The 57,048-nt window shown below is 70.6% G+C and carries 51 protein-coding genes, 2 pseudogenes and 1 riboswitch (1 of these 54 running past the window's edge); of the genes and pseudogenes, 26 read left to right on the top strand and 27 right to left on the bottom strand.

All coding sequences use genetic code 11. The features are described 5' to 3' along the window. From ACIBK6_RS10295 to ACIBK6_RS10270, 6 genes are all read right to left on the bottom strand, one after another. On the bottom strand, positions 1–1,001 hold the 5' portion of the coding sequence (locus ACIBK6_RS10295) for an aldehyde dehydrogenase family protein (RefSeq protein ID WP_399050534.1). 382 nt of this gene lie to the left of the window's left edge; 1,001 of the gene's 1,383 nt are visible here — the first part of the coding sequence; its start codon is at positions 999–1,001; the stop codon falls past the left edge of the window. Positions 1,002–1,205: 204 nt separating this feature from the next. Further along, the gene (locus ACIBK6_RS10290) at positions 1,206–2,114 is read right to left on the bottom strand and encodes a dihydrodipicolinate synthase family protein (protein ID WP_399050532.1); all 909 of its coding nucleotides are present in this window, start codon (positions 2,112–2,114) and stop codon (positions 1,206–1,208) included. Between the two features lie 73 nt (positions 2,115–2,187). Next, positions 2,188–3,723 carry an FAD-dependent oxidoreductase gene (locus ACIBK6_RS10285; RefSeq protein ID WP_399050530.1) on the bottom strand — a complete coding sequence of 512 codons (1,536 nt, stop codon included), beginning with the start codon at positions 3,721–3,723 and terminating at the stop codon, positions 2,188–2,190. After that, positions 3,704–4,018 carry a (2Fe-2S)-binding protein gene (locus ACIBK6_RS10280; protein WP_399050528.1) on the bottom strand — a complete coding sequence of 105 codons (315 nt, stop codon included), beginning with the start codon at positions 4,016–4,018 and terminating at the stop codon, positions 3,704–3,706. Before ACIBK6_RS10280 ends, ACIBK6_RS10285 begins: the two co-directional genes overlap by 20 nt. A gap of 46 nt (positions 4,019–4,064) precedes the next feature. Next, entirely contained in the window at positions 4,065–5,219 is a 1,155-nt protein-coding gene (locus ACIBK6_RS10275) for an NAD(P)/FAD-dependent oxidoreductase (RefSeq protein WP_399050526.1), read from the bottom strand. Positions 5,220–5,296: 77 nt separating this feature from the next. Continuing rightward, a complete protein-coding gene (locus ACIBK6_RS10270; RefSeq protein WP_399050524.1) occupies positions 5,297–5,713 on the bottom strand; it encodes a hypothetical protein in 417 nt (138 codons plus the stop codon). Positions 5,714–6,013: 300 nt separating this feature from the next. Here ACIBK6_RS10270 and ACIBK6_RS10265 point away from each other — a divergent pair, with 300 nt between their 5' ends. After that, positions 6,014–6,181 carry a hypothetical protein gene (locus ACIBK6_RS10265; protein ID WP_399050522.1) on the top strand — a complete coding sequence of 56 codons (168 nt, stop codon included), beginning with the start codon at positions 6,014–6,016 and terminating at the stop codon, positions 6,179–6,181. A 30-nt stretch (positions 6,182–6,211) separates the two neighbouring features. Here the strand turns inward: ACIBK6_RS10265 and ACIBK6_RS10260 are convergent, their stop codons facing one another. From ACIBK6_RS10260 to ACIBK6_RS10250, 3 genes are all read right to left on the bottom strand, one after another. Further along, positions 6,212–7,549, bottom strand: a complete 1,338-nt coding sequence (locus tag ACIBK6_RS10260) for a geranylgeranyl reductase family protein (RefSeq protein WP_399050984.1) — start codon at positions 7,547–7,549, stop codon at positions 6,212–6,214. Positions 7,550–7,729: 180 nt separating this feature from the next. Continuing rightward, a complete protein-coding gene (locus ACIBK6_RS10255) occupies positions 7,730–8,974 on the bottom strand; it encodes an MFS transporter (protein ID WP_399050520.1) in 1,245 nt (414 codons plus the stop codon). A 175-nt stretch (positions 8,975–9,149) separates the two neighbouring features. Further along, positions 9,150–10,097 carry a LysR family transcriptional regulator gene (locus tag ACIBK6_RS10250; RefSeq protein WP_399050518.1) on the bottom strand — a complete coding sequence of 316 codons (948 nt, stop codon included), beginning with the start codon at positions 10,095–10,097 and terminating at the stop codon, positions 9,150–9,152. Positions 10,098–10,177: 80 nt separating this feature from the next. Between ACIBK6_RS10250 and ACIBK6_RS10245 the strand changes: the two genes are divergently transcribed. The 4 genes from ACIBK6_RS10245 to ACIBK6_RS10230 all read left to right on the top strand — a co-directional run bounded on the left by ACIBK6_RS10245 (position 10,178) and on the right by ACIBK6_RS10230 (position 16,070). Beyond that, positions 10,178–10,402: a hypothetical protein gene (locus tag ACIBK6_RS10245; RefSeq protein ID WP_399050516.1), complete on the top strand. Its 225-nt coding sequence runs from the start codon at positions 10,178–10,180 to the stop codon at positions 10,400–10,402. Positions 10,403–10,656: 254 nt separating this feature from the next. Then, positions 10,657–13,188 carry a collagenase gene (locus tag ACIBK6_RS10240; protein WP_399050514.1) on the top strand — a complete coding sequence of 844 codons (2,532 nt, stop codon included), beginning with the start codon at positions 10,657–10,659 and terminating at the stop codon, positions 13,186–13,188. A gap of 172 nt (positions 13,189–13,360) precedes the next feature. Next, on the top strand, positions 13,361–14,941 hold the full coding sequence (locus ACIBK6_RS10235) for a serine/threonine-protein kinase (protein WP_399050512.1): 1,581 nt from the start codon (positions 13,361–13,363) through the stop codon (positions 14,939–14,941). Between the two features lie 43 nt (positions 14,942–14,984). Beyond that, the gene (locus ACIBK6_RS10230; protein WP_399050510.1) at positions 14,985–16,070 is read left to right on the top strand and encodes a cupin domain-containing protein; all 1,086 of its coding nucleotides are present in this window, start codon (positions 14,985–14,987) and stop codon (positions 16,068–16,070) included. Positions 16,071–16,123: 53 nt separating this feature from the next. Here the strand turns inward: ACIBK6_RS10230 and nadE are convergent, their stop codons facing one another. Both nadE and ACIBK6_RS10220 read right to left on the bottom strand, forming a co-directional pair. Beyond that, positions 16,124–16,954 (bottom strand): ammonia-dependent NAD(+) synthetase, encoded by an 831-nt coding sequence (gene nadE / locus ACIBK6_RS10225; protein WP_399050508.1) that lies wholly within the window; start codon positions 16,952–16,954, stop codon positions 16,124–16,126. A gap of 142 nt (positions 16,955–17,096) precedes the next feature. After that, the gene (locus tag ACIBK6_RS10220) at positions 17,097–18,125 is read right to left on the bottom strand and encodes a hypothetical protein (protein WP_399050506.1); all 1,029 of its coding nucleotides are present in this window, start codon (positions 18,123–18,125) and stop codon (positions 17,097–17,099) included. A 356-nt stretch (positions 18,126–18,481) separates the two neighbouring features. Here ACIBK6_RS10220 and ACIBK6_RS10215 point away from each other — a divergent pair, with 356 nt between their 5' ends. Continuing rightward, a complete protein-coding gene (locus tag ACIBK6_RS10215; protein WP_399050504.1) occupies positions 18,482–19,117 on the top strand; it encodes a DUF1707 domain-containing protein in 636 nt (211 codons plus the stop codon). Between the two features lie 15 nt (positions 19,118–19,132). Here the strand turns inward: ACIBK6_RS10215 and ACIBK6_RS10210 are convergent, their stop codons facing one another. Further along, positions 19,133–19,963 carry a helix-turn-helix transcriptional regulator gene (locus ACIBK6_RS10210; protein WP_399050502.1) on the bottom strand — a complete coding sequence of 277 codons (831 nt, stop codon included), beginning with the start codon at positions 19,961–19,963 and terminating at the stop codon, positions 19,133–19,135. Between the two features lie 102 nt (positions 19,964–20,065). Here ACIBK6_RS10210 and ACIBK6_RS10205 point away from each other — a divergent pair, with 102 nt between their 5' ends. Beyond that, the gene (locus ACIBK6_RS10205; protein WP_399050500.1) at positions 20,066–20,773 is read left to right on the top strand and encodes an SDR family NAD(P)-dependent oxidoreductase; all 708 of its coding nucleotides are present in this window, start codon (positions 20,066–20,068) and stop codon (positions 20,771–20,773) included. Positions 20,774–20,878: 105 nt separating this feature from the next. Here ACIBK6_RS10205 and ACIBK6_RS10200 read toward each other — a convergent pair whose 3' ends face one another. Beyond that, positions 20,879–21,991: an ABC transporter substrate-binding protein gene (locus ACIBK6_RS10200; protein ID WP_399050498.1), complete on the bottom strand. Its 1,113-nt coding sequence runs from the start codon at positions 21,989–21,991 to the stop codon at positions 20,879–20,881. A gap of 662 nt (positions 21,992–22,653) precedes the next feature. On the opposite strand from ACIBK6_RS10200, the gene ACIBK6_RS10195 reads away from it, so the two are divergent. The 3 genes from ACIBK6_RS10195 to ACIBK6_RS10185 all read left to right on the top strand — a co-directional run bounded on the left by ACIBK6_RS10195 (position 22,654) and on the right by ACIBK6_RS10185 (position 26,752). Next, the gene (locus ACIBK6_RS10195; RefSeq protein WP_399050496.1) at positions 22,654–24,513 is read left to right on the top strand and encodes a M1 family aminopeptidase; all 1,860 of its coding nucleotides are present in this window, start codon (positions 22,654–22,656) and stop codon (positions 24,511–24,513) included. Between the two features lie 209 nt (positions 24,514–24,722). Then, complete coding sequence (locus tag ACIBK6_RS10190) at positions 24,723–25,385, top strand: response regulator transcription factor (protein WP_399050494.1); 663 nt, start codon at positions 24,723–24,725, stop codon at positions 25,383–25,385. Further along, positions 25,382–26,752 carry a sensor histidine kinase gene (locus ACIBK6_RS10185; RefSeq protein ID WP_399050492.1) on the top strand — a complete coding sequence of 457 codons (1,371 nt, stop codon included), beginning with the start codon at positions 25,382–25,384 and terminating at the stop codon, positions 26,750–26,752. Before ACIBK6_RS10190 ends, ACIBK6_RS10185 begins: the two co-directional genes overlap by 4 nt. On the opposite strand, the gene ACIBK6_RS10180 is transcribed toward ACIBK6_RS10185, so the two are convergent. From ACIBK6_RS10180 to ACIBK6_RS10170, 3 genes are all read right to left on the bottom strand, one after another. After that, on the bottom strand, positions 26,733–27,548 hold the full coding sequence (locus ACIBK6_RS10180; protein ID WP_399050490.1) for a hypothetical protein: 816 nt from the start codon (positions 27,546–27,548) through the stop codon (positions 26,733–26,735). The two genes, ACIBK6_RS10185 and ACIBK6_RS10180, sit on opposite strands and share 20 nt — an antisense overlap. Positions 27,549–27,621: 73 nt before the next feature. Then, positions 27,622–28,317, bottom strand: a complete 696-nt coding sequence (locus tag ACIBK6_RS10175) for a response regulator (protein ID WP_399050488.1) — start codon at positions 28,315–28,317, stop codon at positions 27,622–27,624. After that, positions 28,314–30,020 (bottom strand): ATP-binding protein, encoded by a 1,707-nt coding sequence (locus ACIBK6_RS10170; RefSeq protein ID WP_399050486.1) that lies wholly within the window; start codon positions 30,018–30,020, stop codon positions 28,314–28,316. The genes ACIBK6_RS10175 and ACIBK6_RS10170 overlap by 4 nt, the downstream gene beginning before the upstream one ends. A gap of 347 nt (positions 30,021–30,367) precedes the next feature. On the opposite strand from ACIBK6_RS10170, the gene ACIBK6_RS10165 reads away from it, so the two are divergent. Genes ACIBK6_RS10165 through ACIBK6_RS10155 form a run of 3 tightly spaced genes read left to right on the top strand, consistent with a single transcriptional unit; the run spans position 30,368 to position 33,245 of the window. Next, the gene (locus tag ACIBK6_RS10165; RefSeq protein ID WP_399050484.1) at positions 30,368–31,225 is read left to right on the top strand and encodes an ABC transporter ATP-binding protein; all 858 of its coding nucleotides are present in this window, start codon (positions 30,368–30,370) and stop codon (positions 31,223–31,225) included. Positions 31,226–31,278: 53 nt separating this feature from the next. After that, positions 31,279–32,151, top strand: coding sequence for an ABC transporter permease (locus ACIBK6_RS10160; RefSeq protein WP_399050482.1), 873 nt, complete (start codon positions 31,279–31,281; stop codon positions 32,149–32,151). Between the two features lie 47 nt (positions 32,152–32,198). After that, complete coding sequence (locus tag ACIBK6_RS10155; RefSeq protein WP_399050480.1) at positions 32,199–33,245, top strand: ABC transporter substrate-binding protein; 1,047 nt, start codon at positions 32,199–32,201, stop codon at positions 33,243–33,245. An 84-nt stretch (positions 33,246–33,329) separates the two neighbouring features. Here ACIBK6_RS10155 and ACIBK6_RS10150 read toward each other — a convergent pair whose 3' ends face one another. After that, positions 33,330–33,992, bottom strand: coding sequence for a response regulator (locus tag ACIBK6_RS10150; RefSeq protein WP_399050478.1), 663 nt, complete (start codon positions 33,990–33,992; stop codon positions 33,330–33,332). Next, positions 33,992–35,197 carry a sensor histidine kinase gene (locus ACIBK6_RS10145; RefSeq protein ID WP_399050476.1) on the bottom strand — a complete coding sequence of 402 codons (1,206 nt, stop codon included), beginning with the start codon at positions 35,195–35,197 and terminating at the stop codon, positions 33,992–33,994. The genes ACIBK6_RS10150 and ACIBK6_RS10145 overlap by 1 nt, the downstream gene beginning before the upstream one ends. Positions 35,198–35,330: 133 nt before the next feature. On the opposite strand from ACIBK6_RS10145, the gene ACIBK6_RS10140 reads away from it, so the two are divergent. From ACIBK6_RS10140 to ACIBK6_RS10115, 6 genes and pseudogenes are all read left to right on the top strand, one after another. Further along, positions 35,331–36,062: an ABC transporter ATP-binding protein gene (locus tag ACIBK6_RS10140; protein WP_399050474.1), complete on the top strand. Its 732-nt coding sequence runs from the start codon at positions 35,331–35,333 to the stop codon at positions 36,060–36,062. Then, the gene (locus ACIBK6_RS10135) at positions 36,059–38,377 is read left to right on the top strand and encodes an FtsX-like permease family protein (protein ID WP_399050472.1); all 2,319 of its coding nucleotides are present in this window, start codon (positions 36,059–36,061) and stop codon (positions 38,375–38,377) included. Before ACIBK6_RS10140 ends, ACIBK6_RS10135 begins: the two co-directional genes overlap by 4 nt. 267 nt (positions 38,378–38,644) lie before the next feature. Beyond that, the gene (locus ACIBK6_RS10130) at positions 38,645–39,505 is read left to right on the top strand and encodes a hypothetical protein (RefSeq protein WP_399050470.1); all 861 of its coding nucleotides are present in this window, start codon (positions 38,645–38,647) and stop codon (positions 39,503–39,505) included. 435 nt (positions 39,506–39,940) lie between these two features. After that, positions 39,941–41,176, top strand: coding sequence for a glycosyltransferase (locus ACIBK6_RS10125; protein ID WP_399050468.1), 1,236 nt, complete (start codon positions 39,941–39,943; stop codon positions 41,174–41,176). Positions 41,177–41,229: 53 nt separating this feature from the next. After that, on the top strand, positions 41,230–43,380 hold the full coding sequence (gene helR / locus ACIBK6_RS10120; RefSeq protein WP_399050466.1) for an RNA polymerase recycling motor ATPase HelR: 2,151 nt from the start codon (positions 41,230–41,232) through the stop codon (positions 43,378–43,380). A gap of 27 nt (positions 43,381–43,407) precedes the next feature. Continuing rightward, positions 43,408–43,900 (top strand): annotated as a pseudogene (locus ACIBK6_RS10115) (glycosyltransferase); the annotation flags it as partial. Positions 43,901–43,949: 49 nt separating this feature from the next. Here the strand turns inward: ACIBK6_RS10115 and ACIBK6_RS10110 are convergent. Both ACIBK6_RS10110 and ACIBK6_RS10105 read right to left on the bottom strand, forming a co-directional pair. Beyond that, positions 43,950–44,312, bottom strand: coding sequence for an FAD-dependent monooxygenase (locus ACIBK6_RS10110; protein ID WP_399050982.1), 363 nt, complete (start codon positions 44,310–44,312; stop codon positions 43,950–43,952). Further along, the gene (locus ACIBK6_RS10105) at positions 44,302–45,114 is read right to left on the bottom strand and encodes an FAD-dependent oxidoreductase (RefSeq protein ID WP_399050464.1); all 813 of its coding nucleotides are present in this window, start codon (positions 45,112–45,114) and stop codon (positions 44,302–44,304) included. Before ACIBK6_RS10105 ends, ACIBK6_RS10110 begins: the two co-directional genes overlap by 11 nt. Positions 45,115–45,281: 167 nt before the next feature. Between ACIBK6_RS10105 and ACIBK6_RS10100 the strand changes: the two genes are divergently transcribed. Continuing rightward, positions 45,282–45,752 carry a MerR family transcriptional regulator gene (locus tag ACIBK6_RS10100; protein ID WP_399050462.1) on the top strand — a complete coding sequence of 157 codons (471 nt, stop codon included), beginning with the start codon at positions 45,282–45,284 and terminating at the stop codon, positions 45,750–45,752. Between the two features lie 80 nt (positions 45,753–45,832). Here ACIBK6_RS10100 and ACIBK6_RS10095 read toward each other — a convergent pair whose 3' ends face one another. Beyond that, positions 45,833–46,807 carry an NAD(P)H-dependent flavin oxidoreductase gene (locus tag ACIBK6_RS10095; protein ID WP_399050460.1) on the bottom strand — a complete coding sequence of 325 codons (975 nt, stop codon included), beginning with the start codon at positions 46,805–46,807 and terminating at the stop codon, positions 45,833–45,835. Between the two features lie 140 nt (positions 46,808–46,947). On the opposite strand from ACIBK6_RS10095, the gene ACIBK6_RS10090 reads away from it, so the two are divergent. The 4 genes from ACIBK6_RS10090 (at position 46,948) to ACIBK6_RS10075 (ending at position 50,928) form a co-directional block, all read left to right on the top strand. Next, positions 46,948–47,577, top strand: coding sequence for a TetR/AcrR family transcriptional regulator (locus ACIBK6_RS10090; RefSeq protein WP_399050458.1), 630 nt, complete (start codon positions 46,948–46,950; stop codon positions 47,575–47,577). Between the two features lie 71 nt (positions 47,578–47,648). Continuing rightward, positions 47,649–49,238 (top strand): FAD-dependent monooxygenase, encoded by a 1,590-nt coding sequence (locus ACIBK6_RS10085; protein WP_399050456.1) that lies wholly within the window; start codon positions 47,649–47,651, stop codon positions 49,236–49,238. Positions 49,239–49,271: 33 nt separating this feature from the next. Further along, positions 49,272–49,634, top strand: a complete 363-nt coding sequence (locus ACIBK6_RS10080) for a DUF6886 family protein (protein WP_399050454.1) — start codon at positions 49,272–49,274, stop codon at positions 49,632–49,634. Positions 49,635–49,896: 262 nt separating this feature from the next. Then, positions 49,897–50,928 carry a hypothetical protein gene (locus ACIBK6_RS10075; protein WP_399050452.1) on the top strand — a complete coding sequence of 344 codons (1,032 nt, stop codon included), beginning with the start codon at positions 49,897–49,899 and terminating at the stop codon, positions 50,926–50,928. A 170-nt stretch (positions 50,929–51,098) separates the two neighbouring features. Here ACIBK6_RS10075 and ACIBK6_RS10070 read toward each other — a convergent pair whose 3' ends face one another. Together ACIBK6_RS10070 and ACIBK6_RS10065 are read right to left on the bottom strand one after the other, a co-directional pair. Next, a complete protein-coding gene (locus ACIBK6_RS10070; RefSeq protein WP_399050450.1) occupies positions 51,099–51,317 on the bottom strand; it encodes a hypothetical protein in 219 nt (72 codons plus the stop codon). Continuing rightward, on the bottom strand, positions 51,293–52,027 hold the full coding sequence (locus ACIBK6_RS10065) for a LysR family transcriptional regulator substrate-binding protein (RefSeq protein WP_399050448.1): 735 nt from the start codon (positions 52,025–52,027) through the stop codon (positions 51,293–51,295). The genes ACIBK6_RS10070 and ACIBK6_RS10065 overlap by 25 nt, the downstream gene beginning before the upstream one ends. Between ACIBK6_RS10065 and ACIBK6_RS10060 the strand changes: the two genes are divergently transcribed. After that, positions 51,977–53,152: an epoxide hydrolase family protein gene (locus ACIBK6_RS10060; protein ID WP_399050446.1), complete on the top strand. Its 1,176-nt coding sequence runs from the start codon at positions 51,977–51,979 to the stop codon at positions 53,150–53,152. The genes ACIBK6_RS10065 and ACIBK6_RS10060 overlap by 51 nt on opposite strands. An 87-nt stretch (positions 53,153–53,239) precedes the next feature. On the opposite strand, the gene ACIBK6_RS10055 is transcribed toward ACIBK6_RS10060, so the two are convergent. Then, entirely contained in the window at positions 53,240–54,100 is an 861-nt protein-coding gene (locus tag ACIBK6_RS10055) for an aldo/keto reductase (RefSeq protein ID WP_399050444.1), read from the bottom strand. A gap of 292 nt (positions 54,101–54,392) precedes the next feature. On the opposite strand from ACIBK6_RS10055, the gene ACIBK6_RS10050 reads away from it, so the two are divergent. Next, entirely contained in the window at positions 54,393–55,001 is a 609-nt protein-coding gene (locus tag ACIBK6_RS10050) for a DUF3995 domain-containing protein (protein WP_399050980.1), read from the top strand. A gap of 47 nt (positions 55,002–55,048) precedes the next feature. On the opposite strand, the gene ACIBK6_RS10045 is transcribed toward ACIBK6_RS10050, so the two are convergent. The 3 genes and pseudogenes from ACIBK6_RS10045 to ACIBK6_RS10035 form a co-directional block, all read right to left on the bottom strand. Next, positions 55,049–55,642, bottom strand: a complete 594-nt coding sequence (locus ACIBK6_RS10045; RefSeq protein WP_399050442.1) for a hypothetical protein — start codon at positions 55,640–55,642, stop codon at positions 55,049–55,051. Positions 55,643–55,844: 202 nt separating this feature from the next. Then, positions 55,845–56,006: pseudogene (locus ACIBK6_RS10040) on the bottom strand (cysteine hydrolase); the annotation flags it as partial. Positions 56,007–56,042: 36 nt separating this feature from the next. Continuing rightward, positions 56,043–56,888, bottom strand: coding sequence for a bifunctional 5,10-methylenetetrahydrofolate dehydrogenase/5,10-methenyltetrahydrofolate cyclohydrolase (locus tag ACIBK6_RS10035; protein ID WP_399050978.1), 846 nt, complete (start codon positions 56,886–56,888; stop codon positions 56,043–56,045). Between the two features lie 36 nt (positions 56,889–56,924). After that, positions 56,925–57,009: riboswitch (ZMP/ZTP riboswitch) on the bottom strand. Positions 57,010–57,048 lie beyond the last annotated feature (39 nt).

The following is a 57,048-nucleotide window of genomic DNA, read 5'->3' as shown; positions in this document are numbered from 1 at the left end:
TCGGGCACCGTACCGCCGGCCAGTGCGCGCAGTCCGTGCCAGGCGTCGGCGACCTGATCACGGGCGTGTTCGCTGATGAGCGGTCCGCATACGGTGGCCGGGTCGGCCGGGTCGCCCACCGGGACGGACCGCAGCGCGTCGGTGAGCGCCTCGCGCAGCGGGGCGTGCGCGGCGCCGACCGCGATCACGCGGCTGGTGGCGGTGCACTTCTGGCCCGCGAATCCGGCGATCGAGGCCGCGATGTGGGCCGCGGCCTGGCCGATGTCCGCGTCCGGGAGGACGACGGCCGCGTTCAGGCCGCCCATCTCGGCCTGGGCGGGGACGCCCCGCGCGGTGGCGGCGCGCGCCACCGCCTGGCCGACGGCGGTCGACCCGGTGAAGGAGACGACGTCGGCCTCCGAGACGAGCGCGTTGCCTTCGGTGGCCCCGCCGGGCAGGACCGTGAACACCCCGGCGGGCAGGGCCTGTTGGACGATCTCGGCGAGCCGCTGGGCGCAGGCCGTCGCCTCGGGGGCGGGCTTGAGGACGACCGCGTTGCCCGCGGCGAGCGCCGGGGCGGCCTTCCAGGTCGGGATGGCGAACGGGAAGTTCCAGGGTGTGATGAGCCCCGCCACCCCGTACGGTCGGCGTCGGCTCAGCAACAGGCCCTGGCCTGCGGCGGGTTCGTGGACGTGGCCGGTGGGCTCGTACGGGGCCTGGGCGTAGTAGCGCCAGATCGCGGCGGTCCGCGCGACCTCGGCGCGGGCCTCGGTGACCGGCTTGCCCACCTCGCGCACGGCGAGAGCGGCCAGCTCGGCGGCGGCCGCTTCGACGGCGGCCGCGACCGCGCCGAGCGCCGCCGACCGGGCGGCCGCCCCGCCGTTGAGCCAGCCGGGCTGGGCCGCGCGGGCCCGCTCCACGGCGTCCACCGCGGCGAAGGCCCCGGGAGCCGGGATCGAGACGAGTACGTCGGTGGGGTCCGCCGGGTTACGGGAGATGAGGGAGGAAACGGCGGTGGTCACAGGAGGGAACCTCCGGGTCAGGGGTCGTGCGGGTCGGGGAAGTACGGGGGCCGGGGCGCCGGTGCCGCACGGCGAGCGGTCGGACCGGCCCGGGTGGATCGTCATGGCGTGTCGCGAGTGGCGGACGCCGGAGCCGGGGGCAGCCAGGTGGGAGTGGCTGGCGGCCTCCGGCTCCTCCCGGTTGTTCGGGGCAGGCCGACGGGGTCAGAGGTGGCCGTTGGCGACGGCCTTCTCGGTGGCGGCCCGCACCGCGGCCTCGGTCTCCCCGGTGAGCGGGAAGCGCGGCGGGCGGGTGGGACCGCCCCGGCGGCCGACGATGTCCATCGACAGCTTGATGGACTGCACGAACTCGGTCTTGGAATCCCAGCGCAGCAGCGAGTGCAGGGACTTGTAGAGCGGCAGGGCCAGCTCCAGCTCGCCCGCGACGGCCGCGTGGTAGAGCGCGGCGCAGCTGGCGGGGAAGGCGTTCGGGTACCCGGCGATCCACCCCACCGCCCCGGCCGTCGCGAGCTCCAGGAGCACATCGTCCGCACCGATCAACAGGTCGAGATCCGGGGCCAGTTCGCCGATCTCGTACGCCCTGCGCACATCACCACTGAACTCCTTGACCGCCACGATGCTGCCGTCCTGGTGCAGGCGGGCCAGCAGCGCGGGGGTGAGGTCGACCTTGGTGTCGATGGGATTGTTGTACGCGACGACGGGGACCCCGGCCTTCGCCACCTCCGTGTAGTGGGCGCGGACGGCCGCCTCGTCGGCCCGGTAGGCGTTCGGGGGCAGCAGGAGCACCGAGCCACAGCCGGCCTCACCCGCCTGTTCGGCCCAGCGCGCCGCCTCGGCGCTGCCGTAGGCGGCCACGCCGGGCATCACGCGCGCGCCGTCGCCCGCCGCGTCGACGGCGGTGCTGACCACCCGGGCGCGCTCCTCGTCGGTGAGGGTCTGGTACTCGCCGAGCGAGCCGTTGGGCACGACACCGTCACAGCCGTTGTCGATCAGCCAGCGGACGTGCTCGGCGTACGCGTCGTAGTCGACGGACAGGTCGTCGCGCAGCGGCAGCGCGGTGGCGACCATGATGCCGCGCCAGGGGCGAGTGGGGTTCCAGGTGGTGGCAGTCATGACAGAAAAGACCTCTCTATAATGTGTGACATTTTATTGATGTGCGTGCGGCTCCCACAAGGGAGCGCACAGGTCAGTTGTCGGCCCGGGCTCCGAGATCGGGCCCGGCGTCTCCTTCGGGCGAACCGGACGTACCGAGCGCGGAGAGCGCCGAGAGCGGTACCGGCACGGCGAACGGACGGCGTTCGGCGAGCGGCTGCGCCGCGCCGCTGCCCGCCGCCAGGCAGCTCACGGCCGAGCCGCACATCCGCCCCTGGCACCAGCCCATTCCGGCCCTGGTGAGGAGTTTGACGCTCCGCGCGTCGCGGGCGCCGAACTCGGCGACCGCCTCGCGCACCTGCCCGGCGGTCACCTCCTCGCAGCGGCACACATCGGTGTCGTCGGCCAGCCAGTGCGGCCAGCCGGATCCGGGAGCGTGGGCGGCGCTCATGACGTCGGCGAAGGCCCGCATCCGGTCCCGGCGGCGCCGGAGCACCCGGACGCTGCCGCCGGGGACGGGCCGTGCCCGCAGTCGAGCGGCGATCGCGATTCCCGCCAACTCCCCTTCGATCAGGGCAAGTTGGGAGCCGCCGACGCCGCCGGTCTCGCCTGCCGCCCACAACCCCCGCACCGAGGTCTCCTGAAGGCCGTCCAGGACCAGGGCGGAGGTTCCGTCAAGCAGGGGGCGGGTGGCACACCCGAGCGAGGTGGCCAGTTCGATCTGCGGGACCAGGCCGTGCCCCACGGCGAGCGCGTCGCACTCGATCCGGCGGCCCGCCCCCGGCACAGGGCGCCAGTCGCGGTCCAGCCGGGAGACCGTGACGGCCTCGACCCGGTCGGTGCCGTGCACCTCGGTGACCGCGCTGCGCACCCGCACCGGAACCCGGTGCCGGGCCAGCGCGGCTCCGTGCACGACCGCCTCGACCAGCTTGTGCGGGTTGGCGGCGAGTGCGACGGGGTGGCGGGCGTAGCGGAGATATCCGGACGCCTCGATCACTGCCGGCACCCGGGCCCCGGCGGCGGCCAGCGAGGAGGCGACCGCGAGCAGCAGCGGTCCGCTGCCCGCGACGACCACCCGCTTGCCGGGCAGCACGAGCCCGGACTTGAGCATGGCCTGCGCTCCCCCGGCCCCCACGACCCCGGGCAACGTCCAGCCCGGGAAGGGGAGTTGACGCTCGTACGCGCCGGTCGCGAGCAGGACCGCGCGGGCCCGCAACCGGACCGATCGCCCGTCATGGCCGTCGGCCCCACTGAGGGCGTGCACCGCCCATGGGCCGGCCGCCTCCCCCTCTGGACCGGCGGACTCCTCCGTCGGGCCGGTGTTCTCTCGCGTCACGGTCCAGACGTGGTGCCCGCCGAGATGGGTGATGCCGCTTGCCGCCAGCCGTCGGCGCCACTCGGCGAACGACGACCAGTCGTGGTGCAGGGCCTCGGGCCGCACCGCCCCGACGGCCGGCGCGGGGTGCCGGTAGAACTGCCCACCGGCCTGGGGCGATGAGTCCAACAGGGCGACGGACAGGCCCTGTTCGGCGGCGGTGACCGCGCCCGCGAGACCGGCCGAGCCCGCTCCGATCACCACGAGGTCGTACGGTTCACAAGGGCCGTACAGCTCAGACACCGATGCCGTCATGCCCGTGCCCCTCCTGGGTGGTGATCGCGTCGCCGGGGGTGGCCGGTACCAGGCAGGCCCGGCGGTTGGGCTCCCCGTTGATGGTGGCGAGGCAGTCGTAGCACTGCCCGATGCCGCAGAACGCGCCGCGCGGGCGGCCGCCGCGCCGCGTGGTGCGCCAGGCGAGAATGCCCGCCCCCCACAGCGCGGCCGCGACGGACTGCCCAGGCAGAGCGGACACGGGACGGCCGTCGAAGGTGATCTCGAACGACGCGCCGGGCCGCGCCCCGACCAGGTCGGCGGGTGTACGGGTCACAAGGACCTCCTCTCGTAGCGGGTGGATCGGCTCGAAGGGACGGGGGTCAGACGGCGGGCTCGAAGCGACCGGGGTCGAACGGCCGGATGTCCAGGGGCGGTTCGCCACCGGTCAGGAGCCGCGCGATGATCAGCCCCGTGGCCGGGGCGAGCCCGATCCCCGCACCCTCGTGGCCGCAGGCGTGCAGCAGCCCCGGGACGCGCGCATCGCGGCCGATCGCCGGCAGGTGGTCGGGCAGATAGGGGCGGAACCCCGCGTAGGTGCGCATGGCCCGCACCCCGGCCAGGACCGGGAAGAGCGCGGTGGCCCCGGCCGCGAGACGCCCCAGCGCCTCGGTGGACACCGTACGGTCGAAACCGACCCGTTCGCGGCTCGCGCCGATCAGGACCGGGCCCGCCGGGGTGCCCTCGACCACCACCGAGGTCTGCAGCGCGGCGGAACCGCTCGCCACATCGGTGACGTAGTCGGCGGCGTACACCTTGTGCCGCACCACGCGCGGCAGCGGTTCGGTGACCAGGACGAAGCCCCGGCGCGGCAGGACGGGGAGGTCCACGCCCGCGAGCCGGGCGAGTTCGCCGCCCCAGGGCCCGGCGGCATTGACCACGAACGGGGCGTGGAGTTCACCAGTGCTCGTCCGCACCCCCCGCACCTGTCCATCCCCTCCGGTGAGCAGGCCGGTCACCTCTTCACCGAGTCTCAGGCGTACCCGGTCACCGCCCGCCCGGAGCAGGTGGGCTGCGGCCAGGGCCGGCATGACCTGCGCGTCCTGCGGGTAGTGGAAGCCGCCGGCCAGGCCGGGGGCGAGGTGGGGCTCCAGGTCCCGGAGCCGGTCCGCCGGGATTTCCCGAGCGGTGACGCCCGCCTGCTCCTGGCCCGCCGCGAAGTCGCGCAGGGCCCGCATTCCGTCCTGGCCGGAGGCGACCACCAGGCCGCCCTTCGGCTCGTACTCGATCCGCGAAGGCAGCAGTTCGGCGAGCTCGGCCCACAACGCGGTGGAGTGCAGGGCCAGTTCGAGTTCGGGTCCGGGCTCCTTGTCGGAGACCAGGAGGTTCCCCTCACCCGCGCCCGTGGTCCCGCCCGCGACGGGGCCGCGGTCGATCACGGTGACGGTGAGGCCGGCTCGGGCGGCGTAGTAGGCGCAGGCCGCGCCGACCACGCCCGCCCCGACGACGATGACATCCGGGGTGTTTCTCGTGGGCACGTCAGTAATATTTCACATTGCACTGAGGTTGCCAAGGGCTTCACGCTACCCAGCGTCGCTTCACACCCCATCGGATGTCACAGTGTCCCGCTCATTCGCCCAGGCACGGAATCCCGGGGAACCCCCGTGGGCTTTCGCGCCGGACGCAGGGCGGTCACCAGCAGGACCGCCCCGGAGAGTGCGATCAGCATGGTCCAGACGGCGCTGACGTGCATGGCGTGGATGAACGCGTCATCCACGGCGTGCGCCAGGACGGGCTGGTGGATCGCGGTGGCGGCGCGCCGGGCCCGCTCCGCGGAGACCCGCGCCTGCTCCCGCACCGGGCCGGGCTGACCGTGCAGCCAGACCTCGATCCCGCGCCGGTACACGATCGACATGATCGTGCCGCCCACCGCGATCCCGAGCAGACTGCCGGTCTGGCGCACGGTGTTGGTGACGGCCGACCCGGCACCGGCCCGCTCCAGCGGCAGGGTGCTCATCAGTGCCGCCGTCACCGGGCCGATCACCATGCCGATCGAGAGGCCCTGGACCAGATACGCGATCTCGTTCCAGACGAGGGGGGGTACGCAGCCCGAAGAACATGTTGCAGCCCATGGCCAGGCCCGCCGCGGCCAGCGCCGTGGAGGCAACGGGCCGTAGCGACCAGCGGCGAACCAGCCGGACGCCGAGCGGCACCCCCGCGATCGTGCCGAGCGCCGCCGGGGAAAAGGCCAGGCCCGCCTGCAGCGGCGAGAAGCCGCGGGCTCCTTGCAGGCGCCGACGGCAGCAGCCCGGCCGGGTCCAGCGGACGCGGGGTGGGGCTGCGGAAGTTCGGGACCAGCGTGACGATCCCGGCCAACGCGAGCGCCACGACCGGGATGTTGACGAGGAAGACCGAGCCCCACCAGAAATGGTCGTTCACACCGGAGCAGCGCGCCGCGATCCACGACTGGCTCACAGGCATCTCCGAAGCCTGCCGCTGAGCCTCCGGGCAGGTCGGCGGCATGCTCGGTTCAGGGGGCCGGGGTCCCGCGGCGCGCGGGCCGTGCGGGCACAACACGCAGGAGGGTGTGGAGAGTTCTGTCGATGAGGTCGTGGGAGGGTTCGTCGGCGACGTGGGTCAGCAGCCGTGCGAGGGCGCGGACCAGGGCGGGGGACGACATGACGTGCCGGTTGAGGAGGGGGCGGTAGCCGTAGCGTCCCAGGATCAGGTCGGCAGCGGTGTTGCCGAGCCGGTAGTAGCGGCCCCAGCGCCGGCTGACTTCGCTCGGGTACTGCCGCAGTGCCTGTTCACGCCGCGGGCCGCCGGGCCGGAGCAGGGCGAGCGCGGCGGTCTCGGCGGCGATTTCTCCCGCTTCCATGGCCTGGACGATGCCTTCACCGCTCCAGGGGCTGACCATGCCGGCGCTGTCGCCGGTGAGCAGCAGGCCGCGGCTGTACTGCGGGTGGCGGTTGAAGCCCATCGGAAGGGCTGCGCTTCGAAACGGTGAGTCCGCGTTCTCTTCGCTCAGTCCCCAGTGGTGTGGCAGCCGGGTCAGCCATTGGTCGAGGGTGGCCCTGAGGTCGACGGGGCCGTGGTCGCGGTGGGGCAGGGCGCCGAGGCCGACGTTGACCCGACCGTCGCCGAGGGGAAATATCCACCCGTATCCGGGCAGGTCTCGGCCGGTGCGGGAGCAGCGCAGGTCGGCCCAGAGTTCCAGGTACGGGTCGTGGGTGCGGGCGCTGCTTCGGTAGTAGCGGCGGCCGGCGGTGGCGATGGTCCGCTGGGGGTCGCGTCGCAGTCCCATGGCCAGGGCGGTGCGGGCGGAAGCGCCGTCGGCGGCGATCACGAGCGGGGCGCGGTAGGTCCGGGGCCGTTTGTCCGCTCCGGCGAGGGCGCTGACGCCGACGATGCGCCCGATGCGGTCGGTCAGCGGGCCGGTCGCTCTGACTTCCGTACGCAGTCGGGCACCGGCCGCCCGGGCCTGGCGGGCGAGGATGTCGTCGAAGTCGTGGCGGCTGCGGGTGAGGCCGAAGTCGGGGTAACTGCCCAGCGCCGGCCAGTCGATGGTGACCTCGCGGCCGCCGCACACCCAGCGCATTCCGCGGTTCCGCAGCCACCCGGGCGCGTCGATGTCGACGCCCATCCGGACCAACTGGTGTACGGCTCGTGGGGTGAGGCCGTCACCGCAGACCTTGTCACGGGGGAAGGCGCTCTTCTCAAGGAGCAGGACGTCGACGCCGGCCCGGGCGAGGTACAGGGCGGCGGTCGAGCCCGCCGGTCCCGCGCCCACGACGATCACTTGCGCGTCTTCGTCGCCGTTTCCGTTGCCGTTGCCGTCGCCTCTGCCGTTGCCGCGATCCGGGGGCAGCTCACCTGTCGACGGCACGGTCGGCCTCCTCATGTGCGGTTGCGGGGGTTGCGCCGGTGCTGACTACCCTGGCATTTTCCGGCTGAAACGGCGGCTCGGGCGGTAGCCGACGGTCGTCGACGACCAGAAGTCCGGCCCGACTCGGGGCACACCGCCGAGCTGCGGCGGGTCATGTGAGGGTCATGTGAGGCTTGCGGTCTGTTCCACCGTGTTGTGGGGCGTGTTCCCGCGGCGCGGGAGCAGCAGCGGGGTAGCCAGGAGGAGGACTCCGGCGGCCGCGATCGCGGTGCGGGGGCTGGTGATGGCGGCCAGCAGGCCCCACACGGCGGTCATGGCCGCGATGGCGGCGCTGCTGCTGATCGACCACGCGGCCAGGGTGCGGGCCACCCGGCCGGGGTCGGTGTGGTCGAGCCGGTAGGTGGCCAGCACCGGGTTGAACACCCCGCAGCAGGTCACCAGGCCGAGTTGGACGAAGATGATGAGGACGATCCCGGGTACGCCGGGCCCGACGAACGCCAATCCGACAGGCCAGCACGCACGCAGCGCCCCGGCGGTGAGCATCACCTTGTGCTGCCCGAACCGCGCCGCGAGCCGGCGCGCGAGGCGTGAGCCGACGAGGCCGCCGACGCACGGCGCCGCGAAGGCGAGACCGTACTGCCAGGGAGCAAAGCCGAGTCGGCCAAGCAGGAGTACGGCGAGCAGCGCATCGGAGGCCATGATCAGGCCGTTGACCACGATCGTGTTGAAGAACAGCGGGCGCAGCGTGGGGTGGGTGAGGATGTGGCGCCATCCTTCGAGCAGATCGCCTGCTCGCAGCCGCGCTGCACCGGTCCGCGCCGGGAGCGCTTCCGTCCCGCCGATCGAGCGGATGCCCAGCGCGGAGAGCAGATAGCTGACCGCATCGGCCACCACGGTCGTCACCGGGCCGAACATCGCGATCGCGGCCCCGCCGAGCGGTGGTCCGACCACCGTCGCGGTCCATGTCGTGGACTCGAACCGGCCGTTCGCGACGAGCAGGTCCTCCGGCGGCACGAGCGCCTTCAGATACGCACCGCTGGCCGCGTTGAAGGCGATGTTGGCCGCGGCGACGACGACGGAGACGACGAGGAGTTGGGCGAAGCTGAGCCGGCCGAGCGCGAACGCGGCGGGGATGCTCATCAACGCCGTGAACCGGGCCAGGTCCATCGCCACCATGACCGGCCGCTTACGGCGGAACTCCACCCACGGACCGAGCGGCACCGCGACCACGGCTCCCACTGCCCGCCCGGCGGCGGCCAGCGCCGCCACCTGGGTCGGCCCGGAATGCAGCACGAGGACGGCGATCAGGGGAAAGGCACCGAACCCGAGCCCGGTGCCGTACGCGCTCACCGCGTACGCCGCCCACAACCGCCCGAACCGCCGCCCCAGCACCCGCCTACCCGCCATGCCCATCGCACCTCTCGCCGATCCCGGTGACAACCACACGCTGACCACCGGCATCAAAGCGAGAAACAGATGACGAGATCAAACAACCGACCGCCGGGAAGGCACAACCAATCGTTGTCCGGGCAGCATGACGCCATCGGCCCGCACCGGACGAACCCCGCTCCGCGCGGAGCGCCTAGCGCGGCGGTTCGGAGCGCTGAGCCCATTTCGGCATCCAGGTTTCGCCGTCCGGGTAGCCGGTGTACGTGGACGTGAGGCGGTCGCGCAGCGCGGTGAGGGCGGGGTGCGGGTTGTCGGTGTGCCAGAGCAGTGAGTGCGGGTACACCGGCGTCGGGCCGCGCAGGGGAATCAGCCTCAGGTCGTGGCCGGCGGGCCAGACGAGAGGTGTCCGATCGCTGACGAAGGTGGCCAGCGTCGAGGAGCCCGCGATCGTGTCGAGCAGCGACTCAAAGCCGAAGTTGGGGCCGGTGACCTCGATGGTGAACCCGAACGCGGCGGCGAGTTCGTCGTAGTAGGCGGCCCACTCGGTTCCGGGGATGTTGCCGGGCATCCAGATCCGGCGTCCGGCGAGCTGAGCGGGTGAGACCGCGCGGGCGGCGGCGAGCTCGTGGTCCGGTCCGGTGAAGAGAAACAGGGGCTCGTCGAGGACCGGGGTGGCCTGGATGCCGTCGGGGAGCTGACGCCCGGGCAGGGTGACGGCGCGGAAGGTCGCGTCGATCGTTCCGGACGCGAGAGCGGCGATGGCTGCGTCGGAGTCGAAGAGGGTCACGACATCGAGGTCGACGTCGGGGTGCGCGCGGTGGAACTCGCGCAGCACTCCGGCCAGCGAGAGCCGTCGGCTGATCACGTCGACGCGCAGCGCACGGCGGACCGGCCGTACGGAAGCCGCCGCCCTGTCCTCGGCCTGGAGGAGGGCCCGGGCGTGGGGCAGGAAGGCCTGTCCGTCGATGGTGAGCCGGGCCCCGCGCGCCGTGCGGCTGAACAGCCGCACACCGAGGTCCTTCTCCAGCACGGCGATGCGCTTGGAGACGGCCTGCGGGGTGATCGACAGGTTGATGGCGGCTTCCTGGAACTGTCCCGCGTCCACGGCGGTGACGAAGGTGCGTACGGCAGTGAGGTCCACGTCGGCGATCCTACCGACTCAACCAATCGTTGAGTCGTGGCGGTGAAATCCGCGAGAACCGGGGCATCAGTCTGGCCACCGTGGACCCCCTGGACGACGCCCCCGCCACCGTCGTGATCCCCCTGGACGACGCCAGGACGTACCAAACGCGCACACCAACTACGAGTGGCCCCGCAGGCAGCTCCTTTCGACCGAACGCGAAATGCCGGGCCGGTACGTCTCCGCCCACCCGCTGGACGGCGCTGCTCTCGATGAGCGGGCCGAGCGGGCGGCTCTTCGAAGCCGAGGGGCAGAGCGGCTGGTAGCGGCGGGGCTTCAACAGGGCCTGGCCATCCGGTCATTGCCTCGGGTTTACCCGCAGGCCTCTTCCCAGCACATGTGACATGTGCAATTTTACTAGCCACGAGCTGTGTCCATGCCAATGTGCGCAGCCCGGCCCGCAGGCCATCGGGTCCTGTCCGTGACGTCCCCAGTCACGGGCGGCCCGGACGGTCGAAGGCCTGCGATACCCCCCTCGCCGCGCACCGGAGCGCGGCGTCACACCGCTGGGAGGCGGCACGTGAACACCCAACCGGAACGAAGAAGTCTCACCGGTTTCCTGATACTTGCCCTCACGCTATGTCTGGGCATCGCCCTGCTGGCCCAACCGGGCCGCGCCGCAGCCGCCGACGCCCGGCACGGCACGGGCCGGCAGCCCGCGACCGCGACCCAACCCAAGCCACGAGCAGTGCCGCCGCCGGTCGGCTCGACCGCCGACCTTTCAGACCGCGCCGATGTACAACACCACCCGATCAGCGCCGCTCAACTTCCCCCGCACCGCCCGGTTCCGTCGCAGACCCCGGCGAAGGGCAGAGCGGCGGCCCGCGCCGCCACGGCGTCCTGCACCGCGGACGACTTCGGCAGCCGGACCGGATCCGCGCTGGTGACGTACGTCCAGGCGTCGTCCATGGACTGCATCAACACGCTCTTCTCTCTCACCGGCACCAACGCTTACAACGTGTTCCGCGAAGCGCAGATGGTCACCATCGCCAACGCCTACCAGAACGTGGCGAAGACCTATCCCGGCGACAACTCCACCAACGTGTGGCAGCTCGTGCTGTTCCTGCGCGCCGGATACTTCGTGCAGTCCAACAACGCTTCCGCTGTGGGGCCCTACGGCCAGACCCTGGCCACGGCCAGTGAGAGCGCACTGGACACCTTCGTGGCGTCCCCGCACTTCATGGACGTGAGCGCGGCGAACGGCAGCATCATGGGTGAGGTCCTCATCCTGACGGACAGCGCCAACGAGCAGGCCCGCTACCTGAACACGTACAAGAGTGTGCTCAACGCCTACAACAGCTCCTACGACGCCTACTGGAGCATGGACACGGCCGTCAACGACGTGTTCACCCCGATCTTCCGCGGGCACTGGAACCCGGCGTTCATCACCCAGGTGACCTCCGACCCGAGCATCATCGACACGCTGAGCTCGTTCGTACTGAACCACCGGGACAAGCTGAGCGACAACTGGTTCTACCTGGCCTCCAACGCCGGTACCGAGATGACCCGCTTCCTCGACACGGCCGCGCTCCAGGCCAAGGTGCGGCCGCTGGCGAAGGGCCTGCTCGGCGCCTCGTCGATCACCGGCACGGGCGCACCGCTGTGGGTCGGGGTCGCCGGCATGACCGACACCTACGACAAGGCCCAGTGCTCGTACTACGGCACCTGCGACTTCGTCGCCCAGCTCACCGCCGCCGCCCTGCCGATCACCTACCCCTGCGACGCCGGGCACACCTTCCGCGCCCAGTCCCTGACCAACGACGCCCTGACCGCCGCGTGCACCAGCCTCAAGGGCCAGGACGCCTACTTCCACGGCATCGTCAAGGACAGCGGCCCGGTGGCCGACGACCACAACACGAACATCCAGATCGTGACGTTCGCGAGCCCGAAGGACTACCAGACGTACTCCGGCTGGATCTTCGGCAACAGCACCAACAACGGCGGCGAATACCTGGAGGGCAACCCCTCCGACCCGGCCAACCAAGCCCGGTTCCTCTCCTACGTGAAGAGCGTCAACGACGGCTTCCCCGGGGACATCTGGAACCTGAACCACGAGTACACGCACTACCTCGACGGCCGCTACGACATGTACGGCGACTTCAGCGCCGGGCAGGTCGTCCCGGACATCTGGTGGATCGAAGGTTTCGCGGAGTACGTCTCCTACAGCTACCGGGGCATCCCCGACACCCAGGCCATCACCGAAGCAGGCAAGCACACCTACGCGCTGAGCACGCTGTGGCAGAGCTCGTACGCCAACTCCGACCAGACCCGCACCTACCCGTGGGGCTACCTGGCCACCCGCTACATGATCGAGAAGCACCCCGCCGACGTCCAGAACATGCTGGCCAAGTTCCGCACCGGTGACTACGCGGGCGGTTACGCGGTCTACAACACCGGCATCGGCACCCGCTACGACGCCGACTTCAACACCTGGCTGGACGCCTGCGCCGCCGGCGCCTGCGGCGGGACGAGCAGCGGGCCGACCGCGGCGTTCGACACCGCGGTCTCCGGCCTGTCGGTGAACCTGACCGACAAGTCCACCGACACCGGCAGCAGCATCACCAAGCGCTCGTGGGACTTCGGCGACAGCACCACCTCCACCGACACCAACCCGTCCAAGACCTACACCGCCGCCGGCACGTACACGATCACTCTGACCGTCACGGACGCCAAGGGAGCGACCGCCAAGGCGACCAAGTCCGTCACCGTGACGGGCGCCCTGCCGACCTGCACGAGCACGGACACCCGCGTCATGGGCCAGAACTGCTCCCGCTCCGGCCTGTCGGGCCGGGCGGGCGACCTGGACTACCTGTACCTCTATCTGCCGGCCGGGAACACGACCCTGAACATCACGACCACCGGCGGCACCGGTAACGCCGACCTCTACTACAACCCCGACACCTGGGCGACCAGCACGGCCTACACGGCGCGCTCGACCAACGCCGGGAACACCGAGAGCATCACGGTCAACAACTGCACCGCCGGGTACCGGTACATCAGCGTGTACGGTCAAACGGCCTTCAGCGGCCTGACGATCACCACCCAGTACTGATCTCCCCCACCGCCCTCCCCACCCGGGGAGGGCGGTGACACCTCCCCCGCCCCGCACCCGATCCCCGTACGGTGCGTGTCCGTCACCGGCATGCCAGAATGCCGGTCGGCCGTATCAGCCAGGTATTTGGGGGTAGTTGGTGGAGGCGCTGGACGCGCAGGACCCGCGCAGCGTGAGCGGATACCGCATCCTGGGGCGGCTCGGCGAGGGCGGTATGGGCCGGGTCTACCTGGCCCGCAATCGCGGCGGCCGCTCGGTCGCGCTGAAGCTGATCCACTCCGACATGGCGGCCCTTCCCGGCTTCCGCGACCGCTTCCGGCGCGAGGTGGACGTCGTCCAGCGGGTGGCCGGGGTCGGCACCGTGCCGGTCGTGGACGCCGGGGTCGACGAGCAGCACCCCTGGTACGCCTCGGACTACCTGCCTGGGCCCTCCTTGCAGGACGCCGTGGACCAGTTCGGCCCGCTGCCCGAGGAGGCGCTGTGGCGGTTCGCCGCCGACCTCGCGGAAACGCTGGAGCACGTCCACAGCAAGAGCCTGGTCCACCGCGACCTCAAGCCGTCCAACGTACTGCTGTCCTCCTCGGGGCCCAAGCTCATCGACTTCGGGATCGTGCACGCGGCCCTGGACACCGGTCTGACCATGTCGGGCGCCCGGATCGGTACGCCCGTGTACATGTCGCCGGAGCAGGCGTACGGCGAACGCGTCACCACCGCGAGCGACGTCTACAGCTACGGCCTGACGCTCGCCTTCGCGGCCACCGGGCGCACCCGGCGGCGCGGCAGCCAGGCCCCCGAGCTGCCGGGGGTCGACGACCGGCTGGCACGGCTGATCCTGCACTGCCTGGACCCGGAGCCCGAACGCCGCCCGAGCGCGGCCGAACTCCACGTCCAGACAAGGGCGTTCGACACGACGACGGACACCTGGCTCCCCACGCAGGTGGCTTCGGCCATTGCCCGTACGTCGGAGCAACTGCTCAACCTGGAGGCGCAGGACGATCTCACACGGGCGCGGTCGGACACCGTGACGGACGATCCGGCGCCTCCGGGGGCCGGTTTCCACAGTGCCGCCACGCACGGACCTCCCCCGCCGCGCACCGGCCCATCGGCACCGTCGACGCCCCCACCGCCGCCCGGCGGGGGGTACGGCGCACACCAACCCGGCTACGGCTACGTCCCCCCGCAGGCGGCCCCCGGCTACGGCTACCCGCACCAGCCCACCGCACCGTCCTACGACTACTACCAGTCGACCGGGCCCGGCGGGCCGAACAACGGCGTCCAGTGGCAGGGCCCCCACCTGGGCGGCCCGGACTGGGTGTACGGCGGACTCCTGGGGCGGCCGCTGTTCGGCCTGCTCTGGCTGCTGCCGCTGGGTATCGGCTCGTATCTGGTGGTCTTCGCGCTGCCCACCGCCATGGGCTGGCTCCGGGTGCTCGCCGTACCCGCACTGCTCGGGATGTGCCTCTGGCTCACGGCGGTACGCAAACGCATGCCGGCCGGGAAGTGGTGTGGGTGGAACCAGGCGTTCTGGCTCGTACTGGCCTTCTTCGAGGTGCAGGGCTGGTGGGGCATCAGCTCGTACAGCGTGCTGGACGTCTCCATCGCGAACAAGGGGAAAGTGACGCCCTATCAGAATCTGGTCGCCGGGCTGAACGGCCTGTTCTCGTTCGCCCTCGCGCTCGGCTCGCTCGCTCTGATCTACGTCGTGCCCGCCGCGATCGCCCGGGGGATGCGGCGCCGCAAAGAAGGGTTCTGAGTCATGGGCGACAGCGACGCCCTGGGCGGTGCGGGACATGGGGGTGCGTGAGGCGATCGACATCTCGCGGAAGCAGGGGGGCGGTCGTCAGCCGGAGGGCCGGCCTCAAGGCGTCATCACCGGGCTGGATACTCGTCTGATGGACGTATCGAGAGCTTCCTGGGTCAACACGACGCACGACTGGTCCGGTGTCGTTGACGCGGATCATCTGGCGCGTATCCGAGAGAGTCCCGCGGAGTTCGCTCCGGATGGACCTTGGCACCTCCTCCTTGAGGTACTCGCCTATGCCGCCGACGAAGCGTCGAGCAACGGCGGGGGACGCTGCGCCGTCGTGCTCCACCCCGACGGTTCCCTGTCTGTCCGGGACGACGGACGGGGCACCGACACCCGCGTGGACGAGCACGGCCGGAGCGTGAAGAAGCCGGTCATGGCTACGAAGGATCTCCGCTTCTTCGACTTCCCGCAGGTCGAGGTGCTGCCGGACGGCCGTCCTCGGCGCGGCATGTCCGTGGTCGCGGCGCTCAGCGAGTGGCTCGTCCATACCAACCGCCGCCTCAACGGGGCCTGGACTCAGCGCTACGAACACGGCGTCCCCGTCACCGGACTTGAGCCCGTCGAGGGCGACGGCACGACCGGGACGCTGGTCCATTTCAGGCCGGACGGAGCGTTGGGTCCGGTGACCGTGCCGGCGGCCGACGACCTTGCGCGCCTGGCCACGGCCTGGCCGCAGCTGGCGGTTCAGGTCGATGACCGGCGGATGGAGAACACGGGCAGGTCCGGCGATGCGGAATCGGAGCAACCACCCACCTCTCGCGTGGTGTTGCTGGACGTCCCGGTGCTGCCGATGAAGCCGACCACCCGCGTGGAAGTGCGCAGGATCACCCTGCGTCCTGGGTTTGCCACTGGTCGCCACACGCACAACTGCCCCGTGTTCGGGAGCATCCTGGAAGGCTCTGTGATCTACCAGGTAGACGGAGAGCCGGCATCGGTGCTCAAGCCGGGCGACGTGTTCCACGAGCCGGAGGGCGTACCCGTCCGCTTCGATGCGACCGACGAGGGTGCCACGTTCCTGGCCTACTTCTTGTTGGACGGCGGTCAGGAACCGGAAATCGAGCTGGTTGCGGGATGAGCCGACGCGGCGGGACGGCCCCGGCATTCCGCCGCGCGACTCATGGCAGCCCCCTAGGGAGCGATGGGCAGCTGGCGCTTGTGCTCGGTGCGGCGGTAGCGGCCGGCGATCGTTTCGAAGGCCCGCTCGTCCACCGGCTTGCCCTCCAGGAAGTCATCGATGTCGTCGTAGGTGACCCCGAGCGCGTCCTCGTCGGCCTTGCCCGGGTCGAGGGACTCCAGGTCGGCCGTCGGGGACTTCCACACCAGTTTGGCGGGTGCGCCCAGCACGTCCGCGACGGCGCGCACCCGGCGCTTGGTCAGGCCGGTCAGCGGGACCAGGTCGGCGGCACCGTCTCCGAACTTGGTGAAGAAACCGGAGACGGCCTCGGCGGCGTGGTCGGTGCCGACCACCAGGCCGTCGTGCGCGCCGGCCACCGTGTACTGGGCGATCATGCGCTGCCGGGCCTTGATGTTTCCGTGCACGAAGTCCTGGTGGTGGGCGTCGCGGAAGCCCACACCAGCGGCCAGCGAGGCCTCCAGCGCGGCGTCGCTCGCGGGCCTGATGTCCACGGTCAGCACGTGGTCGGCCCGGATGAAGGAGAGCGCGAGCTGGGCGTCGTGCTCGTCGGCCTGGGTCCCGTACGGCAGCCGCATCGCGTAGAACCGCGCCTCGTGCCCGGCGGCGCGGGCCCGCTCGACGGCGAGCTGGCACAGTCGGCCGGCGGTGGTGGAGTCGACGCCGCCGCTGATGCCGAGCACGAGGGAGCGCAGACCGGTGGAGGTCAGCCGCTCGGCGAGGAAGGCCACCCGGCGTTCGACCTCCCGCTCGGCCTCGAAGGTCTCGGCCACCTGGAGTTCCCGGGCGATCTCCTGCTGCAGGGCGATGGACGCCGGCTCGCTCACGTCTGCTCCTTGTTCCACTTCACGATGCGCTGTCCCGCCCACCCTACTCAGCGCGAGAGACGTGCTGCCCCCGTGGACCTCGTACCCGGCCGCAGCTCAGAGAGTCGAGCCCCCCGCAGCCCCGGTGGCCGCCCCGCGCCTGCTAACGCCGGGCGGCACCCGAGTACAGCTCCGCGAGAGCGTGGAAGGCTTCCTTCGGCTCCCAGGGCGAGCCCGGGTAGGTCCGGGTCGGCTCAGCACCCGGGGCAGCACTGTCCAGCATCGTCACGATGCCGTACGAGCCGAGATCCAGATCGGTCCGCGGATCGGCCCGGTGCGGCAGTTCGAAGCCGGCGAAGCTGAACCAGAAGGTCGTGTCAATGCCCTCCTCCTCGAACAGCGGCAGGAGATCACGCATGTACCGGACCTGCTCGCCTTCGTCGCGCACCGTGCCGGCCCGGACGAGGCCGTCCACCTCGATCACCGTCCATCCGCCGGCGCCGAGGTCGGCCGCGCCCCGGTAGGCGCAACAGCCCGCCTCGGTGACCGCGTCCGGCTTTCCGTGGGCGAAGTGCTGCCGGATCTGCTCCCGGTAGTGGGAGGCGTTGCGGCTGTTGCGGTAGGCATCCACACCGACGATGTCGAACGGCGTCCAGTCGACGTGCTCGATGGGAATCGACGCGTAGGACACCCGGCCGCCGAACCGCGGCCGAACGGCCTCCACCACTTCGCTCAGGAAGGCGTTGAGCCTGCCGGGAATCTCCTTGAGCGCGGCCTCCCGTTCCAGCGGCACCGCACGAAGGGTGTGCATGCGGTCGTTGAAGGTGTCTCCCGGGAGGTAGCCGACGGCGAACAGACTGATCTCGCAACCCGTGACCAACACGACCTCGGCCCCCGAGCGGCGCAACGCCTCGGCCCGGTCCGCGCAGTCCGCGAAGTAGGGCAGCATCTCCTCGTTCGTCATCTCGCAGGGGAACGGCGAGAACCAGACCTCCAGCCCAGCCGCTGCCGCATGCCCGGCGGCGATGCTCAGCCGCTCGGGATCGCCACCGGTGATGCGTACTGCGGTACAGCCCAGATCGTGCGCGATGACCCGCATGTCGCGCGCCACGGCACCGGAATCAAACGCCTTACGGGTGCTGTCCCCACTCGGGAACGTCCCGGTGTCGTACTGCACGCCCTTGCCGCGCATCGCAACTCCTCCACGAATCCATGGGCCCGGCCAATGCCGCAAGCCGCTGCCTCGACTCTGTTCGTTCCAGCGGCTGGAAGGTCAACGAGGTCCGTCCGGCGTCGTGCACCCGTCCGCATCCTGGATCGCGTTCAGGGGCGGATCCGCCTGCGACGAGCCCGAGTTCGCGACGTTGCGCGATGCGTGCCAGGTGTCCGACTCCGTCCTCAGCAAGACCATTTGGTCCCTGGCGGCCGCCGGATATCTCAGCATCCGCAAGGGGTATGCTCGCGGCTGTAGCGCGATATAACGTGAGTTTGTTCATTGGAGACCGGCGGGTCGGATGACGCCGCCCACGGAATGGGGATGATGCGGACATGTCGCGAAATATCTCGTCCACTGGCCAGCCTCACGACCCCGGCATGTCGCCCGCCCTCAGGGCTTCGCACGCCGACCGGGACCGGACCGTGGACGTGCTGCGCCTCGCAGCAGGAGACGGCCGACTGACCGCTGCCGAGCTGGACGAGCGCCTGGATGACGCACTGACCGCACGTACGATCGGCGAGCTGGCCGAGCTCACGACCGACCTGCCGCCCGTAGCGGCGACGCCCAACGGGGGCACGGTGGAGGTCAAGGATGTTCTCCGGATCGTCCAGCAGGGCGGTTCAGTCGGCCGCGACAGCCGCTGGGTGGTTCCGCGACGGATGGAACTCCGGGCGTCCTGGTGCGACGTGACCCTCGACTTCACTGAAGCGGTGATCACACGGGACACCCTGCGCATCGACATGGACATGCGCGGCGGAACCATGCTCCTGGTGACCGGGCCGGGAATCGTGGTGAACACCGACTCCCTCTCGATGAGTTACGGCAAGGTCAAAGGCCTGCGGGCGGCCGATCCCGGGGCGCCGCATACCCTTCAAGTGGAGTTGGTCGGCGGTATCACCTTCGGCCGAGTCGTGGTGAGGTCCCCGCGACGGATGTTCCGGCAGGGACTGCTCCGCACGTCCTCGTGAGTGCGAGCCGGGTCGCTATCCGACGAGCGTCTGGGTGCCCAGGACCTTGAGGAGTTCGAGGCGTTCGGCGTCCTGGCTGCCGGGTTCGGCCGTGTAGATCAGGATGCGCAGTTCGCTCCCCGCGACGCTCAGGACGTCGCAGTCCAGTGTCACGGCGCCCACGTGCGGGTGGTCGATGGTCTTGCGGGACGCCTCGTGGCGGCCCACTGCTCCGGAGTCCCACAGTTCGGCGAACCGGTCGCTGTTCGCGCGCAGTTCGGTGATCAGGTGCCGCAGCCGCCGGTCCGCTGGGTACCGGCGGGCTGCCGCGCGCAGGTCGGCGACCACTGCGGACTCCAATGCGAGCCGGGACTGCGACGTGTGGCGGACGCGGGCGTCCGAGCCGACGAAGGCGCGCCACGCGCCATTGCGGTCACGTCCGTTCCGCTCCCCCATCAGCGCCGTGTACAGCGGGTTGGCAAGCAGCAGCGTCCACGATGCGTCGGAGACCGCGACGGGCGTCCCGCTCAGCCTGTCCAGCATCCGGTGCACGCTCGGCGTGATGTACGCGGGCACCGTGCCCCGGCCCGGCGGTACCAGCCCGGCGGCATGAAAGAGGTGCTCGCGTTCGGCCGGGGACAGCCGCAGCGCCCGCCCGAGGGCCTCGACGACCTGCTCCGACGGGTTGGCCGCCCGGCCTTGTTCGAGCCGGGTCACGTAGTCGACCGAGATCCCGGCGAGCATCGCCAACTCCTCGCGGCGCAGGCCGGCCGCGCGCCGGTGACCGCCCGTGGGCAGCCCCGCCGCCTCCGGGGACACCCGGTCGCGCCAATGCCGTACCGCCCGCCCGAACTCCGTGCTCGCCATGCTCCCCACTGTGCACCGCCACGCACTGATCTTCCTGGTACTGGCAGTCCCAGGAAGACGGGACTCCTGCCTGCCGTCGGTCTTCCGCCGCAGCATGGAGGCATGACCACGACACTGATCACCGGAGCGAACAAGGGGCTCGGCTTCGAGACCGCCCGCCGCCTCGTCGCCGCGGGCCACACCGTCTACATCGGCAGCAGGGACCAGGAGCGCGGCCGCCTGGCCGCCGAACGGCTGGGCGCGCGGACGGTCCGGCTCGACGTCACCGACGACACATCCGTCCAGGCCGCGGCAGAAGCCATCGAGGCGGACGGCGGTCTCGACGTACTGATCAACAACGCGGGCATCGAGGCCCGCGACGCCGGCAACAACGCGATCGGCGCCGAGGACGTGACGGCCGACGTGATGCGGCACGTCTTCGAGACGAACGTCTTCGGCACGGTCCGCGTCACCCACGCCTTCCTCCCGCTGCTGCGGCGCTCCGCCGCCCCGGTCATCGTCAACGTCAGCAGCGGTCTGGCCTCCCTGACCCACGTCGCCGACGCGGGCACACCGGCGTACGCCTACCCGGGCGTCGCATACCCGGCGTCGAAGACCGCGGTCAACATGATCACCGTGCAGTACGCGAAGGCGTTCCCGGCCATGCGGATCAACGCGGTGGAGCCCGGCTTCACCAAGACCGACCTGAACGGCAACACCGGTGTCCAAACCGTCGAGCAGGGAGCCGAGATCATCGTCCGCATGGCCCAGACGGGCCCCGACGGCCCCACCGGCGGCTACTTCGACGCCGCGGGCCCGCTCCCCTGGTAGACCCGGCCGGGCTCCTGGGTTGCTCGCTGGGGAGCCGCCCCCCGGCCCGGGCGATGGCCGACTTCGCATTCGGACAGATCTGGGCAGTCGGACCTCGCTGCTCTCTCAGCCGGCGTGAAGGATCCGAAAGCGATCGGGTGCCGCCGGATCTCGATCAACGACTTGCACTGGCGGCCACGCCCATTGCCAAACGCTGATGCCCGGCGTGCGGGAGAACTGGATCTGCCCGCGGGTGCCTTCGACCGCAACCCTCGGCCAGGATTCGGCAGTGCGCGCCCGGTCCGCGCCGTGAGAGCGCAGCACATCGGCGAGGACGGCGACCGTGTCGTAGCCCTCGAACGCGACGAAGGAGGGCGCTTCGCCCAGCCGCTCGCGCAGCGCCGTCTCGACTCGTGCACCGAGTGGGCCGAGGCGCTCGGGCAGGTAGCGCAGGAACGGGATCGCGGCGCCGTCGTCGCCCAGCAGCGTCACCCATTCGGCGAACTCCGGTTGCCCGGCCGGAGCACCGATCAGGATCTCGGCGAGGCGCTGGTCGCGGCGGACAGACTTGACGATCGGCACAGCCGGCTCAGGGTGGCCGACCAGAAGAAGGAGGGCTGTCGCGCGATTGTCGACGAGTTCGTCGCACACGGCCGTGGGGGTGAGCGCGCGCATGTCGAGTTCGATGACCGTGCCGCCGCGTGGAGCGAGGTACTCCCGCAGAATGCGGGCCCCGGATGCCCAGTAGACACTCGGCTCGGCTGCTACGGCGATTCGGCTGTGGCCCGCGCCGAGGAGGAAGTCCGCGTAGATCTGCCAGCCGTGGGACTGCGCCGGGGCGAGGCGCGCGACCCATTGCGTTGGCTGTTCGGTCAGCGCGTCGATAACCGCTGACGAGCAGAGGAACGGCAGGCCGAGGGCGTCGGCTCTGGCGGCAGCGGCGCGAGCGACGACGCTGTGATACTCCCCCGCCAAGGCGGCCACGCCCAGGCGAGCCAATTCGTCCACGGCCGCCGCGGCCCTCTGCGGATCAGCCGCGGTGTCTCGGACCACCAGCTCAAGTGGTCTTCCGGCGATCCCGCCGGCGTCATTGACTTCGCGAACGGCCAGCTCGAGTCCAGCGAGCAAGTGTTGGCCCGCCTCGACCCAGCCAGGCCGAGTCAGCGGAACGAGAGCGCCGATCTGGACTGATGAACCGTCAGTCCACTCCGCTCCAGATGGCGATGGTGGCGTACTCATGCGTTGGCGCCTCCCCTGTGACGACTCGGTGGCCGTTTGCCCAGATCGCAGAGTGGCAAGGACCCGGAGTACGCGTTCATCTCAGCTCGCCGTGGCGGGCGCATCTGGCTGACCATGCCGGTCATTGCATCCACCAGCATCGCCAACAGGCAACCGATTATTTGTTCGCCGTCGGCCCGGCTTGGGCCAGGGCCGACGGCGATACGGCAACAGCAACGGCGTTGACGTCCGCCTCCGACCAGTCCGGCGGGGCGGCGGCCTCACAGGCAGGGGACTTCGCCGCCGAAGGCGCGCGGGTCGGCGGACCTGTCGGCGGGGTCCCGGCGCATGTCACCGGGCAGGGGGAAGCCTGGCCTCCGCGGCACTTCGGATAATCCCCCTCCGACGAAGGAATCGTTTCCCCTCATTCGGACGGGGTCGCCGCGCGGAGTAGAGCCACGGACACGAGGCTGGCTTCAAGCATCCCATCCCTCTTGGCATGCTTCCGTCAAACCTGCGAGGCTTCCCACAGGTGTCGCCCGACCCCGGGGAGGCACCGCGGAAATCTCCCTCAGCGATCACGCAAGCGATGCGCGCAGCCCGCGACTGCCCGTCGGCCCACCCAGGCCTGCCGGGCGGTCACCGAGCAGGCCGGAACCCCGGCCGTCTCAAAGGAGTCTCGTGTGAGATCCACCCCCCACAAGTCCCTCGCCACGACCGCATGTGCCGTCGCCGCGATGGCCGCCGTCTCCCTCCCCGTCGCCCCGGCGGCGGCCGCGCCGGCCAAGGCCCCCCGCCCCTCCGCCTGCACCCCGGCCCAGGTCGTCGCCAACGGCGGCTTCGAAAACGGCACTTCGCCCTGGAGCCAGTCGTCGCCCGGCGTGATCACCAACCGCGCCGGCCAGAGCGCCCACGGCGGCACCGGCTTCGCCTGGCTGAACGGTGTGGGCAGTACGCACACCGACACGCTCTCCCAGAGGGTCACCATCCCGTCCGGATGCGGCACCGCCACGCTCTCCTTCTGGCTGCACATCGACACCGCCGAGGCGACGTCGTCCACCGCGTACGACACGCTGACGGCGAAGATCGGCAGTACGACGCTGGCCACGTACTCCAACCTCGACAAGAACACCGGCTACGCGCGGAAGTCGTTCGACGTGTCGGGGTTCGCAGGTCAGACCGTGGACCTCGCCTTCACCGGCACGGAGAACTCCAGCCTCCAGACGAGCTTCGTCATCGACGACGTCGCCCTCGACACCTCCGGTGGCTCGACCCCGCCCGGCGATGCCACCCGTACCCCGGCAGCGCCCTCGTACGACGTGCGTCTCAGCAGCGACGCGAGCGGCAGCGCGTGGACCGGCCACGAGACCGCGAACTTCACCAACGCCTCCGCCACCGCGCTCAGCGAGGTGTACCTGAGGCTGTGGGACAACTACCACGGCACCTGCTCCGCCATGCCGATCACGGTCAGCAACCTCACCGGCGGGACCGCGGGCGCCCTCTCGGTCGGCTGCACAGCCCTCAAGATCGACCTGCCGACGCCGCTGGCCCAGGGACAGTCCGCCACCATCGGCTTCGACCTGGGCATCAACGTGCCCAGCGGCGCCGACCGTTTCGGCTCCGACGGGGCCTTCAGCTTCATCGGCAACGCCCTGCCCGTGCTCGCCGTCAGGGACTCGGCGGGCTGGCACCTGGACCCGTACACCAACAATGGTGAGTCGTTCTACTCCCTCGCCGCCGACTTCAAGGTGGCTCTCGACCACCCGAGCACCCTGCTGATACCGGCCACCGGCACCTCGGTCGACACCCCCGGCTCCAGCGGCCGCACCATCACCACCGCCACCGCCGCCAAGGTCCGCGACTTCGCCTGGGCGGCCGGCCCCTTCAGCAAGATCTCCGGCACCTCCGCCGGCGGCACCCCGGTCAACGTCTATTCCGTCTCGGACATCGGCTCGGCCGACGCCCAGTCGATGCTCACCACCGCGGAAACCGCCGTGGATGCCCACGCGGCCCGGTTCGGCGCCTACCCGTACGGCAAGCTGGACGCGGTGCTCGACAACAACTTCTGGTTCGGCGGCATGGAGTACCCCGGATTCGTGCTCGACCTGGTCAGCACCACCGCGCTCACCCACGAGATCGGGCACCAGTGGTGGTACGGCATCGTCGGCGACGACCAGTACAACAGCCCGTGGCTGGATGAGGCGTTCACCGACTACGCCACCGATCTGGCGCTGAACAACACCGGCACCAACTGTTGGAGCGGCGTCTGGTGGGCCTCGGCCGACGAGAAGATCACCAACTCGATGGCCTACTGGGACGCCCACTCCTCCCGGTACTCCACCGTCGTCTACGGCCACGGCAAGTGCGCCCTGCACGACCTGCGGCGCGTCCTCGGCGACGGCGTCATGGCCACACTGCTGAAGGACTACGCCACTTCCCACTGGTACGGAGTCTCCACCACGGCCGAGTTCAAGGCAGCCGCTCAGGCGGTCACGGCCACGGACCTGACCTCGTTCTGGACCCAGCACCGCATCGACGGCTGACACGGCACCGGTTTCGCCACGGCGGACGCCGTCCCGGCACGTCTACCGCGGCGAACCGATGACCTGCCCCGCAGCAGGCACTGCTGCGGGGCACGGTCCGCCCCCTGCGCATGGCGGCGCCGAGCCGTCCCCACAGCACCGCATTGTCCCCATTCGCGTCTACAGCGCTGTAGACGCTACGCTCTCGGGACGAGAGAGGGGCGGAAGGCATGCGGCAGCGGATCCTGGTCGTAGAAGACGATCACGCGCTGCGCGATGTCCTGCGCCGCGGGCTTGCCGACGAGGGCTTCGAGACGGTGCCGGCCCAGGACGGTGCGAGCGCGCTGCGGCTCGCCACCGACGCGGTCGACGCGGTCGTCCTCGATGTCGGGCTGCCCGACGCGGACGGCCGCGACGTGTGCCAGGCCATACGCGCGAACGGGTTCCGCTCCCCCGTCATCTTCCTCACCGCCCACCACCGGCTCACCGATCGCCTCACCGGATTCTCGGCAGGCGGCGACGACTACCTGCCGAAGCCGTTCCACCTCACGGAACTCGCCGCCCGCCTGCGGGCGGTCCTCAAACGCTCGGCACCGCTCAAGGCGGCCACGGCCGGAGATCTGGTCCTCGACGCGGTGCGGCACAGCTTCACCGTCCACGGCGCCCAGGTCGATCTGACACCGACCGAGTTCCGGCTGCTGGCCCCGCTCATGGCGGCGGGCGGCGAGATCGTGGGCCGCCGCGCGCTGATCCGGGCCGGCTGGCCCGAGGGCGCACAGGTCAGCGACAACACCCTGGATCAGTACCTGACCCGGCTGCGGCGCAAGCTCCGCGACGCGGGCAGCGCCCTTTCGATCACCACGGCCCGGGGCGTCGGCCACCGGCTGTCATGAGGGCCGTACTGCTGCGGTGGTGGCCGCGCACCCTGCGCGGCCGGCTCTCGCTGGTCGCGGTCGCCACCCTCGCGTTCCTCATGGTGGTGCTCACGGTCGTGTTCAACACGGTCGTCCAGCAACGCCTCCAGCATCAGGCCGACGACCACCTGCGCACCCGTGCGGCGGCCGTCGCGGCGACGGTCGACACGAGCGGCACCGCGGTGCGGGTGCTGGAGACCCCCAACGACGAACTCCTCGACACCAATGTCTGGATCTTCGCGGGCCCCGCGCTCCTGGAGCACCCGTCCACCGCGGCCCCGGCCGGCCCCAGCACGCGCGCGGCCGCCGACCTCGCCTCCCACGGCACTCAGCGCTGCACCACCTTGCAGCACCCGACGCCGGTCCGGCTGTGCGCGCAGCCGGTACCGGCCGGGAGCCGATCGCCGGGGCGGGCCGCCGTGGTCACCGCCGTGGACCTGGGTCCGTACCGGAGCACCGCGGACACGGTGCTCTTCGCGTCGATCGCCCTGGACGCGGCGATGCTCGCCTGCACCTACGGCCTGACCCGCCTCGCGGTGGGACGCGCCCTGCGTCCGGTGCACACCATGACCGCCCAGGCGGCCCAGTGGAGCGCGGCCGCCTCCGACGAGCGCTTCGGCGGCACGGCACGGCCGACCGAGCTGGCCCAGCTGGGCTCCTCCCTTGACGCCCTGCTCGACCGCATCCGGGCTGTCCTGCGGCACGAGCAGCAGCTGACCGGCGAGCTCTCCCACGAGCTGCGCAACCCGCTCGCGCGGATCATCGCCGAGCTCGACTGGTGGCAGGCCCATCCGCGCTCGGCCGCACAGACCCGGGCCTCGCACACAGCCATCGCGGATGCGGCCGAGTCCATGCGGACGATCTGCGACACCCTGCTCGACGACGCCCGGGACCGCGCCGGTACGACTCCGGGCACCGCCGAGGTGCTGCCCGCCCTGCACCGGCTCGTGGGACGGCTGACCGTCCCACGAGGGGTGTCGGTCACCGTCCGCGGCAAGGAGGCGGACCTGGCGGCCGGGGTCTCGCCCGCACTCCTCGACCGCATCGTCGGCCCGCTCGTCGACAACGCCCTGCGTTACGCACGCACGAGCGTCGGTGTTCTGGCGTACCGCCAGGACGGCGGCGTACGGATCTCGGTGACCGATGACGGATCCGGAGTCCCCGCCGCCTTCGCCGAGGAGCTGTTTCACCCGGGCCGCCGCGCTGACCCCGACGACGGCCACGGCGGAGCGGGCCTCGGGCTGCCGCTCGCGCGGCGCCTGGCCCGCTCCGCCGGAGGGGATGTGCACTACGCCCGGCAGCAGGCACCGGGCGCGGAGTTCACCGTCAGCCTGCCGTCCGGCTGAGCTGCCGCTCGGTCGCGTCCCTGCGCGACACCGTCAGGTACACCACCAAGGCCAGGATCACCGCCAGGAACAGCACACTGGTGATCACGGTGCCGAGGCCAAGACCGCCGTCGTCGCTCGACTGGGACAGGTAGTCGCCCATGGAAGCGCCGAGCGGCCTCGTCAGTACGTACGCGATCCAGAAGCTCCACACGGCGTCGAGCCCGAGAGCGAAGTGGGCCACCGCGACCGCGGCGATGGCGAGTGCGAACAGAAGCGCGGCGACCCAGTACCCGAGGGAGAGCCGCTCCGAGACGAGGTCGCCGGCGGCCGTGCCCAGGGCGAAGGTGAACAGGACGGCCAGCCAGTAGAACGTCTCGCGGCGCGCGGTGTGGATGCTGTGGATGGACAGCGTGCGCTCGGACCGGTACCAGGCGACGAACACCACGGCCAGAACCACGGCGAAGACGGCGGTGGTGGTTTCCAGCGGTACGCCCAGGTTGTCCGTCAGGTTGTCGCTGATCAGCGTGCCCACGACGCTGATCAGCACCACGACCAGCCAGTAGACGCCCGGCCGGTAGCCCTTGGTCCGGAACTGCACGACCAGGGCCGCCGCCAGGAGCGCGCTCATCACCAGGGAGGTACCGGTGAGGCCCATACCCAGCTGGGAGTTGAGGAAGTCCGCCGCGGTCTCGCCGACCGTCGTGCACAGCACCTTGATCACCCAGAAGTAGAAGGTGACCTCCGGAACCTTGTTCCAACGCGGGCCGCGGCCGGTGCCGGCGGTGCCGACCGGGCTGTATGTCTCGGATGTCATGGACCCAGACGGTGCCAGCCGGAACCTGAACGCATCCTGATAGCGGTGATCGCATGCGGCAGCCCCCGAGAGGTCAGGTCCCGGCGCGGTAGCGGTGCTCGGGGCGGCCCGTCGCCCCGTACTTCAGCTCCAGCTGTACGAGGCCCTCCTTCACCAGATAGGAGAGGTAGCGCTGGGCGGTCGCCCGGGAGACTCCGGTCGCCCGGGCCACCTCGGCGGACGACAGGTCGCGGCGGGCGGCGCGCACCGCGTCGCGGACCAGGGTCAGAGTGGGAGCGGAGTGCCCCTTCGCCGGGACGGGCGGCAGCAGCGCGGGCCGGGTGGCGCTGAACAGGGCGTCCACGTCGGCCTGTTCGGCCTCCGCCTCCGGCGGCAGCGACGCCAGTCTGCGCCGCAGGTCCTGATAGGCCGTCAGGCGCTCGTCGAGGGCGGCGTAGCCGAACGGTTTGACGATGTAGCCCACCACTCCGAGGGCCATCGCGGACCGTACGGACGCGATGTCCCGGGCGGCCGTGATCATGATGGCGTCGGGCCGCGGGGTGTCCGGGGCCAGGTGCTCGGTGAGGCGCCGCAGGATGCTCAGCCCGCTGCCGTCGGGCAAGTAGACGTCCAGGAGCAGGAGTTCGGGGCGCTGCTCGCGGACCGCCGACAGCGCCTCGGCGACGCTGCCCGCTTGGCCGACCACATCGAAACCGCCGTTGCGGGCGAGATAGGCGGCGTGGATGCCGCTCACCCGGAAGTCGTCGTCCACGACCAGGGTCCTGATCAAAGCCGTCCTCCGTTCGGGGGCTCGCCCGCGGCGACCGGGATCGCGGGGCTGACGGTGAACACGGCGCCCTGCGCCACCGGTGCGGTGTCCGGCACGGGCAGCCGGACCTCGAAGACCGCTCCGGGTCCCTCGCTGACCGTGATCCGCCCGCCATGGCGCTGCACGAGCCGGTGGACCAGGGCCAGGCCGAGTCCCCGGCGTGCGGTGCCCCGGTCGGGCCGGGTCGACCAGCCATCCTCGAAGATCGCCTCGGCGGTGCCGGGGGGAATCCCGGGACCGCTGTCCTCGACGCGGACCCGGACCTCGTCGTCGCACTCGGTGAGGGCGAGCAGCACCCGGCGGCCAGCGTCGGGCGCGGGACCGGTGACGGCGGCGTCCACGGCGTTGTCGAGGAGGTTCCCGATGATGGTCAACAACCGGTGCAAATGGGGTGGTTGTTCGCCGAGCCGGGTGTCCTCGCCGAGTTCGAGCCGTACGCCGCGTTCGGCGGCCACCGTCGTCTTGGCGACGACCAGGCCGATCATGAGCGGGTTGCCGATCCCCTCCCGTACCGACTCCGCCAGGGCGGGGCCGGTGCCACCCGACTCCACGAGGAAGTCGAGGGCCGCTTCGTACTCGCCGAGTTCGAGCAGCCCGGTGAGCGTGTGCAGCCGGTTGGTGAACTCGTGCTGCTGGGCACGGAGTGCGTCGGTCAGCCCCCGCACGGAGTCGAGCTCCCTCAGCAGGCCGACGAGTTCGGTCCGGTCCCGTACGGTGACGACGGCGCCGAGCTCGTGGCCCCGCAGCACCACCGGCATCCGGTTGACAGCGAGGCAGTGCTCGTCGGTGAGGACGGTGAGGTCCGACCCGGTGGGTTCGGCGACTTCGAGCGTGCCGCTCAGGGCCCGGCGCAGCCGCCCGTCCGGCATCAGCTCCTCCAGACGCGAGCCCAGTGCGGTGCCCAGGCCGAGGAGCCGGCGCGCCTCGTCGTTGACGACGGTGATCCTGCCCTGCGGGTCGAAGGCGACGACACCCTCCCGGATGCCGTGCAGCATCGCCTCGCGGTCCTGCAGCAGCCCCGCGATCTCTTCGAGTTCCAGCCCGAAGGTGGAGCGTTTGAGGCCGCGGGCCAGCACATAGGAGGCGATCGCGCCGAGGACCAGGGCGGTGCCGGCGTACAGGCCGAAGGTGGGTATCTCGCGGAAGAGTTCCGCCAGCACGTCCTGGTCCGGCATGCCGACGGACACTTCCCCCACGAGCGCGCCCGTGGGGCCGTAGAGCGGGGCCTTGCCGTTCGCCGAGCGGCCCGTCGCTCCCTGGTCGATGCCGACGTGCTCTCGGCCGTCGAGGGCGACCAGGCGTTCGGTCACCCTCGCCCCGATCTCGGAGGTGATCGGATGCGAGTGCCGGATGCCGCCGCGGTCGATGACGACGACGTACGAGGCGTGTGCGGCACGGCGGATGCGTTCGGCCACCGTCTGCACGACGTCGCCGCCGCCCCCGTACTCCATCGCCTGCTGGATCTGCGGCTCGGCGGCGGTGGTGTCCGCGATGGCGAGCGCGCGCTGCTCATAGTCGCGGTCGAGAAGGGCGCGCTGCGCGAAGCCGAACAGGACGAATCCGATGGCGCCGGTGACTCCGAGGATCGCCAGCTGGCCGAGCAGGATCCGGGTGGAGAGCTTGCGGCTGTGCCCGGGGCCGCGCCGCTGGGCGAACGATGGCATCGGCGGCAACTCCTCCCTCACGATCCCGCTCGGCGCGGAGCCGGGTGCGTGGGGCAGGCGGAAGCCGCACCGGGGCGCCGGTGTCTTCCCGGGTCCGCGGTCGTCGGCGATTGTGCCTTCCGGAACCTCGTTTTGCCCACCCCTTCTGACCAGCGGATCTGCCATGAGCACAACGAGCAGAACGTCGATCAGCGCGGTGAAGCCGGGCAATGTGCGCAAGGCTCGCCGCCCGGCACGGCCGGTTCTACGGTCTCGGCATTCGCAACATCCGCGAAACATCACATGACATTTCGCGGAACGCGCCCGGCCCGTACCACCCGTTCCGTACTTCCAAGGCGGTGCCCTTGATGGCAGCGACACCCCCCGAGAACAACCCTGCTCCCGACCCGGTTGCGGCGATCGAACTGCGCGGCGCGACCAAACGCTTCCGCACCCCCTCCGGGGGCGTCTACACCGCGCTGCGCGACCTGGACATGACGGTCGCGCCCGGGGAGTTCTGCGCCGTGGTCGGCCCGACCGGCTGCGGCAAGTCCACCACCCTCTCGCTCGTCTCCGGCCTGGAGCGGACCAGCGTCGGCGCCACGCTGCTGCACGGCGAGCCGGTCACCGGCATCGACCCGCGCGTCGGCTTCATGTTCCAGACCGACGCCGTCTTCCCCTGGAAGTCGGTGCTCGACAACGTCGCCGCGGGGCCGCAGTTCCGCGGCACCCCCCGGCGCGAGGCGGTCGACAAGGCCCGCGACTGGCTGCGCAGGGTCGGTCTCACCGGCTTCGAGGACCGGCTGCCCCACCAGTTGTCCGGTGGCATGCGCAAGCGCGTCGCACTCGCCCAGACGCTGATCAACGAGCCCGAGATCCTGCTGATGGACGAGCCGTTCTCGGCCCTTGACGTACAGACCCGGCAGATCGTCTCGGACGAGCTGCTCGCGCTGTGGGAACTCACCCGCCCCGCCGTCGTGTTCGTCACCCACGACCTGGAGGAGGCCATCGCCCTCGCCGACAAGGTCGTCGTCCTCACCGTGGGCCCCGGCACCGTCAAGGACACCTTCACCATCGATCTCCCCCGGCCCCGCAAGGTCCAGGAGATCCGCTTCCATCCGCGCTTCGTCGAGCTGTACGAGCAGATCTGGTCGTGCCTGCGCGACGAGGTGCAGGCCGCCTACGCCCGTACGGCAGGTACGGCGCAGATCGGGGCGAGCGCATGAGCACCCGGCTGGCGCCCGACGCGGCATCCTCCGCCCCCGACCGGAGCACTCCCATGACCACTCCCCTCCCGTCCCAGCTGTCCGAGCCGGACGAGGCCGCACTGATCAGCGCGGCCCGGCGCCGGACGCGGCGGCGCCGCCTGCTCATCGGCGTCGCCCAGGTCCTGCTCGTCGCCGTCGTGATCCTCGGCTGGCAGCTCGGAGCCGACAACGGGGCCCTCGACCCGTTCACCTACGGATCGCCGTCCGGCGCGGCGGACCAGCTGAGGACCTGGTTCACCGACGGCACTGCCAGCGGTTCGGTCTGGCACAACATCTCCGTCACCATGCAGGAGACCGTCTTCGGCTTCCTCATCGGCACTCTGGCGGGCGTGGTCATGGGCATCGCGCTCGGCCGGGTCCGGGTGCTCGCCGACATCCTGGCCCCGTTCATCAAGGCCGCCAACTCGATTCCGCGCATCGTGCTCGGCGCCATGTTCACCCTCTGGTTCGGCCTCGGGGTGTCCGGCAAGGTCGCGCTCGCCGTCGTGCTGGTCTTCTTCTCGGTCTTCTTCAACGCCTTCCAGGGCACCCGTGAGGTGGACCGCAACCTGATCGCCAACGCCCGGGTGCTCGGCGCCTCGGAGTGGCGGGTGACCACCCAGGTGGTGCTGCCGTCCGCGATGACGTGGATCGTCGCCTCGCTGCACGCGGCGTTCGGGTTCGCGCTCATCGGCGCCATCGTCGGCGAAATGCTGGGCGCTCAGGCCGGACTCGGGATGCTGATCCGCACGGCACAGGAGAACTTCAACCCGAACGGCGTGTACGCGGGCATCTTCATCATCGCCGTCCTCGCCCTGGTCGCCGAATTCCTCGTCACACGGTTCGAGATGCGTGTACTGCGCTGGCGCCCCACCCAGCTGTCCGGCGACAACGCCGGTCTCTGACCCTCCGCCAACTCCCCCTCCCCGCACACCCGTTAAGGACTCCACACATGATCCCGGTCAAGAAGTCCCTCGCCGTCGCCGTCACATGCAGTGCCCTGGCGCTCTCGCTCACCGCCTGCGGCGGCGGCTCCCCGAAGACGGCCACGAAGAACGCCTCCGGCGAGATCACCGTCAGAATCATGGTCGGCGGTCTGGACAAGCAGATCTACCTGCCGGTGATGCTGGCCAAGAACCTCGGCTACTTCAAGGCGCAGGGCATCAACGCGGTGCTCTCCGACGAGCCCGCCGGGGTCGACGCCGAGACGGACATGCTGGCCGGCCAGCAGGACGCCGTGGTCGGCTTCTACGACCACAACATCGACCTGCAGTCCAAGGGCAAGTCCACCCAGTCGGTGGTGCAACTGCTCCAGGCGCCGGGTGAAGTGGAGATGATCCGCAGCGACGAGTCAGACTCCGTCAAGACGCCCGCGGACTTCAAGGGCAAGAAGCTCGGCGTGACCGGCCTCGGCTCTTCCACGAACTTCCTCACCCAGTACCTGGAGGCCAAGAGCGGCCTCAAGCCCGGCGACGCCACGTCCATCGCCGTGGGCGCGGGTTCGACGTTCGTGGCCGCGGTGAAGAACAAGCAGATCGACGGCGGGATGACGACCGAGCCGACCATCTCCATGCTGGAGAAGCAGGGCCTGGCCAAGCCTCTGATCGACATGCGGACCGCGGCCGGGGCCAAGGCGGCGCTCGGCGGCACCTACCCGGCGTCCTGCCTCTACCTGACGCAGGCGTACATCCAGAAGAACCCCGAGGCGGTGCAGAAGCTGGCGAACGTCTTCGTGGAGACACTGAAGTGGATCCAGGGGCACAGCGGCACCGAGATCGCGGACAAGATGCCCGCCGACTACTACGCGGGCGTCGGCAAGGACACCTACGTCAAGGCCCTGGAGAACGAGAAGGGCATGTACTCGCCCGACGGTCTCATGCCGTCCGACGGCCCCCAGACCGTGCTGAACGTGCTGAGCGCCTTCGACCCGACGGTCAAGGGCCACACCGTCGACCTGTCCAAGACCTTCACCAACGAGTACGTACAGAAAGCGAAGTGACGATCCGTCACGATACGGACGCGCGCGGCAGGCCCTCGCCGGAAGCGGGGGCCTGCCGCATGCCTCGGCGGAAAACGCGACGGCTCAGGGGCCCGGTGAGACGAGGCCGGCTTCGTAGGCGATGATGACGAGGTGGACGCGGTCGCGGGCGTCGAGCTTCGCCAACAGCCGTGTCACATACGCCTTCACGGTCGCGCCGCTGATGACCATGGTCTCGGCGATCTCGGTGTTCGACATCCCCCGGCCGATCAGCGTCAGCGCCTCAAGCTCGCGGTCGGTGATCCGCTCCAGTTCCTTGGGCGGCTGCGCGGCGCCCCGTTGCGGACGGTCGGCGAACTCCTCGATCAGACGGCGCGTCACCTTCGGCGCGATCAGCGCGTCCCCGTCGGCGACGACCCGTACCGCCGCGACGATGTCGTCCAGCGCCATGTCCTTGACGAGGAATCCGGAAGCGCCCGCGCGCAAGGAGTTGTAGACGTTGTCGTCATCGTCGAAGGTCGTCAGGACGATGACATGCGGGGCGCCGTCCTCCTTCGTGATCATCCTGGTGGCCTCGATGCCGTCCATACCGGGCATGCGGATGTCCATGACGACGACGTCGGGTTTCAGGTCCCGGACCAGTTGCACGGCCTCGGCGCCGTTCCCGGCCTCCCCGACGACCTCGATGTCCGGGATGTCGGCGATCACCATGACCAGACCGGCGCGGATCAGCGGCTGGTCGTCGGCGAGCACGACACGGACCGGCATCAGACCTCCATCAGGGCGGGGAGACGGGCGCTCACACGGTAGCCGCCCTCGGGGCGCGGACCTGCGGCGAAGTCGCCGTGCAGCAGCTTCACCCGATCGCGCATCCCGGCGATACCGTAACCGGTGCCTGCACCGCCGCCGTGCCCGGACCCGCTGTCCACGATCACGACGGAGAGGCCGCCCGGCTCGAAGACCACCGAGACCCGGCACTGCTGCGTCCTGGAGTGCTTCACCACGTTGGTGACGGACTCCTGGATGATGCGGAACGCGGACAGGTCGACCTCGGGAGGCAGCGGACGCCGCTCGCCACGCCATTCGACGTCCACCCGGACGCCGGCGTTCCTGGCATCCGCCACCAGCTTGTCGACGTCTTCGAGCCCGGCGAGCGGTCTCCCGGCCCCGCCCGACTCGGCGTCATGGAGCGCGCCGAGCATGCGGCGCAGCCCGGCGAGCGTCTCCCGGCTGGTGTCCTCTATGACGCCCAGTGCCGTGCGGGCGCCGTCGGGCTGGGTGTCGATGACACGTCTGGCGGCCCCGGCCTGGAAGGCGACGACGCCGATGCTGTGCGCGACCATGTCGTGCAGCTCGCGGGCGATCCGCAGCCGCTCGGCCGTCACCGCCTGCTCCGCGATCTGGGTACGCAACTCCTGTGCGTGCGCGCGTTCCTGGCGTCGCGAGTTCCCGATCACCCAGGCGACGACGATCGCCATCAGGACGACGGCCTCGACCGACGTGCCGACCCGGAAACCCGCCGCGAAGCGCACGCCGATGTAACCGACGAGCCCGACGAGCGCCAGCCCGGCGGCACACAGCGAAGTCCGCCGGGGCCGGTCGGCCGCGACGAAGCAGACGGCGAGACAGACCGGGAGGTACTGCTCGGGCGCGATGCTGACGGTGTGGAACGGGCCGTTGGTCAGGGCCAGCGCGCTGAGCACCAGCAGGGCGAGCGCCAGCAGCGGTCTGCGCGACAGCAACCAACAGGCGAAGCCCATCATGATCGCCGCGCACAGCAGGAGCGTCTCCTCGCGACCGCGCATGGCGAACGGGTCGGTGCGGCCGCTCTTCTCGCCCCAGGCCGCCCACGCCTCTCCCGGCCAGCGGATCTGGACGGTGAACGAGTACAGCGTGGACAGGCACCAGGCGAGCGCCGTCCACGCGCCGGGCGTCACACGCTGGAGCGGTGTCGGAGGCGATGTCGTGGGCATGCCGTGATCGTAGCCGGGTGATCATTTCCGGCCATCGGCCCCCAGGTGTACACCCTGGGTCGGCATCCGGACCGGTGCAGTGGGGACGGCGCTCCGATGCCGGTGGACCCGGGTGATCGGCAGTGTTCTGCCCATGACGAACTTGGGTGGTTACGAGGAACGGGAAGCCGTCGTCCAACTCGCGGACGTGCGGAAGGACTTCGGGGATTACGCGGCGCTGGACGGCGTCTGTCTGGAGATCGGTGCGGGCGAGTCGGTCGCCGTGATGGGGCCGTCCGGCTCCGGGAAGTCGACGCTGCTGAACATGGTCTCCGGGCTCGACCGGCCGACCGCCGGTTCGGTCGTCGTCGGCGGGGAGGACTTGGCCGCGCTCGACGAGAAGGGCCTGGCGCTGTTCCGGCGCCGCCGGATCGGCATGATCTTCCAGTTCTTCAACCTCCTTGACGACCTGCCCGCCCTGGACAACATCGCCCTGTCCGGACAACTGGCCGGGATGAAGGCGTCCGCGGCGCGCAAGCGCGCCCTGGAGCTCATGGACGAACTCTCCATCGCCGACCGGAAGAACATCTATCCTTCCTCGCTGTCGGGCGGCGAGCGGCAACGGGTCGCCACCGCACGGGCGTTGATGAACCGGCCGTCGCTCCTGCTGGCCGACGAGCCGACCGGCGCCCTGGACAGCCGTTCCGGCGACCAGGTGACGCAATTGCTCATGGATCTCAACCGGCTCGGCCAGACGCTCCTGATCGTCACGCACGACCCCCGGCTCGCCGCGCAGTGTGCCCGCCGGGTTGTCGAGGTCGCGGACGGGCGCATCGCCCGGGACCGTTCGGTGAGCGGCGACGTGGTCACGGAGGTCGCGCGATGAGCGCCGTCTGGCGGGCTTCCCGCGCGGCCGTGAAGCGCCGCAGACTCCAGACCCTCATCCTCGGCGTCGTCGTCATGGTCTCCAGCGCCATGGCCATCGCCACCCTTGGCCTGCTGGCGGCCGTGTCGGGGCCCTTCGACAAGGCCTACAACGCCGCGAACGGAGCGCACGTCATCGCCGAGTTCGACAGCTCGAAGGCGACCGCCGACCAGATCGCCCGGGCCGCGAACGCTCCCGGCGTCGAGGCTGTCGCGGGTCCCTATCCCGAGGCCGTCCTCCACTCGCCCGCGCAGACCGGCGACCATCCGATCGGGCTTGCCGGTTCCTTCACCGTCGTCGGCCGCGACCGGCCGGACACCCCGGTCGACACCCTCGAACTCACCGCCGGCCGCTGGGTGAAGGGCCCCGGCGAGATCGTCCTGAACCAGAATCCGGAACGTGACGGGTCCGAGCACGACGTCGTCACCCCGGACGGCGTACATCTCAAGGTCGTCGGCTACACCAAGTCGGCCGGCCAGTCCGCGGGCGGCTGGGTCACGCCCGACCAGGCCCGCGCCCTGCACGCGTCCTCGCTCCAGATGATGTACCGCTTCAAGAACGCCGGATCCGACTCGGCCCTGAAGACCGGGATGGCCGCCGCCACGCACGGCCTGCCGTCGACCGCGCTGACGGGAACCGGCTCCTACCTGGCCATCAAGGCGAGCCTCGCCAAGGGCCCGAACACCTATGTGCCGTTCCTGACGGTCTTCGGCATCCTGGGCCTGATCGTGTCGGTGCTGATCGTCGGCAACGTCGTCAGCGGGGCGGTCGTCTCGGGCTTCCGCCACATCGGGGTCCTCAAGGCTCTGGGATTCACGCCGAACCAGGTGACGGCGGTCTATCTCGTCATGGTCACGTTCCCGGCCGTGATCGGCTGCGTCCTCGGCTCGGTGATCGGCGGCCTTGTCGCAAAGAAGCTGGTGAACCAGGCCTTCTGGGGCATCTTCGACAACGACCTCGTCATCGGCAAGGCGACCGTCCCGACGTGGGTCTGTCCGGCGGTACTGATCGGCATGCCGTTGCTCGTCGCACTGTCCGCACTCATCCCGGCGATGCGCGCCCGGCGCCTGCCCGCCGCCGTCGCCATCAGCGCGGGCAGCGTCCAGCAGTCCGGACACGGCCTGGCGATCCAGCGCAGGCTCGCCGGATCGCGCCTGCCGCGTCCGGTGAGTCTGGGCCTGGGCTGGCCGTTCGCCCGCCCGGGTCGCACGGCTCTGACGCTGTCGACCGTCGTACTCGGCGTCATGACCGTGACGATGGCTCTCGGCATCTCGGCCTCCGTCGTCAAGTTCGAGCAGCTGCAGAGCCAGCCGGACAAGATCCAGGTCAGCATCGACGTGCACAACCCGAAGTGGCACCCTCCCGGCCCGACACACTCCGACGACCAGCTCTTCTCGCTGCTGCGCTCGCTGCCCGGCACCGCGCACGTGTCCGCGCAGACCCCGCTGGAGACGCGCATGGCAGGTTCGTCGGGAACCCTCCGGGTGGGCGTCGAGAGCGGCGACACGACGGCACTGCACCTGGAACTCGCCCGCGGGCGCTGGATCGAGGGGCCTGACGAGGTGGTGGTGTCATCCGAGTTCTGGCACCGGCACAAGGTGTCCCTCGGCGACACGATCACGCTGGACACGCCCGGTGGACCCCGGCAGCAGAGGATCGTCGGCGAGAGCGTCGGGGGATGGGACGTGACGACCCTGGACTGGAAGCGTTACGTCCCGCTCAGCATGGCCCAGCGCGCCCAGACCTTCTCCGTCCAACTCACCAAAGGCACCGACCCGGGGGCCTACGCCGCAGCGGTCGCGCGTATCGACCCGGGGCTGAAGGCGTCGGTGAACGGCGGCACCGACACCCTCGAAAAGGTCATCATCAGCGTGGTGTCGACGCTCACCGTGATGCTGATCGTCGTATCGAGCCTCGGCGTGTTCAACACGGTGGTCCTCAACACCCTGGAGCGGCGCAGGGACTTGGGGATGCTCAAGTCGATCGGCATGACGCCGCGTCAGGTCAGCGCCATGGTGGTGACCTCCATGACGGCACTCGGAGCGGTCGGCGGACTCCTCGGCGTCCCGCTCGGGCTCCTCGCGCACCGGATCATCATCCCGCTGACCGGGCGCGGCACCGGACTCGACCTGCCGAACTCGCTGATGGACGTGTGGAGTTGGCCGACGCTGGCGCTGCTGATCTTCGCGGGCTCACTCATCGCGGCACTGGGCGCCTACCTCCCCGCCCGCGGCGCCGCGAAGGCCCCGGTGGCGGAAGTGCTGCGGACGGAATAGCGGGACGTGGCCTGCGTAAGGGTGTTGCGCGGGAGCGCGCCGGGCAGGAACGGGCGCGTCCCTACCCTCATGGTCTTGAACGGGCCGAAGGGCGCCCCGCCCCCGCCCTGCCCGTCATCGACTCGGCCAGTCCATTGCACCGCTCACGACACAGCAGTAGCGGCGGAATGCGTATCACCGCAATTCCAGCCACTCACTGCCCTCAATCCAGCCAGCACCATATAAGACGCCGCCCCGAAGAATGCCTTCTCCCTGAGCGATAACGGTGTGAGCAGCGTCGTCAACAACACCGATCGGGACAACATCCTCTTCACGCGGACCAATCAGGGCGGCTCGCAGTTGCCCGTCCCGGCCAACTCCGTGATCGCGGACCTGACGCGGGTCCCGCTCGCCGGGAGCGCCACCAGGACCTGGAACGACCAGGCCCAGTCCGCGCTCGCCTTCAACAAGCCGGTGCCGCTCCCCGCGTTCACCGCCCCCCGGCCCAGCGCACAGACCCAGGACCGCCGACAGGCGATCCAGGGCAACGCGGCCCCCGACGTCCAGCAGGTACTGCTCTACGAAGGGTCCAAGCTGCTGGGCACCTGCCCGCTCAAGGACAGCAAGTGGGAGTACGCCCCGGACGCCGACTGGCCGCTCGGCCAGCACGACCTCGCCGCCATCGCCGTGCGCGACGACGTGCAGTCCGGCAAGACGCCGCTGCGCTTCTACGTCACCCTGCCGACACCCGTCGTGGACATCAGGTCACCCAAGGAGGGCGTCGAGGTGGACAGCGGCGCCACCGTCGACGGCGTCGCGTTCAACGCCGACACGGTGTCGCTCGCCGAGGGCGGCACCCAGCTCGGCACCGCCAAGGTGACCAGCAACGTCTGCTCTCTCTCCCCCCCCGAGGGCGTCCACATCGTCCCCACCAAGGGAAACCTGACCATTCGCGTGCTCGTACTCATCCCGACACAGGACGCGGCGTACCACACGCTCTACGGCCTTTTCGCGAGTCGCTGGCGGAGTAGTGGCCGACTCGGCGAACACGAGGTGCCGGGGGTTTTGGGCGGTACGGCCCGCCAACCCCCGGCGCCCGGGTGTGCGGGCGGAACCGTCAACAGCGTTCTTCAGGCGTCTGCTTGGTGACTCTGTCAGCGGGCGCGCGGCCGCCCCCTCCCCATGAACGACCACGTCGACCGGTGCCCCGTTGGTCTCGCGGTGCCCACCGCACGGGCCGGGCCGTTTCGTCTTCGGCCGCAACCGAGCTCGTCCGATCGCGCCCGGTTCGGGTGACAGCGAGCCCTCGGTATGCGAAGTCCCCGGCAGCAGCACGCCCTCGCCGATCGCCGTCGGCCGAGTTGTCGTACGCACCAGCCCGGCGTACGCGGCGAGCCATCGCTTCACGAGGAGTCGTCCGTCCACAGCGGACGATGGAAGCGGACGGTAGAAGGGGACAAGGAGGAGTACCCACTCCTTTCCACTCTCAACATATAGCGCACGGGAGGCCTTGCGGCAAGGCCCCCCACCTGCCGCAGAATCGTCGGCCTAGGCCAGGACCTGCGGAAATAGGGGAGTCACGAAGTGCGTGTGCTGTTGTCTACGTATGGGTCGCGCGGGGACGTCGAACCGCTGGTGGGACTCGCGGAGCGGCTGCGGGCACTCGGCGCGGAAGCGCGGGTGTGCGCGCCGCCGGACGAGGACTTCGCGCAGCGGTTGGCCGGTGTGGGAGTGCCGCTGGTGCCGGTCGGCCGGTCGGCGCGCGCGCTGACGAAGGCCGCGCCGCCGTCGTCGTCCTTGCCCCAGCGCGCGGCCGAGTTGATCGCCAGCCAGTTCGACGCGGTCACGGCGGCGGCCGAGGGATGCGATGTGGTGGTGGCGACCGGCGTGATGCCGGCCGCGGCCGGAGCTCTGTCGGTGGCCGAGAAGCTGGGCATCCCCTCCGTGTCCGTCACCTTCCAGCAGCTCACCCTGCCATCGCCGCACCACCCGCCGCTGGCGTACCCGGGCCGGCCGTTCCCGGCGGAGGTGACCGACAACCGGACGCTGTGGAGCCTGGACGCCGAGAGCATCAACGCGCTGTTCGGTGCGGCGCTCAACACGAACCGGGCGTCGATCGGCCTGCCACCGGTGGACAACGTCCGCGACTTCGTCATCGGCGACCGGCCGTGGCTGGCGACGGACCCGGTCCTGGACCCGTGGCAGGACACGCCGGACCTCGACGTCGTTCAGACCGGTGCGTGGTTCCTGCCGGACGAGCGCCCGCTACCTGAGGAGTTGCTGGCGTTCCTGGACGCCGGCACACCACCGGTGTATGTCGGCTTCGGCAGCATGCCCATGCACACATCGACGGACGTCGCCCAGGTGACCATCGAGGCGATCCGCGCACACGGCCGCCGCGCACTCCTCGCCCACGGTTGGGCCGACCTGGCCCCGATCGACGACCAGGACGACTGCTTCGCCGTCGGAGAGGTCAACCATCAGGCGCTGTTCGGCCGGGTGGCCGCCGTCGTGCACCACGGTGGCGCGGGTACGACGACGACCGCCACCCGGGCCGGCGCGCCCCAAGTGGTCGTACCCCAGACCGCCGACCAGCCATACTGGGCCGGCCGAGTGGCACAGCTGGGCATCGGCGCGGCACACCACGGTCCGACTCCCACCACCGGGTCGCTGTCGGCCGCGCTCAAGACGGCCCTGGCACCCGGGACCCGCGCACGAGCCGGCGCCGTGGCCGCCACGATCCGCACCGACGGGGCGACGGTGGCCGCACAACTGCTCCTCGACGCGATCAGCAGGGGAAGGCCGCCGGTGTCCGCATGAACCACACGGACCGTCGAGCCAGGACCCAGAACACCAGAAAGGCAGCTGATGCCGTGAATCCCCTGACTGCCAGCGCATTTGACCTTCCCGACCACCTCTCCCCCAAGGCCGACCCGACGCTGATCGCCGCCGACGAGCAGCATTTCGCGGCCATCGAGGAGTGCCTTGAGCAGTCGATAGCCGAGCTGTCCGACCGCCTGGACGCCGAGCGCAGGGCGCCGGGCGGCGTGGGCCGGCAGGCGATGGACCGGGACATGGAGATCCATCGGATGACCACTCGCCTGCGCGCCCTGCGCCGCTTCGGTCTGGACCTGTGCCTCGGGCACATGGTCGGCGCGGACGACCCCGAGCCCGTGTACGTCGGACGATTCGGCCTGACGGACAGCGCGGGCCGTCGGCTGCTGCTCGACTGGCGCTCCCCCGCGGCCGAGCCGTTCTTCGGAGCAACCCACGGCAACCCGATGGGTCTGGCAAGCCGCCGCAGGTATCGCTGGACCCGGGGCCGGATCGGCGACTACTGGGACGAGGTGTTCACCTCGGACGGGTTCGCCGGGCACGCCGCGCTGGACGACCAGTCCGCGTTCATCGCCAGCCTGGGCAGCAACCGTTCGCCCCGGATGCGAGACGTGCTCGGCACCATCCAGGCAGACCAGGACGCCATCATCCGCGCGGGCTCCCGCGGCGCTCTCGTCGTGGACGGCGGTCCGGGTACGGGCAAGACCGTCGTCGCGCTGCACCGCTCCGCCTACCTCCTCTACTCCGACCCCCGCCTCGGTCACCGCCGGGGCGGCGTACTGTTCGTCGGTCCGCACCGGCCCTACCTGGCGTACGTCGCCGACGTCCTGCCCAGCCTCGGCGAGGAGGGCGTGCAGACCTGCACCCTGCGGGACCTCGTCGCCGAAGGAGCCTCAGCGGGAATCGAGGCCGACCCGGACGTTGCCCGCCTGAAGTCGTCCGCGGACCTGGTGAAGGGGATCGAGGCGGCCGTCAGGTTCTACGAGGAGCCGCCGGCCAAGGGGATGACGGTCACGACCCCCTGGTCCGACATCTGGCTGAGCGCCGACGACTGGGCCGTTGCGTTCGACGCGGCACCCGGTACTCCGCACAACGAGGCGCGCGACCAGATCTGGGAGGAGCTGCTCACGATCCTGGTCGACAAGCACGACGGCGACGTCTCGGCCGAGTTGCTCCGCACGTCGCTGCGGCAGAACAGGGAGCTGCTCACGACCTTCAACCGCGCGTGGCCGCTGCTCGAAGCGGCCGACCTCGTCGGAGACCTGTGGTCGGTATCCGCCTACCTGCGGATGTGCGCTCCCTGGCTCGGCCCCGACGACGTACGGAGACTGCGGCGCGCGGACGCCCAGGCCTGGACGGTGTCCGACCTGCCGCTCCTGGACGCGGCACGGCAGCGGCTCGGCGACCCGGAGGCGTCCCGGCGCAAGCGCCGGAACGAGGCCGCTGTCGCCGCCGAACGCGCGCGCAGGGCCGACGTCATCGCCGACCTGCTGCAGAACGTCGAGATCGACGAGAGCGAGGGCGCGTTGGGGATGCTGCGCGGACGGGACCTGCAGGACACCCTGATCGACGAGAGCGGGCTGTCCGGCGCCGAACCGGACCTGCTCGCGGGCCCGTTCGCGCACATCGTCGTGGACGAGGCCCAGGAACTCACTGACGCGGAGTGGCAGATGCTGCTGCTGCGGTGTCCGTCCCGCAGCTTCACCATCGTCGGGGACCGTGCCCAGGCCCGGCACGGGTTCACGGAGTCGTGGCAGGAACGGCTGGAGCGGATCGGGCTCGACCGGATCAACCTGGCCTCCCTGAGCATCAACTACCGGACGCCGGAAGAAATCATGGCGGAGGCCGAGCCGGTCATCCGGGCCGCGCTCCCGGACGCCAACGTGCCGACCTCCATCCGCAGCGGCGACGTCCCCGTCGTCCACGGATCCGCCACTGATCTGGACTCGGTCCTCGACACCTGGCTCGCCGCACACGCCGACGGGATCGCCTGCGTCATCGGCGATCCCACGTTCCGCGCGACGTCCCGCGTCCGGTCGCTGACCCCGGAACTGTCGAAGGGGCTCGAGTTCGACCTGGTCGTCCTCATCGACCCGGAGTCGTTCGGCAAGGGCATCGAAGGAGCGGTCGACCGCTATGTCGCCATGACCCGGGCGACCCAGCAACTCGTCATCCTCACGAGCCCCTGACGCCGGCCCGACGAACGTGGAGTCACCGTGGAAGTTCTCGAACGCGATGAACTGCGCCGCTCCGGGTACGACGTCGCGCCGGCCACCACGGACGCCTTCGTGCCCCTGGTACGCGAGGCCGGGCTGGAATTCCGCCGCCTCCCCGCGGACACACGGGCCCACGCAGGGGTCGGGAGCAAGCGTGAACTGATGCGTGCCGCAGGCGCGTTCATGACCTAGCTGGGCCAGGGATTCACCGACGCGGTGGCCGACGGCACGGATCTGCTCCTGCTGTCGGCCACCACGGCCCCGCTCGGCCGGGCGCTTCTCCCTCCGTATGGCCGACCGCACCGCCGAACAACTGCCCGCGGACCTGGCGGACTTCCTCGCGGCCGGGCCGCCTCCCGTCCTGATCGGCTTCGGGAGCATGGCGGCCGGAGAGAGCGCGCGCCTGAGCGGGATCGCCGTACGCGCCCTGCGGCGGGCCGGGCTGCGTGGCATCCTCCAGACGGCCGCGCACCACATGGCGACAGGGGACGGAGCGAGTCAAGCCCTCAAGGCCATCCAGCGGTTGACCGGGGCATGATGTCTCACCTTCGGTGTGCCGTGTCTCTACGCACGTGCCGCAGCCCCACGTCACGGAGCGCCTCCCGCAAGGACTCCGCTGTGGCGCCGCGCCAGGCCACGAATCCGTCAGGTCTTACCAACACGGCGTCGTCCACGGTGCTGAGTTCGTGGAGCTGCGGATCGATGCCGAGTGAAGCGGCTGTCGCGGGCCATCGGCGGTCGCCGGGTCCGGCGAACAGCGTCCAGCGCCCGCCCGCAGAGCTCTGCACGTGGGCCGCGTCACCGGCGAGGAAGACCCGGCCCTGCTGGAAGGAGGAGGCCATGCCGAGGGTGGCTTCCCAGGCGTTGACGGCGTGCAGTTCGATGGGGATCGTCTCATCGCCGATCGCGGCCCGGAGCAGTTCGAGGGTCTTGTCGTCGGACAGCTCGGTCAGGTCGTCGGGCTTCCCGGGGTAAGTCCATGATGTGCGAGGACCACTGGTCGCGCCCGTTCTTCGACTTCAGTGTGGCGCGCACCCGCTTGTTGCGCACGAAACACAGGTGCGTTCCCCGCTCCCGCAGCGCGGGCCCCAAGTCGGCGCGGAAGAAAGCCGTGTTGAGGCGTGTGATGGCCGCCCGGTCGGGGACGGTGATTCCCAGCTGACCGCGTACGTCACTGTTCGCCCCGTCCGCACCGATGACGTATCCGGCGGTGACTTCCCACTGCGCGCCGGTGGCAGTGTCGACGAGCCGCACGCGCACGTGGTCGGCCTCGGGGGTGAGACCGACCAGCCGCGTACCGAACCGGATGTCGCCACCACGTCGGCGCAGTTCGTCCAGTGCCAGGCGCTGCACCTGGTCATGCGTCAAGGTGAGACGGGGGTCCACCGGGCTACAGGTTTCCAGCAGCCCGGCGAAACGCGCCGGTAGCCCTCCCGGGCGCGAAGTCCCGCCAATTCCACGGCTCTTGAAGACCCACCGCATCGGGGTACCGCCCTCCCAGCCGGCCTCCTCCAGCACCGGCCCGAGGCCCATGGCACGGAACACCTCCAATGTGCGCAGGCTCGTACTCGCCCGCGGCACCGCCGATACGGAGTCCCGCTTCTCTACGACCAGGGGCCGGATCCCCCAGTGGGCGAGGAACATCCCCGTCGACAGCCCGACCGGGCCGCCGCCCACCACCAGCACCGGCACATCCTGCATACGCATGCCTGCCCCCTTCATCGCCCTTCGTCGCCTTTCATCGCCTTTCATCGCCACGGCCGTCCTTTTACGGTTCATGGGTGACCGAGCCTTTTGGACACAGGCTCTTACGGTTCACGGGCGACCGAGGTCCACCCTGCAAGCTCAAGCCGGCTTGAGCGCACCATGGAGTCATGACTGACGAGCGCATGACTGACGAGCGTTACCCGATCAGCCAGATCGCCCGATGCTTCGGTGTGCCGTTATCGACACTGCGGTACTACGACGACCTGGGCCTCCTTCCCGCGGCCGAACGCCGCGGGAACGTGCGCCACTACGGCCGCACCGAACTGCGCCGGCTCGCACTCATCCAGCGTCTGCACCACCGGGGTCCGGTCAGCCTGGCCGACACGGCCCTGCTGATGGCCGAAAGCCCGGCCCCGGACCATCCCTCGGGCCGTGCGGTGGTGACCGCGTCAATCGAGGCGATCAAGGGCCGCATCCACGACCTGCAGACCGCCCAGCAGGTCCTCGAACACCTGCTGACCTGCCCGAGAACCGATCCGGTACGCGAATGCCCCCACCTGCGCACGGAACTCGGCCAGGCCGTCGACCACGCACTCGCCGCACTCGGTCCCCCGGCAGACCGCCGCCGGGCGCACTGAGAGCGCTGCGCTGATGACGTCAGTGACAGCGGCGGCCAGCAATGAATCCGGGGCGGCCAGTTGCGTTCACGGCGTTCATGTCATCGCCTGCCCGCTCGGGCCAGTGCCTCCTCAGCCTGTGCGGCGAGGCTGCCGACGAGATCGGTCGCGGAGGGCACGTCGTTGATGAGGTCGACGGCTTCGCCGGCCCACAGCGGCAGAGCGGGCAACTCGCCCTGTGCCACGCCGTCTTGGTATGCCTGCCTGGCCTGGGGATCGGCGGCGAGTTCGGCTTCCCGGCCCCGCCATTGGTCGAGAAAGGGGTGGCCGAGCGTACGGGCGGTGTATTTCGACGGCCACCGGGAGCCTCGGGCTGTGTCCAGCACGCTGCTGCGCTCGGTGTCCGCCCCGCGTCCCTGGACGATGGCCCTGGCGGTCGAGGCGGGGACCAGGGCCTCGGTCGTGGCCTGGAACCGGGTGCCGATGAGCGCCCCAGCGGCCCCCAGGGCCAGCACCGCGGCCACACCTCGGCCATCGGCGATCCCGCCGGCCGCCAGCACCGGCACCGGTGCCGCCAGGTCCACCACGACCGGCACGAACGGCAACGTGGACCGCCCGTGCCGAGCGCCGTGCCCACCGCTTTCGGTTCCCTGCGCCACGATGACATCGGCGCCCAGGTCCACCGCCCGCCGGGCCTCCTCCAGATCGGTGACCTGAACGATCAGCGCCGCACCTGCCCGACGGATGCGTTCGGCGAACGGGCTCGGGTCCCCGAAGGACAGCAGCACCGCCCCGGGGTTGTGCTCCAGCGCATGTTCAACCGCGCCGACTTCGATCCCCCAGGTCAGGAATCCGATCCCCCACGGCGTTCCGGCGCCCTCGGCAACGATGGGCAACTCGCGGGCCAGCCAGTCCCGATCCCCGGTGCCACCGCCCAGCAGCCCGAGCCCGCCGCCGCGCGAGACAGCCGCCGCCAGCGCACCACCGGCCGAGCCGCCCATCGGCGCCAGCGCGATCGGGTGCCGCACACCGAACAGCTCCGTGAACGCCGTCGACAATGCCATGGCCACCATCATCGGCCCTGGCGGCCTACAGCGGCGTACAGCGGCATCAGACAAGCGAATTGGCCGCCGACGCTTCGGCGGGATCACCTCGACAGAAAATTGCTGCATCGGCAAGCTTGCCCATTCGGCAATTTCTTCTTAGGGTGGCTCACATGACAGAGGAAGACGACACCCGCGTCGGACTGCGGGAGCGCAAGAAGCGGGAGACCCGCGTCGCGCTGAGCCAGGCCACGATCGGCCTGTGCATCCAGCGCGGGTGGGACAACGTGACGGTGGAGGACATCGCCGCCGCGGCGAACGTGTCCGTGCGCACCTTCCGCAACTACTTCTCCAGTAAGGCCGAGGCGATCGCGGCCAGCCATCTGGAACGCATGCTGCGGGTCGCCGACTCACTGCGCACGCGGCCGGCCGCCGAGCCCTTGTGGGACTCGATCGCCCATGCCGTGCAGGCCCAGTTCGTGCCGCAGGGCGACACCGGCGCGAGTTCTCCCCGTGACCGGCGCTGGACGGACGGCCTCCGGCTCATGCTGGCCGAACCGGCCCTGCAGGGTGAGGTCGTCAAGGCGAACGCGGCCGCGCAGGAGGAGCTGGCCAACGCGATCGCCGAACGCACCGGCACCGACGTCACCCGTGATGTGTACCCGAAGCTGGTTGCCGCGGTGATCGGCGCGAGCAGCGCCGTGGCCGTGGAGCACTGCCTGCGCGCGGATCCGCCCGCCCCGCTCGCCCCGGCGCTGCGCGAGGTGTTCGACCGGGTCGCCGCAGGCCTTCCCACTCCTTGACCCGTTCCGCCATCTCTCCATCCATCCATCCATCCACGTAAGACTCCACTCAGGTAAGAGGAGACACGCTGGTGATCACTGATGTCGTCATAGTCGGCGGCGGCCCGAACGGGCTGATGCTGGCCTGCGAACTGGCCCTGGCCGGGATCCATCCGATCGTGCTGGAAAGCCTGCCCACGCCGAGCGAAGAGCCGAAGGCAAACGGACTGCTCGGCCAGGTCGTGAAGATGATCGACCGCCGAGGGCTGTACGAGCGCCTCAGCGGGGTGCCGGGGCCGCCGCAGCCGAACTCGGCCTACTTCATGTTCGCCGCGATGGGTCTGAACCTGAGCCTGCTCCAGGACAGCCCGATCTACGGCCTGCCGGCGCCGCAGCAGCGCATCGTTGAAGTCCTCCAGGCGCGGGCCATCGAACTCGGGGTGGAAATCCGGCGGGGGCACGAGGTCATCGGCCTGTCGCAGGACGACCAGGCAGTGACCGTGGACGTCACGGGGGCGGACGGCGCCTACCGGTTGCGGGTCCCGTACGTCGTCGGGGCGGACGGGGCACGCAGCATCATCCGCAAGCGGTCCGGCATCGGTTTCCCCGGCGTGAGCTATGACCGCAGGACAACCCGGACGGCGCACGCGACGGTCCCGGCGGCATGGGTGGAACCCACGACCGGCGCACTGAACGTGCCCGGCTACGGCCCCGTCCTGCCGTTCCTGCCCCACCGGACCGAGCACGGCGGGTTCTCCTACGCGCCCTTCCCCGGCCACCCGCCGCTGGTCAGCACCACTGAGTGGGACCAGCCCGAGACCGAGGCGCCGATGAGCCTCGACGAGCTCGGGGCGAGCGTCCGCCGCGTGCTCGGCGCCGACCTGCCCCTGAGCCCGCCCGTCGGCGAGGGACCGCACGTGCTGCGCCGCTTGACCGGTGGCAACACCCGAGTCGCCGAACGCTTCCGGGACCGCCGCGTGTTCCTCGTCGGCGACGCGGCACACGTCTACGCCTCAGGGGGCGGCCCCGGACTCAACCTCGGACTGCAGGACGCGGTCAACCTCGGCTGGAAGCTCGCCGCCGCCATCCACGGCAACGCCGGGCCCGAACTGCTCGACAGCTACGAGACCGAGCGGCGGCAAGCCGCCCACCGCATGGTCGTCAACGCCCAGGCACAGTCCGCGCTGACCGCCCCGGGCAGCGATGTCACCGCGCTGCGCGAGCTGTTCACCGAACTCCTCGGCCACCCGGACACCATCCAGCACCTCGCCGACCTCACCGCGGGCACCGACGTCCGCTACGCGATGGGCGGCCCCGACGCGCACCCCCTGGTCGGCCGGTTCGCGCCGGACATGGAACTGCGTACCCCCACCGGGACGGTCCGGTTGGCGGAACTCACCGCCACCGCACGGCCGTTGCTGCTCGACCTGACCGAAGACGGCACGGCCGCGCAGGCGCTCGCCCACTGCCCCGACCAGGTGGACATCGTCACCGCACAGCCCCAGCACCCCGCCCCCGCGGCCACCGCCCTGTTGCTGCGCCCCGACTGCTATGTGGCCTGGGCATCATCCGCACCCCACCCCGACCCGGCCGACCTGGACGCCCTCCGGACCGCCGCCCACCGGTGGTTCGCCCCCACCGAACCCGCCCACGGCGAGTCGGCGCCCCTCGGCACGGGATGAGGGGCGCCCTGCTACGCAATTCCGCTCGTCCCGGTGCGGCGGCCGGTTCGTGGGACACCGCTGTCCAGTCAGAAGTTCTGGGGCGGCGAGCGCGTGCATGCGATCGAGCACGACTGGGTCATGCGTTTCTTGAGCGTCGAACTGTTCGCCTACCGGTTCTCCGCCGCTTCGTTCCGGCCGTTCGGCGACCCAGTGCCGCACGCCTTCGTATCCACCGAACCCGTCAAACCACTTGGCCCGGCCCAGCCCGTCGGCGACCTCCTCCAGCTCCACCGGGACGCTGGTATTCAGCTGCGTGTGCTGGACAGCCTCTGGGACTTCTGGGATGCGGTGACCACCAGCACGCTGGGATTCAGCGGCATCCGCCTGCAGAACGCGACAGGCAACCAGTGCTAGGTGGGCCCGTCGTGGACGCTGGCCCGACCGCACGACCGTGTTCGTCGATCAGTCGGCCGACGCGCCTGACGGTGCGCACAATGATCGCGCTCGACCGTCGCATCGCCCAGGCTCTCGCCGTCCGCATGTGTACGGACGGACTTGACGGAACCGAACCGTCACAGCCTACCGTCTTCACGTGGCAGAGTCCCGGCCCTCGGCCGGTCAGTTCGTGTCGCGGTCTACGAAGCGCGGTGAAGGATGAGGGGTGTGGTGCTGCCATATGGAACGAGCCTCTCTCCCCGTGCAGCGCAAGGTCTTTGGCTGGATTCTGCGGGTCACGGGCTGGATCTTGCGACTGGCGGGCAGCCTGGCCGTCCTCTTCAGCGGGCAACGGGTCAAGACGCTGTCGGCCACCACGAATATGCCCGGCTACCAGGGCCTTCCCTGGTACGTGTTGCTGCTCATCTATCTCGGCGTCATGGTCGGGGGCGTCGCGGTGCTCGTGCTCAGCCTGCTCATGGGCAGGCGCGCCAGAGTCCACACGGCGCGCATCGTCGCTTCCACGTCGAGCCTCCTGCCGGGTTCCTACGTCCTCTACCTGCGCCCTTTCACACAGGACCTGACGTCCTCCGGTATCGCCCCGGCGGCGGAGAACGACAATGCGTTCAACAACCCCGCCCGGACGATCACGCGCTCGGGACGCACGTACGAGGAACGGCTCGGCAGGATGTTCCGACGGTTCGGCCCGCTGATCGCGGTCGGCCGACCCGGTGAGCAGTTGCCCGGCGGATCCGGCGCCCGCAGGACGTACCTTCCTCTCGACGACTGGAAGGACACCGTCGGGGAGTTGATCGACAACGCCCGCCTGGTCATCCTCGGCGCCGGGCCGGGTCCCGGCACGGTGTGGGAGTACGTGGAGATCCTGCGCCGCAGGGACCCGTCCCGGCTCGTCGTCCTGGTCACCGACGAGGCCGAGTACCAGCGCTTCAAGACCTCGACCATCGCCGAGGCCGAGGGCGTGCTGTACGAACTCAAGCACAAGTACGGCGACTTCTGGCAGCCCCCGATCCTGCCGGACCTACCGAGCCCGGTGAATCCGAAGGCGATCAGGGTCTTCTACTTCAAGGCGATGGTCTATTTCACGGCCGGCTGGGAGCCCCACCTGGCCCACTTCGACAGGTCCGCCGTACAGAGCAACAACCCCCGAAGAGTCGCCAAGTACTTCACACAACGGCTGCACCCCGTGCTGACGCACATCAGCCAGGGCACCCAAGCCCCGGCCCGAGGCAACCTGGAGTCCAGGAGCGAGTAACACGGCCAACGGGCCCAGGACGGAGCGAATTTCGCACCGCCGACACGACACTGCGGAGGTCGTCGCGGGCGCCGAGCTCCGTTCCGGCTCCCGGCCGCCGCGCCTCAGCCGGACAGCCTGGACCGCAGCAGGCGCCTGTCCGGCTTGCCCGTCGCCGTCAGCGGGATGGCTCAGCAGCAGGCGCTCCAGCTCCGCCGGATAGACATGGCCCCCCCGACCACGATCATCTCCTTGATCACATAGGGCGAGCGCACCCGCACTTCGCCCCGCTCCCCCGGCGGCAGAGTGGTGCCGTTGGTGTCCCGGATGGCGATCTCCACGCCGGGCGCGGCCCGGCCGACCGTCAGCTGCGCGCCGCGCCCGGTCAACTCGTGGTCCCTGGGGGCCACTTCGGATATGTGCTGGCCTCGGCCTGCCCGTAATAGCCGTAGAGCACGGGCCCCAGGGCCTTGACCGCCTGCCGCAGCCTGGCCAGGCCGACGCCAAGGCCTGCGCCGATCAGTTCCGGGGTGGCGGCGGCTTCGTCGCCCTCGCACACCACCCGGGGCGAGGTCCCCTCACGGGCGAACAGCCGCTCCAGCAGGGCACGTTGCCAATGTCTGGCAGGCGTGCCGACGAAGTCCTCTCCGCCAGCTCGGCCACCGCTTCGCGCTCCCGGGCGGCACGGCCGGCAGCACCTCCTCCCGCACCATTCCAGCGAGCACAACTCGGGCCCGGCCAGCGGCTGGGAGGCGAGCGCGAAGTCCACCTCGGCGGAGCGCAGATGGCGCCGCATCGAGTCGACCGGAGCCTGGAACAGCCGCACCCCCGCCCCGGGGCGGTGCACGCGGAAGGCGGCCAGCACCCGGGCCGGCTGAAGCAGTGCCTCGGCGGCGACGGTGACCCGGCCCGGGCCGGCACCGGCGGCGTCGGCCATCTCCCGCCGGGCGTCGTCGAGTTCGGCCAGCGTCCGCTCGGCCCGGTCCAGGGCGCCGGCCCTGGGTGTCCGGCGGATCTTGTCCGGGGGGCTTTCGAGGTGTGGCGCGGTGTGGCCCGTAGGATGCGTCTCATGCCGGATGTTGCGCCCCGCCCCGAGCCGTTCACCCCGAAGACCCCTCAAGCGGCGGTCGATGACCTCCGCGCGCGGCTGCGCATGACGCGCTGGCCGGATGCGCCCGAGGACGCAGGGTGGTCGCTCGGGACCGACCTCGGCTACCTCCGCGAGCTCGTCGCCTACTGGGCGGACGGGTTCGACTGGCCGGCGCAGGAGGCGGCGCTCGCCCGGCTCCCCCGTTTCCGCGTGCCGCTCGGCGGCCTCGGGATCCACTTCGTACACGCCCGGGCCGTCGCGCCGACGGGGCCCGTGCTGCCGCTGGTCCTCAGCCACGGCTGGCCGGACTCGTTCTGGCGGTACGCGAAGGTCATCGGGCACCTGACCGATCCCGGCGCGCACGGCGGCGATCCCGCGGACGCGTTCGACGTGGTCGTGCCCGACATGCCGGGCTACGGGTACTCAGACCGTCCCACCGGCCCGCCCCTCGACTCCATCGCCGTCGCCGGGCTGTGGGCCGAGCTCATGGACGTCCTCGGCTATCCGCGGTTCGGTGCCGCGGGCGGGGACATGGGCAGCCATGTGAGCCGCTATCTCGGGCTCGACCACCCGGATCGCGTCGTGGCCGTCCACCGCACCGATGCCGGTCTTCCCGTCTTCACCGGTGATCCGGCGGAGCTCACGCCCGAGGAACGCGCCTGGCTCGAAGGCACCGCGGCCTGGGGCGCGACCGAGGGCGCCTACGCCGCCATGCACCGCTCGAAACCGCAGACCGCAGCCTTCGGGCTCACCGACTCACCGGCCGGGCTCGCCGCGTGGATCATCGAGAAGCTCCGGTCGTGGAGCGACTGCGACGGCGACATCGAGCGGCGCTTCACGAAGGACGAGATCCTCACGAACGTCACGCTCTACTGGTTCACGGGGACGATCGGCTCGTCCATGCGCATGTACCGGGCGAACGCCGCGATCCCGCCCGCGCAGCACGCCCGCCGGGTCGAGGTGCCGTCCGGATTCTCGCTCTTCCGCGGCGACGTCGTCCGGCCGCCGCGGGCTTGGCTGGAGCGTACGGCAAACGTCGTGCGGGTGACCGAGCCCCCGCGCGGCGGGCACTTCGCACCGTTCGAGGAGCCCGAGCTCTACGCGGCGGAACTGCGCGAGTTCTTCCGTCCGTACCGGGCGGCGGCGACGGGCTGAGCGGCCCGCCGCGCGCGGGCCCGGCCGGAAGACCTCGCCCAGCCCATACCCCGAGAAACCGATGGCCTGTCGGGAGGGCAACAGCCCTCAGGCGGCGTCCAGTTCGGTGAACTCCGCCTCGGTGAGCGTCAGGTCGGCCGCTGCCGCCGAGTCACGAATGGTCGCCGGGCGGGACGACCCCGGGATCGGGACCACGACCGGGGACTTCGCCAACTCCCAGGCCAGGCACACTTGTTGGGGACTGACCCCACGCTCCTCGGCGATCCGCGCGAACGCGGCGTGCGATGAACCCAGCCCGCCCGCGCGGGAGATGCCGCCCAGCGGGCTGTACGGCAGGAAGGCGATCCCCAGTTCGGTGCACAGCCGCAGCTGCGGCTCACTGTCGCGGGTGGCCGGCGAGAAGCTGTTCTGCACGGACACCAGCCGCTCGCCGAGGATCCGGTGGGCTTCGCGCAGTTGGTCGGAGCTGACATTCGAGATGCCGACCGCGCGGATCCTGCCCGCGTCGTACAGGTCGCGCAGCGCGCCCACCGAGTCGGCGTACGGCACCTTCGGGTCCGGCACATGCAGTTGGTAGAGCCCGATGGCGTCCACGCCCAACCGCTTGAGGGAGCCCTCGCACGCCTCCCGGAGGGTCGCGGGGTCCCCGTTGAAGGACCAGGCCCCGTCGGCTTCGCGCGCCGCCCCGCCCTTCGTCCCGACCAGCACGTGGGAGGTGTCGCCGCCGTATGCCGCGAGTGCCCGGGCGATCAGCGACTCGTTGTGCCCGGTCTCGGAGGAGTTCAGGCAGTACGACATGGCCGTGTCGATGAACGAGATCCCGGCGTCGATTGCGGCGTGGACGGTCGCGATCGCGCGTTCCTCGTCCGGCCGCCCTTCGATGGACAGCGGCATCCCACCGAGCCCGATGGCGCTGACCGCGATGCTGCCAATACGACGGCTGTACATACCCGATCCCCCCTGGGGTGACATGACACAACGCCCGCGACTCTACGCTCGTAGACACCGCAGTACGGCAGATCCGGGAAGGACGGGACTGCCGGCGCCGGCCACAGCCCGGACAGCGCGCCCGCCACGAGCAGCCCTGCCGCGAGCTGAGCCGGCCCGGCCCGGGGGTACTCACCGGGCCCTTTGGGCCCTCCTCCGCAAGAGTGCCGGGCGGTAGCTCTCACGGGGGAGGCGGATGCTCCGCTCGCATGACGTCTCGCCGGCGCGGTCCGGCCAGGATGGAGTCGTGGCGATGAAGCATTCCTTGGACAACTCAGTGCGTCCGGCCCGGAGCCGGGCGCTCCCCCTCCATCTGGGCACGTGGCCCGCGTTCGCCGTTGCCGCATGGGGGGTTCTGTTCGCGGTGCCCAGTTTCGTCTGGGCGTTGGGCGGCACCTTCGGCGCGCAGTCGACGGTGGCTCCGTCGCTGATGAAGCTCGCTCAGGACCGGGTGACGTGGTTCCTGGCCGTCTTGTGGGTGACCGGTTTCCTGAAGCTCTTCGGGGCGTTGGTCGGGATCGGCCTGACACACCGTCGCGGCACATGGACCAGTCGCCTCATGGTGCTCTGTGGCGGCGGCGCGGCAGTGCTGCTCGTCTGGCACGGATGTCTCTTCGTCGTCCACGGGGTGCTGGTTGAGGCCGGGGCGCTCGCTGTCCCGCCGGACCTGGCCGGGTTGACCTGCTGGTACCTCTACCTGTGGGGACCGTGGTTCATCGTCGGCGGCCTGGCCTTCGCCGCGGCCACCACGCACTATGTCCGCCGGCACGATGGCCGACGCGAGATGCGGCGCTACGGCTCAGTGGGGGTGCTGGGTGCATTGCTCTTGTCCTTGGCCTCGACACTCGCCGGGATTGGATGACGGCCGTCACGCAGTTGCCCCGCCGTCGTCCTGCCCGCCCCGAAGTCTCAGCGCCTGACGTAGCGGGTGAGCCGCGAACGGGCGTCGTTCTCGGTCAGTCCCAGCGCCTTCCCGATGTCATCCCAGGTCAGTTCGTCCATGGACTCCTCGGCCAGAATGCTGTGGGCCGCGGCGTTGCCGACGCGTTGTGTGATGCGCTCTGCCGCCGCTACGGCCTTGAGTGCGGCCAGCGGCACTTCGAAGGCCAGGTTGTCGAGCCGTTCGGCCAGCATGTCCAGCAGGTCCTGCAGATCGGCCGGTAAGGGCAGAGACCGTGCCTCTACGTCTTTGATGTGCTGGGCCCAGTCCTGGCGGGGGCCGTCCGTGTCGATGTCCGCCTTGTACAGGGAAACCTCGCCCACGGCGGCCCAGTCGATCGGATAGCGGGACGCGCCGCGCCAGCCGCACGAACACGAGCCGCGCAGCTCAGCAGCGCGTGGCCGGCCCATCCGTCCGTCGTGCACGGTCCATTGCGTGGTCGTGCAACCACCGCCGCCGCTGCCCGCATCGAGGTACACCGGCTTTGCCTCGCTGCCGTCGGCCAGGACGACCCCGACCGAGCCACCGTGGGACGAACCGAATTCCGCCGTCTGCCACTTCATGGCTTCCCCAATCCCTGTAGGCCGCCCACCGGGGACCTCCTGCCGAGGCGCGGCCCGTCGGTGCCTGGTGCACATTCACGGACAACGATCCTCAACCCGGCAGGCCGGTGTCCGGCGAATGGACAAACCCGTCGCGGGGGACCCGCGGCACGAACTCCCGGGCGGTGTCCGGCCATTGGGCGGCGGTCCCTTCGAGCCAGTCCGCGACGTCGTGGTGGATCTGTGTGCCGGGGTCCCCCTCGGTGAAGAGGCCGGACTGCGCTGCCGTGCTGAGCACCCTGTTGCGAGGTCCGACATCCGGATGCCCCGGACGCAACCCGATGACCACCTAGATCACGGGGATGCCCGCCGCGCGAACTGCGTCGCCGCGCGGACCGGCCCGCCGCCAACTGGAGGACGGCTACGTCGCAGACGCTCCGCCCGCCGCCTGACGGGTCGCCGCGTCGACGGTCTGCTCCAGCAGCACCGCGATCGTCATCGGCCCGACCCCGCCGGGTACGGGTGTGAGCAGTCGCGCACGCTCCATCGCTCCCTCGAAGTCGACGTCGCCCACGTTGCCCGGGTTGTATCCGGCGTCGATGACCACCGCACCGGGCTTGATGTCCTGGCCCTTGATGAACTGCGGCCTGCCGACGGCCGCGACGAGGATGTCCGCTGCCGCGGTCACCGCGGGCAGGTCGGCCGTCTTGGAGTGGCAGTAGGTGACCGTCGCGTCGCGGGCCAGCAGCAGCATGCCCATCGGCTTGCCGAGGATCGGGCTGCGCCCGACCACCACCGCGTTCCGGCCGGCGGGCTCGACCCCGTAGGCGTCGAGCAGTCGCATGATTCCGCCCGGGGTGCAGGAAGCGAAGCCCGGGTAGCCGAAGGCCATGGCCGCGAACGACCACATGGTTACGCCGTCGACGTCCTTGGCGGGGTCGATCGCCTCGAACGCGGCCCGCTCGTCGATGTGCGCGGGCACCGGGTGCTGCAGCAGGATGCCGTGCACCGACGGGTCGGCGGACAGAGCCCGGATGGTCGCGACCAGTTCCGCGGTGGTGGTCGCCGACGGCAGCGGTACGTGCCGTGACTCGATGCCCGCCCGGGCACAGCGGTTGCGCTTCATCGCGACGTAGGTGACGGATGCGGGGTCCTCGCCCACGAGGACCGTCGCCAGACACGGCCTCACACCGGTCTCCGCCACCAGGTCCCGCGCCCGCCGAGCGCTGCGGTCGAGGCCGGCTTTCGCCACGTCAGTGCCGGTCATGAGCTGTGCGGTCACGGAAGGCTCCCATCGGTAAGAATGGATCGCCCAGGCGCACGGCTTCAGCTGAAGGCGGATCGCTCCCCGGTGGTACCCCACCCAAGCGCCAGTCACGACCGCCCGGTCATCGTAACGGGGCCGGTGGAACGGGACCAGCGACGGG

This window comes from Streptomyces sp. NPDC050485, from assembly GCF_044458185.1.
In the GTDB taxonomy this organism is placed as follows: domain Bacteria; phylum Actinomycetota; class Actinomycetes; order Streptomycetales; family Streptomycetaceae; genus Streptomyces.
Note: the sequence above shows the minus strand (reverse complement) of the source record. Positions and strands in the feature narration are given on the sequence as shown.

Bases quoted from the DNA above. Each gene is read 5' to 3' on its own strand.
- ACIBK6_RS10290 (WP_399050532.1), bottom strand. From the start codon at position 2,114: ATGACTGCCACCACCTGGAACCCCACTCGCCCCTGGCGCGGCATCATG.
- ACIBK6_RS10285 (WP_399050530.1), bottom strand. From the start codon at position 3,723: ATGACGGCATCGGTGTCTGAGCTGTACGGCCCTTGTGAACCGTACGAC.
- ACIBK6_RS10255 (WP_399050520.1), bottom strand. From the start codon at position 8,974: ATGGCGGGTAGGCGGGTGCTGGGGCGGCGGTTCGGGCGGTTGTGGGCG.
- ACIBK6_RS10220 (WP_399050506.1), bottom strand. From the start codon at position 18,125: ATGCGCGGCAAGGGCGTGCAGTACGACACCGGGACGTTCCCGAGTGGG.
- ACIBK6_RS10215 (WP_399050504.1), top strand. From the start codon at position 18,482: ATGTCGCGAAATATCTCGTCCACTGGCCAGCCTCACGACCCCGGCATG.
- ACIBK6_RS10210 (WP_399050502.1), bottom strand. From the start codon at position 19,963: ATGGCGAGCACGGAGTTCGGGCGGGCGGTACGGCATTGGCGCGACCGG.
- ACIBK6_RS10205 (WP_399050500.1), top strand. From the start codon at position 20,066: ATGACCACGACACTGATCACCGGAGCGAACAAGGGGCTCGGCTTCGAG.
- ACIBK6_RS10200 (WP_399050498.1), bottom strand. From the start codon at position 21,991: ATGAGTACGCCACCATCGCCATCTGGAGCGGAGTGGACTGACGGTTCA.
- ACIBK6_RS10190 (WP_399050494.1), top strand. From the start codon at position 24,723: ATGCGGCAGCGGATCCTGGTCGTAGAAGACGATCACGCGCTGCGCGAT.
- ACIBK6_RS10185 (WP_399050492.1), top strand. From the start codon at position 25,382: ATGAGGGCCGTACTGCTGCGGTGGTGGCCGCGCACCCTGCGCGGCCGG.
- ACIBK6_RS10180 (WP_399050490.1), bottom strand. From the start codon at position 27,548: ATGACATCCGAGACATACAGCCCGGTCGGCACCGCCGGCACCGGCCGC.
- ACIBK6_RS10170 (WP_399050486.1), bottom strand. From the start codon at position 30,020: ATGCCATCGTTCGCCCAGCGGCGCGGCCCCGGGCACAGCCGCAAGCTC.
- ACIBK6_RS10165 (WP_399050484.1), top strand. From the start codon at position 30,368: ATGGCAGCGACACCCCCCGAGAACAACCCTGCTCCCGACCCGGTTGCG.
- ACIBK6_RS10160 (WP_399050482.1), top strand. From the start codon at position 31,279: ATGACCACTCCCCTCCCGTCCCAGCTGTCCGAGCCGGACGAGGCCGCA.
- ACIBK6_RS10155 (WP_399050480.1), top strand. From the start codon at position 32,199: ATGATCCCGGTCAAGAAGTCCCTCGCCGTCGCCGTCACATGCAGTGCC.
- ACIBK6_RS10150 (WP_399050478.1), bottom strand. From the start codon at position 33,992: ATGCCGGTCCGTGTCGTGCTCGCCGACGACCAGCCGCTGATCCGCGCC.
- ACIBK6_RS10145 (WP_399050476.1), bottom strand. From the start codon at position 35,197: ATGCCCACGACATCGCCTCCGACACCGCTCCAGCGTGTGACGCCCGGC.
- ACIBK6_RS10140 (WP_399050474.1), top strand. From the start codon at position 35,331: ATGACGAACTTGGGTGGTTACGAGGAACGGGAAGCCGTCGTCCAACTC.
- ACIBK6_RS10135 (WP_399050472.1), top strand. From the start codon at position 36,059: ATGAGCGCCGTCTGGCGGGCTTCCCGCGCGGCCGTGAAGCGCCGCAGA.
- ACIBK6_RS10105 (WP_399050464.1), bottom strand. From the start codon at position 45,114: ATGCGTATGCAGGATGTGCCGGTGCTGGTGGTGGGCGGCGGCCCGGTC.
- ACIBK6_RS10100 (WP_399050462.1), top strand. From the start codon at position 45,282: ATGACTGACGAGCGCATGACTGACGAGCGTTACCCGATCAGCCAGATC.
- ACIBK6_RS10095 (WP_399050460.1), bottom strand. From the start codon at position 46,807: ATGATGGTGGCCATGGCATTGTCGACGGCGTTCACGGAGCTGTTCGGT.
- ACIBK6_RS10090 (WP_399050458.1), top strand. From the start codon at position 46,948: ATGACAGAGGAAGACGACACCCGCGTCGGACTGCGGGAGCGCAAGAAG.
- ACIBK6_RS10075 (WP_399050452.1), top strand. From the start codon at position 49,897: ATGGAACGAGCCTCTCTCCCCGTGCAGCGCAAGGTCTTTGGCTGGATT.
- ACIBK6_RS10060 (WP_399050446.1), top strand. From the start codon at position 51,977: ATGCCGGATGTTGCGCCCCGCCCCGAGCCGTTCACCCCGAAGACCCCT.
- ACIBK6_RS10055 (WP_399050444.1), bottom strand. From the start codon at position 54,100: ATGTACAGCCGTCGTATTGGCAGCATCGCGGTCAGCGCCATCGGGCTC.
- ACIBK6_RS10050 (WP_399050980.1), top strand. From the start codon at position 54,393: ATGAAGCATTCCTTGGACAACTCAGTGCGTCCGGCCCGGAGCCGGGCG.
- ACIBK6_RS10045 (WP_399050442.1), bottom strand. From the start codon at position 55,642: ATGAAGTGGCAGACGGCGGAATTCGGTTCGTCCCACGGTGGCTCGGTC.
- ACIBK6_RS10035 (WP_399050978.1), bottom strand. From the start codon at position 56,888: ATGACCGGCACTGACGTGGCGAAAGCCGGCCTCGACCGCAGCGCTCGG.